Annotated in this window: 62 protein-coding genes (1 of these 62 running past the window's edge); 48 read left to right on the plus strand and 14 right to left on the minus strand. The window is 37.7% G+C overall.

What is annotated here, in order from left to right:
• Window positions 1-169: 169 nt before the first annotated feature.
• Entirely contained in the window at window positions 170-1,642 is a 1,473-nt protein-coding gene (locus RTR43_RS01385) for an aminotransferase class I/II-fold pyridoxal phosphate-dependent enzyme (RefSeq protein ID WP_312469124.1), read from the minus strand.
• Window positions 1,643-1,851: 209 nt separating this feature from the next.
• On the opposite strand from RTR43_RS01385, the gene RTR43_RS01390 reads away from it, so the two are divergent.
• Together RTR43_RS01390 and RTR43_RS01395 are read left to right on the plus strand one after the other, a co-directional pair.
• On the plus strand, window positions 1,852-2,811 hold the full coding sequence (locus tag RTR43_RS01390) for an NAD(P)H-dependent flavin oxidoreductase (protein ID WP_312469125.1): 960 nt from the start codon (window positions 1,852-1,854) through the stop codon (window positions 2,809-2,811).
• Window positions 2,812-2,854: 43 nt separating this feature from the next.
• On the plus strand, window positions 2,855-3,127 hold the full coding sequence (locus RTR43_RS01395) for a UPF0223 family protein (protein WP_312469127.1): 273 nt from the start codon (window positions 2,855-2,857) through the stop codon (window positions 3,125-3,127).
• 87 nt (window positions 3,128-3,214) lie between these two features.
• Here the strand turns inward: RTR43_RS01395 and RTR43_RS01400 are convergent, their stop codons facing one another.
• Entirely contained in the window at window positions 3,215-3,847 is a 633-nt protein-coding gene (locus RTR43_RS01400; RefSeq protein WP_312469129.1) for a YktB family protein, read from the minus strand.
• Between the two features lie 179 nt (window positions 3,848-4,026).
• On the opposite strand from RTR43_RS01400, the gene RTR43_RS01405 reads away from it, so the two are divergent.
• The gene (locus RTR43_RS01405; RefSeq protein ID WP_312469131.1) at window positions 4,027-4,221 is read left to right on the plus strand and encodes a hypothetical protein; all 195 of its coding nucleotides are present in this window, start codon (window positions 4,027-4,029) and stop codon (window positions 4,219-4,221) included.
• 279 nt (window positions 4,222-4,500) lie between these two features.
• The gene (locus tag RTR43_RS01410) at window positions 4,501-5,298 is read left to right on the plus strand and encodes an inositol monophosphatase family protein (RefSeq protein ID WP_312469133.1); all 798 of its coding nucleotides are present in this window, start codon (window positions 4,501-4,503) and stop codon (window positions 5,296-5,298) included.
• Between the two features lie 31 nt (window positions 5,299-5,329).
• Here the strand turns inward: RTR43_RS01410 and RTR43_RS01415 are convergent, their stop codons facing one another.
• Window positions 5,330-5,515, minus strand: a complete 186-nt coding sequence (locus tag RTR43_RS01415; protein WP_312469136.1) for a YlaF family protein — start codon at window positions 5,513-5,515, stop codon at window positions 5,330-5,332.
• Between the two features lie 146 nt (window positions 5,516-5,661).
• On the opposite strand from RTR43_RS01415, the gene typA reads away from it, so the two are divergent.
• The 3 genes from typA to RTR43_RS01430 are packed head-to-tail and all read left to right on the plus strand — an operon-like array spanning window position 5,662 to window position 8,172.
• Window positions 5,662-7,500 carry a translational GTPase TypA gene (gene typA / locus RTR43_RS01420; protein WP_312469137.1) on the plus strand — a complete coding sequence of 613 codons (1,839 nt, stop codon included), beginning with the start codon at window positions 5,662-5,664 and terminating at the stop codon, window positions 7,498-7,500.
• A 59-nt stretch (window positions 7,501-7,559) separates the two neighbouring features.
• Entirely contained in the window at window positions 7,560-7,871 is a 312-nt protein-coding gene (locus tag RTR43_RS01425) for a YlaH-like family protein (protein WP_248736799.1), read from the plus strand.
• Between the two features lie 4 nt (window positions 7,872-7,875).
• The gene (locus tag RTR43_RS01430) at window positions 7,876-8,172 is read left to right on the plus strand and encodes a hypothetical protein (protein ID WP_312469138.1); all 297 of its coding nucleotides are present in this window, start codon (window positions 7,876-7,878) and stop codon (window positions 8,170-8,172) included.
• 69 nt (window positions 8,173-8,241) lie between these two features.
• Here the strand turns inward: RTR43_RS01430 and RTR43_RS01435 are convergent, their stop codons facing one another.
• Window positions 8,242-8,442 (minus strand): YlaI family protein, encoded by a 201-nt coding sequence (locus RTR43_RS01435; RefSeq protein ID WP_312469139.1) that lies wholly within the window; start codon window positions 8,440-8,442, stop codon window positions 8,242-8,244.
• Between the two features lie 356 nt (window positions 8,443-8,798).
• Between RTR43_RS01435 and RTR43_RS01440 the strand changes: the two genes are divergently transcribed.
• The gene (locus RTR43_RS01440) at window positions 8,799-9,254 is read left to right on the plus strand and encodes a pyridoxamine 5'-phosphate oxidase family protein (RefSeq protein WP_312469140.1); all 456 of its coding nucleotides are present in this window, start codon (window positions 8,799-8,801) and stop codon (window positions 9,252-9,254) included.
• A 41-nt stretch (window positions 9,255-9,295) separates the two neighbouring features.
• On the opposite strand, the gene RTR43_RS01445 is transcribed toward RTR43_RS01440, so the two are convergent.
• Window positions 9,296-9,886, minus strand: coding sequence for a YhcN/YlaJ family sporulation lipoprotein (locus RTR43_RS01445; RefSeq protein WP_312469142.1), 591 nt, complete (start codon window positions 9,884-9,886; stop codon window positions 9,296-9,298).
• Window positions 9,887-10,097: 211 nt separating this feature from the next.
• Between RTR43_RS01445 and RTR43_RS01450 the strand changes: the two genes are divergently transcribed.
• Complete coding sequence (locus RTR43_RS01450) at window positions 10,098-11,426, plus strand: PhoH family protein (RefSeq protein WP_312469143.1); 1,329 nt, start codon at window positions 10,098-10,100, stop codon at window positions 11,424-11,426.
• Window positions 11,427-11,472: 46 nt separating this feature from the next.
• On the opposite strand, the gene RTR43_RS01455 is transcribed toward RTR43_RS01450, so the two are convergent.
• A complete protein-coding gene (locus tag RTR43_RS01455) occupies window positions 11,473-11,970 on the minus strand; it encodes a peptidyl-prolyl cis-trans isomerase (RefSeq protein ID WP_312469145.1) in 498 nt (165 codons plus the stop codon).
• Between the two features lie 168 nt (window positions 11,971-12,138).
• On the opposite strand from RTR43_RS01455, the gene RTR43_RS01460 reads away from it, so the two are divergent.
• From RTR43_RS01460 to pyc, 3 genes are all read left to right on the plus strand, one after another.
• On the plus strand, window positions 12,139-12,420 hold the full coding sequence (locus RTR43_RS01460) for an Fpa/YlaN family protein (protein WP_248736798.1): 282 nt from the start codon (window positions 12,139-12,141) through the stop codon (window positions 12,418-12,420).
• A 195-nt stretch (window positions 12,421-12,615) separates the two neighbouring features.
• Window positions 12,616-13,824 carry an FtsW/RodA/SpoVE family cell cycle protein gene (locus tag RTR43_RS01465; protein WP_312469146.1) on the plus strand — a complete coding sequence of 403 codons (1,209 nt, stop codon included), beginning with the start codon at window positions 12,616-12,618 and terminating at the stop codon, window positions 13,822-13,824.
• A gap of 65 nt (window positions 13,825-13,889) precedes the next feature.
• Window positions 13,890-17,333, plus strand: a complete 3,444-nt coding sequence (gene pyc, locus RTR43_RS01470) for a pyruvate carboxylase (protein WP_312469147.1) — start codon at window positions 13,890-13,892, stop codon at window positions 17,331-17,333.
• A 107-nt stretch (window positions 17,334-17,440) separates the two neighbouring features.
• On the opposite strand, the gene RTR43_RS01475 is transcribed toward pyc, so the two are convergent.
• On the minus strand, window positions 17,441-18,349 hold the full coding sequence (locus RTR43_RS01475) for a COX15/CtaA family protein (RefSeq protein ID WP_312469148.1): 909 nt from the start codon (window positions 18,347-18,349) through the stop codon (window positions 17,441-17,443).
• A gap of 654 nt (window positions 18,350-19,003) precedes the next feature.
• On the opposite strand from RTR43_RS01475, the gene cyoE reads away from it, so the two are divergent.
• The 8 genes from cyoE (at window position 19,004) to RTR43_RS01515 (ending at window position 27,062) form a co-directional block, all read left to right on the plus strand.
• Window positions 19,004-19,942, plus strand: a complete 939-nt coding sequence (gene cyoE, locus RTR43_RS01480; RefSeq protein WP_312469149.1) for a heme o synthase — start codon at window positions 19,004-19,006, stop codon at window positions 19,940-19,942.
• A 106-nt stretch (window positions 19,943-20,048) separates the two neighbouring features.
• On the plus strand, window positions 20,049-21,110 hold the full coding sequence (gene coxB / locus RTR43_RS01485; RefSeq protein ID WP_312469150.1) for a cytochrome c oxidase subunit II: 1,062 nt from the start codon (window positions 20,049-20,051) through the stop codon (window positions 21,108-21,110).
• 31 nt (window positions 21,111-21,141) lie between these two features.
• Window positions 21,142-23,010: a cytochrome c oxidase subunit I gene (ctaD, locus tag RTR43_RS01490; RefSeq protein WP_312469151.1), complete on the plus strand. Its 1,869-nt coding sequence runs from the start codon at window positions 21,142-21,144 to the stop codon at window positions 23,008-23,010.
• Window positions 23,010-23,639, plus strand: a complete 630-nt coding sequence (locus RTR43_RS01495; protein WP_312469152.1) for a cytochrome (ubi)quinol oxidase subunit III — start codon at window positions 23,010-23,012, stop codon at window positions 23,637-23,639. The genes ctaD and RTR43_RS01495 overlap by 1 nt, the downstream gene beginning before the upstream one ends.
• A 4-nt stretch (window positions 23,640-23,643) precedes the next feature.
• The gene (gene ctaF, locus RTR43_RS01500) at window positions 23,644-23,979 is read left to right on the plus strand and encodes a cytochrome c oxidase subunit IVB (RefSeq protein WP_248733715.1); all 336 of its coding nucleotides are present in this window, start codon (window positions 23,644-23,646) and stop codon (window positions 23,977-23,979) included.
• Between the two features lie 130 nt (window positions 23,980-24,109).
• Complete coding sequence (gene ctaG, locus RTR43_RS01505) at window positions 24,110-25,015, plus strand: cytochrome c oxidase assembly factor CtaG (RefSeq protein WP_312469158.1); 906 nt, start codon at window positions 24,110-24,112, stop codon at window positions 25,013-25,015.
• A 264-nt stretch (window positions 25,016-25,279) separates the two neighbouring features.
• Window positions 25,280-25,744 carry a DUF420 domain-containing protein gene (locus RTR43_RS01510; protein ID WP_248733713.1) on the plus strand — a complete coding sequence of 155 codons (465 nt, stop codon included), beginning with the start codon at window positions 25,280-25,282 and terminating at the stop codon, window positions 25,742-25,744.
• 139 nt (window positions 25,745-25,883) lie between these two features.
• Window positions 25,884-27,062 carry a GNAT family N-acetyltransferase gene (locus RTR43_RS01515; protein ID WP_312469159.1) on the plus strand — a complete coding sequence of 393 codons (1,179 nt, stop codon included), beginning with the start codon at window positions 25,884-25,886 and terminating at the stop codon, window positions 27,060-27,062.
• 54 nt (window positions 27,063-27,116) lie between these two features.
• Here the strand turns inward: RTR43_RS01515 and RTR43_RS01520 are convergent, their stop codons facing one another.
• On the minus strand, window positions 27,117-27,476 hold the full coding sequence (locus tag RTR43_RS01520) for a YugN family protein (protein WP_312469349.1): 360 nt from the start codon (window positions 27,474-27,476) through the stop codon (window positions 27,117-27,119).
• A gap of 190 nt (window positions 27,477-27,666) precedes the next feature.
• On the opposite strand from RTR43_RS01520, the gene RTR43_RS01525 reads away from it, so the two are divergent.
• Window positions 27,667-28,101 (plus strand): CBS domain-containing protein, encoded by a 435-nt coding sequence (locus tag RTR43_RS01525; protein WP_312469160.1) that lies wholly within the window; start codon window positions 27,667-27,669, stop codon window positions 28,099-28,101.
• Between the two features lie 184 nt (window positions 28,102-28,285).
• Window positions 28,286-29,350 carry a CAP domain-containing protein gene (locus RTR43_RS01530; RefSeq protein ID WP_312469161.1) on the plus strand — a complete coding sequence of 355 codons (1,065 nt, stop codon included), beginning with the start codon at window positions 28,286-28,288 and terminating at the stop codon, window positions 29,348-29,350.
• A 56-nt stretch (window positions 29,351-29,406) separates the two neighbouring features.
• Here the strand turns inward: RTR43_RS01530 and RTR43_RS01535 are convergent, their stop codons facing one another.
• Window positions 29,407-29,769 (minus strand): hypothetical protein, encoded by a 363-nt coding sequence (locus RTR43_RS01535; protein WP_312469162.1) that lies wholly within the window; start codon window positions 29,767-29,769, stop codon window positions 29,407-29,409.
• A gap of 76 nt (window positions 29,770-29,845) precedes the next feature.
• Window positions 29,846-30,325: a PaaI family thioesterase gene (locus RTR43_RS01540; RefSeq protein ID WP_312469163.1), complete on the minus strand. Its 480-nt coding sequence runs from the start codon at window positions 30,323-30,325 to the stop codon at window positions 29,846-29,848.
• Between the two features lie 148 nt (window positions 30,326-30,473).
• On the opposite strand from RTR43_RS01540, the gene RTR43_RS01545 reads away from it, so the two are divergent.
• The 5 genes from RTR43_RS01545 (at window position 30,474) to RTR43_RS01565 (ending at window position 32,826) form a co-directional block, all read left to right on the plus strand.
• Window positions 30,474-30,902 (plus strand): YlbD family protein, encoded by a 429-nt coding sequence (locus tag RTR43_RS01545; RefSeq protein ID WP_312469164.1) that lies wholly within the window; start codon window positions 30,474-30,476, stop codon window positions 30,900-30,902.
• Window positions 30,903-30,920: 18 nt separating this feature from the next.
• Window positions 30,921-31,160 (plus strand): YlbE-like family protein, encoded by a 240-nt coding sequence (locus RTR43_RS01550; RefSeq protein ID WP_312469165.1) that lies wholly within the window; start codon window positions 30,921-30,923, stop codon window positions 31,158-31,160.
• A 290-nt stretch (window positions 31,161-31,450) separates the two neighbouring features.
• Window positions 31,451-31,900, plus strand: coding sequence for a hypothetical protein (locus RTR43_RS01555; RefSeq protein ID WP_312469166.1), 450 nt, complete (start codon window positions 31,451-31,453; stop codon window positions 31,898-31,900).
• Window positions 31,901-31,959: 59 nt separating this feature from the next.
• Window positions 31,960-32,397: a YlbF/YmcA family competence regulator gene (locus RTR43_RS01560; RefSeq protein ID WP_312469167.1), complete on the plus strand. Its 438-nt coding sequence runs from the start codon at window positions 31,960-31,962 to the stop codon at window positions 32,395-32,397.
• Window positions 32,398-32,550: 153 nt separating this feature from the next.
• A complete protein-coding gene (locus tag RTR43_RS01565) occupies window positions 32,551-32,826 on the plus strand; it encodes a YlbG family protein (protein WP_248733703.1) in 276 nt (91 codons plus the stop codon).
• Between the two features lie 26 nt (window positions 32,827-32,852).
• Here the strand turns inward: RTR43_RS01565 and RTR43_RS01570 are convergent, their stop codons facing one another.
• Entirely contained in the window at window positions 32,853-33,242 is a 390-nt protein-coding gene (locus RTR43_RS01570) for a DUF7147 family protein (RefSeq protein WP_312469168.1), read from the minus strand.
• Between the two features lie 384 nt (window positions 33,243-33,626).
• On the opposite strand from RTR43_RS01570, the gene rsmD reads away from it, so the two are divergent.
• Together rsmD and coaD are read left to right on the plus strand one after the other, a co-directional pair.
• A complete protein-coding gene (gene rsmD / locus RTR43_RS01575) occupies window positions 33,627-34,181 on the plus strand; it encodes a 16S rRNA (guanine(966)-N(2))-methyltransferase RsmD (RefSeq protein ID WP_248733701.1) in 555 nt (184 codons plus the stop codon).
• A gap of 20 nt (window positions 34,182-34,201) precedes the next feature.
• Entirely contained in the window at window positions 34,202-34,684 is a 483-nt protein-coding gene (coaD, locus tag RTR43_RS01580; protein WP_312469169.1) for a pantetheine-phosphate adenylyltransferase, read from the plus strand.
• Between the two features lie 214 nt (window positions 34,685-34,898).
• Here the strand turns inward: coaD and ylbJ are convergent, their stop codons facing one another.
• Window positions 34,899-36,113, minus strand: a complete 1,215-nt coding sequence (gene ylbJ / locus RTR43_RS01585; RefSeq protein WP_312469170.1) for a sporulation integral membrane protein YlbJ — start codon at window positions 36,111-36,113, stop codon at window positions 34,899-34,901.
• 365 nt (window positions 36,114-36,478) lie between these two features.
• Between ylbJ and RTR43_RS01590 the strand changes: the two genes are divergently transcribed.
• Window positions 36,479-37,258, plus strand: a complete 780-nt coding sequence (locus RTR43_RS01590) for a patatin-like phospholipase family protein (RefSeq protein WP_312469172.1) — start codon at window positions 36,479-36,481, stop codon at window positions 37,256-37,258.
• A gap of 8 nt (window positions 37,259-37,266) precedes the next feature.
• Window positions 37,267-38,286, plus strand: coding sequence for a SepM family pheromone-processing serine protease (locus RTR43_RS01595; protein WP_312469173.1), 1,020 nt, complete (start codon window positions 37,267-37,269; stop codon window positions 38,284-38,286).
• Between the two features lie 33 nt (window positions 38,287-38,319).
• On the opposite strand, the gene RTR43_RS01600 is transcribed toward RTR43_RS01595, so the two are convergent.
• Window positions 38,320-39,534 (minus strand): nucleotidyltransferase, encoded by a 1,215-nt coding sequence (locus RTR43_RS01600; RefSeq protein ID WP_312469174.1) that lies wholly within the window; start codon window positions 39,532-39,534, stop codon window positions 38,320-38,322.
• 239 nt (window positions 39,535-39,773) lie between these two features.
• Here RTR43_RS01600 and RTR43_RS01605 point away from each other — a divergent pair, with 239 nt between their 5' ends.
• From RTR43_RS01605 to RTR43_RS01620, 4 genes are all read left to right on the plus strand, one after another.
• Entirely contained in the window at window positions 39,774-40,301 is a 528-nt protein-coding gene (locus RTR43_RS01605; RefSeq protein ID WP_312469175.1) for a YceD family protein, read from the plus strand.
• A gap of 84 nt (window positions 40,302-40,385) precedes the next feature.
• Entirely contained in the window at window positions 40,386-40,559 is a 174-nt protein-coding gene (rpmF, locus tag RTR43_RS01610) for a 50S ribosomal protein L32 (protein ID WP_024029176.1), read from the plus strand.
• Window positions 40,560-40,706: 147 nt separating this feature from the next.
• On the plus strand, window positions 40,707-41,468 hold the full coding sequence (locus tag RTR43_RS01615; protein ID WP_312469178.1) for an enoyl-CoA hydratase/isomerase family protein: 762 nt from the start codon (window positions 40,707-40,709) through the stop codon (window positions 41,466-41,468).
• An 86-nt stretch (window positions 41,469-41,554) separates the two neighbouring features.
• Window positions 41,555-42,184, plus strand: coding sequence for an RsfA family transcriptional regulator (locus tag RTR43_RS01620; RefSeq protein WP_312469180.1), 630 nt, complete (start codon window positions 41,555-41,557; stop codon window positions 42,182-42,184).
• Window positions 42,185-42,330: 146 nt separating this feature from the next.
• On the opposite strand, the gene RTR43_RS01625 is transcribed toward RTR43_RS01620, so the two are convergent.
• On the minus strand, window positions 42,331-42,804 hold the full coding sequence (locus RTR43_RS01625) for an N-acetyltransferase (RefSeq protein WP_312469181.1): 474 nt from the start codon (window positions 42,802-42,804) through the stop codon (window positions 42,331-42,333).
• A 235-nt stretch (window positions 42,805-43,039) separates the two neighbouring features.
• Here RTR43_RS01625 and RTR43_RS01630 point away from each other — a divergent pair, with 235 nt between their 5' ends.
• The 13 genes from RTR43_RS01630 to RTR43_RS01690 all read left to right on the plus strand — a co-directional run.
• Complete coding sequence (locus tag RTR43_RS01630; RefSeq protein ID WP_312469182.1) at window positions 43,040-44,374, plus strand: acetyl-CoA carboxylase biotin carboxylase subunit; 1,335 nt, start codon at window positions 43,040-43,042, stop codon at window positions 44,372-44,374.
• A gap of 14 nt (window positions 44,375-44,388) precedes the next feature.
• Window positions 44,389-44,601 carry a biotin/lipoyl-containing protein gene (locus tag RTR43_RS01635; protein WP_312469183.1) on the plus strand — a complete coding sequence of 71 codons (213 nt, stop codon included), beginning with the start codon at window positions 44,389-44,391 and terminating at the stop codon, window positions 44,599-44,601.
• Between the two features lie 19 nt (window positions 44,602-44,620).
• Complete coding sequence (locus RTR43_RS01640) at window positions 44,621-46,162, plus strand: acyl-CoA carboxylase subunit beta (protein WP_312469185.1); 1,542 nt, start codon at window positions 44,621-44,623, stop codon at window positions 46,160-46,162.
• A gap of 122 nt (window positions 46,163-46,284) precedes the next feature.
• The gene (locus RTR43_RS01645; protein WP_312469186.1) at window positions 46,285-47,187 is read left to right on the plus strand and encodes a 2-dehydropantoate 2-reductase; all 903 of its coding nucleotides are present in this window, start codon (window positions 46,285-46,287) and stop codon (window positions 47,185-47,187) included.
• Complete coding sequence (locus RTR43_RS01650; protein ID WP_312469187.1) at window positions 47,184-47,579, plus strand: DUF3397 domain-containing protein; 396 nt, start codon at window positions 47,184-47,186, stop codon at window positions 47,577-47,579. The genes RTR43_RS01645 and RTR43_RS01650 overlap by 4 nt, the downstream gene beginning before the upstream one ends.
• Before the next feature lie 82 nt (window positions 47,580-47,661).
• Complete coding sequence (gene bshC, locus RTR43_RS01655; RefSeq protein WP_312469188.1) at window positions 47,662-49,296, plus strand: bacillithiol biosynthesis cysteine-adding enzyme BshC; 1,635 nt, start codon at window positions 47,662-47,664, stop codon at window positions 49,294-49,296.
• A gap of 342 nt (window positions 49,297-49,638) precedes the next feature.
• Window positions 49,639-50,070, plus strand: coding sequence for a division/cell wall cluster transcriptional repressor MraZ (mraZ, locus tag RTR43_RS01660; RefSeq protein WP_312469190.1), 432 nt, complete (start codon window positions 49,639-49,641; stop codon window positions 50,068-50,070).
• A gap of 107 nt (window positions 50,071-50,177) precedes the next feature.
• On the plus strand, window positions 50,178-51,110 hold the full coding sequence (rsmH, locus tag RTR43_RS01665) for a 16S rRNA (cytosine(1402)-N(4))-methyltransferase RsmH (protein WP_312469192.1): 933 nt from the start codon (window positions 50,178-50,180) through the stop codon (window positions 51,108-51,110).
• A gap of 137 nt (window positions 51,111-51,247) precedes the next feature.
• Window positions 51,248-51,607: a cell division protein FtsL gene (gene ftsL / locus RTR43_RS01670; protein WP_312469193.1), complete on the plus strand. Its 360-nt coding sequence runs from the start codon at window positions 51,248-51,250 to the stop codon at window positions 51,605-51,607.
• The gene (locus RTR43_RS01675) at window positions 51,604-53,829 is read left to right on the plus strand and encodes a penicillin-binding protein (RefSeq protein ID WP_312469195.1); all 2,226 of its coding nucleotides are present in this window, start codon (window positions 51,604-51,606) and stop codon (window positions 53,827-53,829) included. The genes ftsL and RTR43_RS01675 overlap by 4 nt, the downstream gene beginning before the upstream one ends.
• A 135-nt stretch (window positions 53,830-53,964) precedes the next feature.
• Window positions 53,965-55,884 carry a stage V sporulation protein D gene (locus tag RTR43_RS01680; RefSeq protein WP_312469196.1) on the plus strand — a complete coding sequence of 640 codons (1,920 nt, stop codon included), beginning with the start codon at window positions 53,965-53,967 and terminating at the stop codon, window positions 55,882-55,884.
• Between the two features lie 189 nt (window positions 55,885-56,073).
• The gene (locus RTR43_RS01685; RefSeq protein WP_312469197.1) at window positions 56,074-57,534 is read left to right on the plus strand and encodes a UDP-N-acetylmuramoyl-L-alanyl-D-glutamate--2,6-diaminopimelate ligase; all 1,461 of its coding nucleotides are present in this window, start codon (window positions 56,074-56,076) and stop codon (window positions 57,532-57,534) included.
• Window positions 57,535-57,536: 2 nt separating this feature from the next.
• Window positions 57,537-57,671 carry the beginning of a hypothetical protein gene (locus RTR43_RS01690; RefSeq protein WP_312469198.1) on the plus strand. It continues 315 nt past the right edge of the window, so only the first 135 of its 450 coding nucleotides appear in the window; its start codon is at window positions 57,537-57,539; its stop codon lies off the right edge, out of view.

A 57,671-nucleotide genomic window follows, 5' to 3' on the forward strand; every position in this document is an offset into this window, starting at 1 on the left:
CCCGCGGAAAGCGAAGCGCCTGGAGCGCAAATCAACAGACATGTTGCATTAATAAAATTATGACGAATTAACGCGGTCAAATATTAAAGTGAAATAAAAAAATAAAAGCTGTCGAAGGTTTTTCGACAGCCTGAGGATTCCGTATATTTGGAATCCTGTTTTTTTTCGTTTATTTGATTGCTTTATATTCTTTTATCACATGTATGGTTTTGATTTCATCGTCTTCTGGTCCTTGGACAGGTAAACCTACTTCAAGGTTTTTGCGAATATAATGAAGATTTTCTTGCGTAATGATTTCACCAGGAATAAAAATTGGAATACCAGGTGGGTAAACCATCACAAACTCAGCAATGATTCTTCCTTCGGATTCCTCAAAAGGAATAACCTCGGTTTCAGCATAAAAAGCATCTCTTGGTGTTAGAGCAAGCACAGGGATCTCAGGAAGAAGAACCTCTACTGGTTCAAAATTTTCCGGGCGATGTTTACATTCGTCTGCGAGTTCTTTTAAGGCATTAACTAAAAGGTTTGCCTCATTTTTCGTGTCACCAATCGTAATAATGCAAAGGATGTTATAGAGGTCAGATAATTCTACTTCGATGTTATGTCTTTCTCTCAGCCATTTTTCTACTTCATATCCGGTTAATCCTAACTTCTTGACGGAAATTATTAGTTTTGTCGGATCATAATCAAACGTTGCCTTGGAACCTAAAATTTCCTCACCAACACAATGGAGATCGTCAATTTCATTGATTCTTTTGCGAATGGACTGAGCTAATTGGATGGTATTTTCAATTAATTCTTTGCCTTTTGTTGCTAACTGCTTGCGAGAAACATCAAGAGATGCAAGCAATAAATACGATGTAGAAGTTGTTGTAAGCATACTTAAAATCGATTGGACGTGTTTAGCTGATACGAGCCCTTCCTTGACATTTAGGATGGAGCTTTGGGTCATGGAACCACCTAGCTTATGGACACTAGTTGCCGCCATATCGGCCCCTGCCTGCATGGCGGAAAGCGGAAGTTCATCATGGAAATGAATGTGGACCCCATGGGCTTCATCAACGAGGACAGGGACATGGTAAGAATGGGCAATTTCGACAATTTTCTTTAAATCAGCAGAAATCCCGAAATAGGTTGGGTTAATGACTAAAATACCTTTTGCGTCAGGATGCTGTTCAAGAGCCCTTTCGACTGATTCAGTCGTAATCCCATGAGAAATTCCTAATTCCTTATCAATTTCCGGATGAATGAACACAGGGATCGATCCAGAAAAGACAATCGCCGACATGACTGATTTATGGACATTTCTTGGAACAATGATTTTTTCTCCAGGTCCGCATACAGCCATCACCATCGCGATAATTGCTCCGCTTGTGCCTTGAACAGAAAAGAATGTCCGGTCGGCCCCAAAAGCCTCAGCAGCTAAATCTTGAGCTTGTTTAATAATCCCTTTTGGCTGATGAAGGTCATCAAGAGGTCCTATATTAATTAAGTCGATTGACAGGGCATTATCGCCAATAAAATGACGAAATTCCGGGTCAATTCCGGCACCTTTTTTATGTCCGGGAATATGGAATTGAATCGGATTTCTTTTTGCATGCGCTAATAGGCCGCTAAATAACGGTGTTTGATTTTGTGACAAAGATAATTGCACCTCTTTATAAAAAATACTCTGATTAAGTTTTAAAATAATAAAACAAATGGAATTATAGCATTATTCCTTTGTGTTGCAAAGGGTTTAGCGTTAAAAAATCAGCATAATAATAGCTTCATGTTAGTTTCCCATTAATAAAGGAAAATTAACCATTTTAGCCGAAATAACAATAAGCAAATAATTAGGAGGGGATTCCATTGAATTGGCAAACACGAGTGTCTGATATCTTAAACATTAAATATCCGATTATCCAAGGAGGTTTAGCTTATTTAGCCTATTCTGACTTGGCTGCAGCTGTATCAAACGCTGGGGGACTTGGTCAAATTACTGCAATGTCATTAGCTAATCCGAATCAACTTAGAGAAGAAATACGAAAAGTAAAACAACTGACGAACAATCCATTTGGGGTTAATTTTGCCATCGGGCAGCACGGCAGGCCATTCGCTGATTTTTTACAGGTTGCAATTGATGAAAACGTACCAGTTGTCTCGATGACAGGAGGGAATCCGGCGCCAATTTTTGAACAGTTAAAGGGAACACAGGTAAAAACACTTGTCCTTGTTGCAGCAAGAAGACAGGCTGTTAAAGCAGAAGAGTTAGGGGCTGATGCGGTTATGGTTGTGGGGCAGGAAGGGGGTGGCCATCTTGGTAGGGATGATACCGGTACCATGGTTTTAATTCCGCAGGTGGTGGATGCTGTTTCGATACCGGTCATTGCTTCAGGGGGAATCGGTGATGGCAGGGGGCTGATGGCAGCGCTTAGTTTAGGTGCTGAAGGGATTGAAATGGGAACGAGATTTATAGCCACTAAGGAATGTATTCATGCAAACGATTTTTACAAGCAGAGGTTAGTAGATGGAACAGAATCGGACACTGTTGTTATCAAGAAGACTTTAGGCACACCAGCGAGGGCAATTGCGAATAGCTGGACGGATAAAATCCTTGAAATTGAGAGAAATAATGGTGGTTATGAACAACTAAAGGATCTAATTAGCGGGTTGGCGAATAAACGCTACATTTATGATGGTGTTGCAAACGAAGGTTTTGCCTGGGCAGGACAGGTAATGGGAATTATTAAGGATGTTCCAGCCGTGGCAGAACTCTTAGAAAGAATCATTAATGATGCGGAACAAATTCGTGCAAAATGGGGAAAATAAAGGTATGATTCACTTTAGGTGAAAATAGTAAGTAGGTGAGAATATGGAATATCAATATCCAATTGATTACAACTGGTCAACAGATGAAATTGTCGATGTCATTAAATTTTTTGAAGCAATAGAGAAAGCCTATGAAAAGGGAATTGAACGAGATGAGCTTATGCAGGCATATCGCCGGTTCAAAGAAATTGTTCCCAGCAAAGCGGAAGAAAAGACTATTTGCGGTGAATTCGAAGAAATAAGCGGTTATTCGTCATATCGGACAATTAAAAAAGTAAAAGACGCCCATTCTGGCGAGCGAATTACAATGAAATAATACAAAAAGCTCCCGAAATAGTTTTGTCTGGGAGCTTTTCCTATTTTATCTTGCATTAACGGGCAGTAAGACCTCATGATTGAAGATTCACTTTATGTTCAGTGCGATTTTGTATAATGGTGCTACCTTATTAAATACCTCATCAATTTGCTCCATTAAACCTTCGGAACCTAACTGGATGGCTTTTTCCTTATCGATGGTATACCCACATAATAATTCAGCTTTTTTTACGTTTTGAAACCGGTCGAAATAAGAAAGTAAATCTTTCTTTGACAATTGTCCGTGTTTAACTGTCTCCGGTTTTGTATGGTCTACAGACCAGGCGAAATCTTTTGGTATTTCTTTGTATATTTTAGTTGCCCTTTTAGTGAATCTTGCTCCTATTACTTCTTGTTGTGGTGCTTCATAAATAATAGCAAACCAAATAAATAAATGCGTGTTCCACATGCCGATTTGAAAATGAGGAAGCATTTTATAGCCACGGACATTATTAGCGAATGCGACCCATGTATCCTTTGGAGGATTAATCGTTCGTCTTGCATGTTTCGCTACATGGACAAACATTTCATCTCCGGTTAAAGCCGATAATGTTGGTGCGAAGTGTTGACCCAAACTTTCCAATTTAGGACGTATATTTTCTTTAAGAGCTTCCATCCTTGCTTCTAACCCATCTATTAAAAAGACATCAAAATCCTCATTCGTAAATCCGTTGAAATTCATCTCAATACCCCCAACAAACCTTTTGTCAATTATTGTAGCATAAGCGTGAAAATACAAGAAGTTTGTTGCTCTTCTAGGTTAAAGCACATATTTGTTGCAACATATATAGGTGACTCATATTATACAGTAAAAAAAACAATCTGAAAAAATAGTTAAATCACAGGAAGGGGAGGAAAAAAGTGAAGCAATTGATGAATACGTCTTTAAAAAAAGTAGGCGAAAAAGAAAGAAAAGCGGTATTAAGATTGGAAATGGATTATGAATTAGCAACATTATTTGAAGCAATTGAGGAAAAGAACGAGAAGAAAATGAAAGAATGTAAACAAAAATTAGAAAAAATTCGCCAGGAATTATTACGGTTAAAAGCTCTTTGAATGATTCTATGCATTTTTATCTAAGGGGAAATTAATTAGAATGAATCGAAAAAAAAGAATATCTTGTGTGCTTATCTAAAACGAACTCCAAATGAGGATGATGGGAGTTCGTTTATTATTGTACATTTATGTAATTATTTGAGCATGAATCAAATAGGTAGCTTGAAAGTTGATGTGTTCCAATAATTTGATTAAGCTATAGGTACATCAATATATTTGTCATGCTTCATACTACATATTGGAATCGTTTTTGGAATAAACGTTTATTGGAGGAGAAAAATGAAGTGGGAAGATATTAATGCCCATGCAAAGCAATGGGTAAAAGAAGCAGGAGAAAGAATCCGATTATCCTTTGATACGACATTAAACATTCAGACGAAAACTAACGCTAATGATCTTGTAACGAATATCGATAAAGAAATTGAACAATTTTTCATTAAAAAAATTAGGGAAGTATATCCTGAACACAAAATTATGGGGGAAGAAGGGTTTGGGGACGAACTACGCAGCCTTGATGGAATTGTCTGGCTGATAGATCCGATTGATGGGACGATGAATTTCATTCATCAGCAAAGAAATTTTGCCATTTCCCTTGGAGTTTATGAAAATGGCATAGGGAAAATCGGTCTCATTTACGATGTTGTCCACGATGAGTTGTACCATGCCATCAGAGGAAAAGGTGCCTATATTAACGAAAAGCCGATAGCTCCAGTTAAGGAAACAACGGTAAAGGAATCTATTATTGCCCTTAATGCCACTTGGGTAATGGAAAATCACCGAATTGATCACAATTTAATGATTCCGCTGGTCAAAGATGTAAGAGGGACAAGATCGTATGGGACTGCGGCACTGGAAATGGTGTTTGTTGCCACTGGAAGGGTTGACGCCTACCTGTCAATGCGATTATCTCCTTGGGATTTTGCTGCAGGGACGGTCATAGTTGAAGAGTTAGGTGGAGTAGTGACAAATTTAAGAGGAGAAAAGCTTGATTTTCTATCCAAAGATTCTTTATTCGCAGCCAATCCCAGCTTGCATCAATCGATATTAAAGGATTATTTAAAAGACGGTAAATTCTAAAGAAAGAAGCCTGGAAAAAATTCTAGGCTTCTTATAGTTCCCCGTTCTCACGCATCTTTTTTTTAGTTTTAAAACCAATTCCCATTACAATAACAACGGCTAATATTGCGCCAATTATCCCGGTGATACTTTTTTCACTAATGGCAATGCCAATTCCCATAATACTTACTGCAGCTAAAATCGCACAAATAAGCAATGGCAGTTTCACTTGATTCATTTTTTATACCCCTTTAAATTAACTTTTATTTTAATAATACATTAAAATGCTTATCGGTTTCCACTTTAAGTATGGTATAATATTTTAGTTGTATTTGGGAAACTAAAAATAGCTTTTATTTTTATAAAATAGGTAGGAGTGGAATTTTGAAACTTAGAGAAGATGTACGAAATATAGCGATTATTGCCCACGTTGACCATGGAAAAACGACTTTGGTTGACCAGTTGTTAAAACAATCTGGAACGTTTCGTTCTAATGAGCACGTGGAAGAACGTGCAATGGACTCAAATGATATTGAAAGAGAACGCGGAATCACCATCCTCGCGAAAAATACTGCTATTCAATACAAAGATACAAGAATTAACATTTTGGATACACCAGGACACGCCGACTTTGGTGGTGAAGTAGAACGGATCATGAAAATGGTTGATGGTGTATTGCTTGTAGTCGATGCATATGAAGGCTGTATGCCGCAAACTCGTTTTGTTCTTAAAAAGGCATTGGAGCAAAATATTACTCCAATTGTTGTTGTAAATAAAATTGACCGTGACTTTGCTAGACCTAATGAAGTAATCGATGAAGTTATCGATTTATTTATCGAACTTGGAGCAAATGAAGATCAACTTGAGTTTCCTGTTATTTACGCTTCAGCAATTAATGGAACAGCAAGTACTAATCCAGAAAAACAAGATGAAAATATGCAATCCTTGTATGATTCCATTGTTGAATTCATTCCTGCCCCTGTTGATAATCATGAAGAACCATTGCAATTTCAGGTTGCCCTTCTGGATTATAACGACTATGTTGGCAGAATCGGAATTGGCCGAGTTTTCCGTGGAACCATGCATGTAGGTCAACAAGTAGCACTTATGAAGTTAGATGGTTCAGTAAAACAATTCAGGGTGACAAAGATTTTTGGCTTCTTTGGCTTAAAACGCCAAGAAATTCAAGAGGCAAAGGCTGGCGACCTAATTGCTGTTTCTGGAATGGAAGATATTAATGTTGGTGAAACAGTTTGTCCATTTGAACACCAGGATGCACTTCCAATTTTACGAATCGATGAACCGACACTGCAAATGACTTTTGTCGTTAACAATAGCCCATTTGCAGGAAGAGAAGGGAAATATTTAACTTCAAGAAAGATTGAAGAAAGACTTCTAGCCCAATTGCATACCGATGTTAGCTTACGTGTAGAAAACACAGATTCACCGGATGCATGGATTGTTTCTGGGCGTGGGGAACTTCATTTATCAATATTGATTGAAAACATGCGCCGTGAAGGCTATGAACTTCAAGTTTCAAAACCTGAAGTTATCGTTAAAGTTATTGATGGTGTCCGCTCCGAACCAATTGAGAGAGTACAAATTGATGTTCCTGAAGAACATACAGGCTCCGTAATGGAATCAATTGGTGCCCGTAAAGGCGAAATGATTGATATGATTAATAATGGATCAGGTCAAGTTCGCTTAATCTTTAATGTGCCAGCACGTGGTCTAATTGGTTATACCACCGAGTTCTTAACAATGACACGCGGGTATGGAATTATTAATCATACCTTTGAATGCTACCAGCCAATGCTACCGGGTCAAGTGGGCGGAAGACACCAAGGAGTACTTGTGTCAATGGAATCTGGAAAAGCCTCCACATATGGTATAATGCAAGTAGAAGACCGTGGAACAATATTTGTTGAACCTGGTACGGAAATATATGAAGGAATGATTGTTGGTGAAAACACTCGTGAAAATGACATCACTGTCAATATTACCAAAGTGAAACAGGCAACGAATGTACGTTCAGCAAATAAAGACCAAACGTCAGTCATTAAAAAACCACGCATCATGACATTAGAAGAGTCATTAGAATATTTAAATGATGACGAGTATTGTGAGGTTACACCTGAATCTATTCGTCTTCGGAAGAAAATTCTTGATAAAAATGAACGTGAAAAAGCGGCTAAAAAGAAAAAATATGCTGAAATGAGTTAATTAAAGAGGTGCACGCTGTGGAAGATTTAAAATCCTTCTCCCCGAGTTTAAGATTTTTTATTGAGCTTGTTGCTGGTAATTCTCCTGTAACACAAAGTGATATAGAGACTGGTGTAATCCTTCAATATTTATTTATTGTCATTTTGACAGTTATTGTCTACAGGTTAGGTTTTGCAAAAAAACTGCCGCTATTGAAAAATATCGTCATTTATCTCAGCCTTTGCGTTGGATGCTTGGTTATGTTGTTCTTTTCATATGCGCTGCCAATTGCTGAAGGATTAGGTGTAGCGGCCTTACTCTTAATTGTTTATAAACTTCGCTTACACCAAACCAAAAAACAGCAGACTAAAAGCAAAATAACAGGGGGCTAAGAAAATGAAATCCCTACAGGATGCACTTTATAATTGGCTTACAATAAAGATTGTAAGCGATGCTCGTCCTGATGATACGGCAGCAACAGAAACACGGGAATTCTTTGAAGAAATGTTAACAACCCAGCATCATGTTTCGAATATTGAAACATCAAAAGACGACGTGATGTATTATGTTTCATATCAACAGGGCGGAGAAATGAAAAAAAATCGATACCCGCGTGAATTGATTGAAATCATGTTAATTCAAATTAATCAAGAGCCTGATAAGTATGAAAACTATCCAATAGAGGATGACTAAAAAACCGCTTGCATATTCTTTTTGGAATATGCAAGCGGTTTTTCTGTATTTTAATCTTTTCCTATTGTATTACCATTCATCTTTTTCAGATTTAGCACGAAATAACCGGAAATTACCTGTATTGATTCGTGCATTTGTTCTTTCTGTTATTCTTGTGCTACAGTCACTGCACATATAAGTATGGATGGGACGATTGCGAAGCCGCTTGGCTATTAATGATTCATTTTCAATCGCTTCGATTTTATCGCAAATTACACACTTTACTCTCATTAAGGCACCTCATCAATTATTTCTTAAATCGAATGTCTATACTACAGTATATCACGGTTGAACACCTGATGGTAAACCAAGCGCGTTTAGGTTGATGAAAAAATGGGATAGTAGTAATATGAGAATATCTGTTTTAAAACAGTGTGAAGGAGTAAGAAAAGCGCATGCGCCCGTTTAGCACCGTATGGACTAGATCGCTCCCACTGAGATCAAGGAAACACGGAGAGCATTAGCGATCCGATGTTGACTTATCGTAGGGAGGAGAGAGCAAGTACACAAGCTGCAGGGGGTGGAGCTGAACAATTCTCGAAGTCGAATGTATAAATTGTGATTCAAAAATTAAAGGGGTTGTAATAATGGCAAATCAAGTGGAACCAAAGCTAATCAAGCCTTTATATGATGAGCTGCAAAAAGAACGGTTCGTAACCTTAGCGACGGTTGATCATGAAACAGGAGGTCCAAATGTTAGCGCCATTTCATGGGTGTTAGCGAAAGATGAAAGTTCAATCTTTTTTGCTGTGGACAATCGTTCAAGAATATTAGAAAATATTCTTAAAAATAATAAAGTTGTCATCAATTTGATTGCAAATGAATCCACTTACTCAATTCAAGGGGATGCTCACATAAAAGAAGAGAGACTACAGGATGTACCACTTAAGCTTGCCTTAGTCGAAGTTACAATTAAAGAAGTAAGGGATGTTATGTTTTACGGATCGAAAATTGTCACTGAAGTACTGTATGATAAAACCTATGATAAAAAAGCGGCTGAAAAACTGGACAAACAAGTAATGGACGCAATGAAAAAAGCTTAGGATGCCTAAGCTTTTTTCTAATTCATTTGTTGTTGCACTTATTATTTATGGTGATTCGATTGGTCTTTCTGTTCCTTTTTCAGCCTTTGTTCTTCTTTTGTCGGGAGTGTTTTGTTTGGCTTTTCGGGAGCATTTTTCGGGCTTGGAGTAATTATATCTCCCGGTATTTCAGGCATCAACCGGCCTGCAACATCTGCAAGCTCCTCCATAATCCCTTGTACGGGTCTGCCGTTTTTAATATCTGCTTGAATTTCTTTTAAACGCTGGGTTGTGTCAGCATCAGCTACGACAACAGCTGTGGCGCCATATGGGTCTTTTTTCAAGCTTTCCGCCACAGAATACTTAATCGACCCAACCCGTGAACGGTCAAGTTTAGCATTTACGTCAATTCCAACAATCGCATATCTTCCTAATACAACAGCCGTTGCGTCATTTACCTCAGGAATACTTGTTGCAAGTTTAACTAAACGCTTAGAGATTTCCTGCCCTGATTTTCGGTCAACACTTTCAATATAACTGTTTTTTACATTCACCAGGGATTGATTTTCACTTTTGGCAATTTCTTTATGTTTATTGGCATTGCATCCAGCTAAAAGCAAGCATATTGAAGCTATCACTAAAACCTTCTTCATTTAAAACCCTCCAAGAAGCGATATTAAAGTTTAAAAAATTTCAAAAGCGTACTTTTTTCCATCCTAAAGTATACTTACTAACATTTATTGTGTGGAAGTCCTTCTATCTTTATTCCAATAAACATATATTTTACCAAAGTCCTATCTAGTAACAGAATGGTTAAAACATTGTTTAACAAGCCTAACACCAAGTGAAGCGGGAGGCGTCGCTTTGAGTAAAATATACGTGTTAGATACAAATGTCTTGTTACAAGACCCGTATTCCATTTTTTCTTTTGAAGAAAATGAAGTTGTTATTCCGGCAGTGGTTCTCGAAGAGGTGGACTCAAAGAAAAGATATATGGATGAAATTGGGAGGAACGCAAGACATGTATCAAGATTAATTGATGGTCTTAGGGCCTCAGGGAAGCTTCATGAAAAAATTCCGCTTGAGAACGGTGGGACGATTAGAATTGAATTAAACCATCGATCCTTTCATGAGCTCCAGGATATTTTTGTTGAAAAAACAAACGATAATCGCATACTTGCGGTCGCGATGAATTTATTCTTAGAGGAACAAGCGAAGGAAAATGGCCAACCAGTTATAATAGTAAGTAAGGATGCATTAGTCAGGGTTAAAGCAGATGCAATTGGATTGAATGCCGAAGATTTTTTAAACGACCGTGTAGTTGAAATAGAACATATATACACGGGTTTTTTTGAAATCCTCCTACCGATTGAATTATTAGGTCGTTTTTATGAAAAGGGGGAATTATCCCTTTCTGAGGTTGCCAACCACCCGTTTTATCCAAACCAATTTCTCCTGATGAAGGATGCTCTTGGCAGTTCTGCTTCAGCCATTGGCATGGTGGACAAAACTAGTAAGAAGGTAAAGAAATTAGCTTTAAATCAAGATCATATCTGGGGCATCCATTCAAGGAATGTGCAGCAGACAATGGCCATTGAATTATTGCTGCGAAAGGATATCCCGCTTGTTACAATGACAGGAAAAGCAGGAACAGGCAAAACCTTGCTTGCGCTTGCCTCTGGATTGATGCAAACGGAGGATTTCCAAGAATATAAAAAGTTATTAGTGGCAAGACCAATTGTCCCTGTTGGTAAAGACCTAGGGTTCCTTCCTGGTGAAAAGCAAGAAAAGCTTAGACCATGGATGCAGCCAATTTACGATAATCTGGAGTATTTGTTTAATACGAAAAAGCCAGGTGAGCTTGATGCCATCCTCGCAGGAATGGGCTCGATTGAGGTTGAGGCGTTAACTTATATCCGCGGAAGAAGCCTTCCTAAGCAGTTTATTATCATTGATGAAGCGCAAAACTTAACGAAGCACGAAGTAAAAACCATCCTTACAAGGGTTGGGGAAGGCAGTAAAATTGTGTTAATGGGTGACCCGGAACAGATTGATCATCCTTATCTTGATGCTTATAACAATGGATTAACATTGGTCGTCGAAAGGTTCAAGGACCAAGTCATTGCTGGTCATGTTAAACTATTAAAAGGAGAAAGGTCAGGCTTGGCAAGGCTCGCTGCTGATTTATTATAAGAATTATATGAAAAGGAAAAACGGGCGCCTAAAAATGGCACCCGTCTTATTTTACTGTAAAGCCTTTTACGTTTTTAATTGGATTTTCCTGGTTTGAGCCATCATTTAAATAAATATGAACGGGACCATCAAAAGAAAGTGGTTTGCCATTATTTGAATATCCCATTATTAAATCAAATGCCTGTTCAAGTGGAAATTCAAATTCACCATTTGAGCTATGAATGACCAATGCTTGTGCATCATTAGTTGGCTCAGAATTTAATAAAAAAGGTTTTAAAGGAATTCCGAAGGTTCCAGTTAAAACTTTTTCTTTCTCAAATTTCTTCTCCGTTTTTAATGTTGGAGGATAAATAGCCCCCTCCATAATTTCACGGTCCCAATGTTTCGAAACAGCTTTCGTATATTCCTCTAATGAATCCGATTTCTCTTTTTTCATTGAAAAATAAGTAGTCAAATCAATGCGGCGGTCGTCAAAAATCCAGACACCCGGATCAAGTGTTATTGAATATTTCACTTTTCCTGATATGATCATGATATTTTCCATCTTCCATACCCCCTAAAGTCTAACATTATTTAGTATAACTTTTTTTAGAGGGAATGTCATAAAAGTAACACCTTTTGGTAATATCCTTATTCTTCTTGCAATTTTCGCTTGAAAACGGTAAAATTTATAGATAAGTTGAATTATCGCTCTGAAATGGGGGGATCAATGTTGGCGTCTGAAATGATCGTGAATCACCAGGACAAAGCCTCTGCCTTATTGCAGGCTGATGCTGAAAAGATATTAAAGCTTATCAAAGTGCAAATGGACAATCTCACGATGCCTCAATGCCCTCTTTATGAAGAGGTATTGGATACTCAAATGTTTGGCCTATCAAGAGAAATAGACTTTGCTGTTCGATTAGGCTTAATAGATGGTAAGGATGGGAAAGCGATTTTAGATCAATTAGAGAGAGAATTATCTGCGCTTCACGAAGCATCCTTAAAAAAATAATGGATCAAGAACTCAAACAATAATGGTGAATTGTTTGGGTTTTTTATTACTCCGATATTTTATTATTTTCATCTCTATTTTTACAATATTCATTATTAAAATATTGTAACAAATAAACTTTTCCTCAAGTCATAGCAGTCATTTTCTATTATAATAGAGTGATATAAATCAATTCTGAAAATGAGGACGTCGTTCATGATTAAAAAAATTGTTAAATCATATGATTATTCCTTAATAATAACCATTATCCTTTTATGTGCTTTTGGTTTAGTTATGGTCTACAGTGCAAGCATGGCATGGACTGTGCAATGGTATAAAGTTCCAAGCGATTTTTATTATCAAAGGCAAAAATTGTTTTTGATCATCGCTTTATTCATTTTTATTGTTTGTGCAATTGTCCCTTATAAAATTATGCAATTTACTAAATGGTTTCTTGCACCAATGGTTTGTGCAGCGATTGTTGGTCTTTTGGGATTAGATGTTTTTGGACATGTTGCTGGTAATGCACAAAGCTGGTATCAAATTGGTGCCTTTAAACTTCAGCCGTCAGAGTTTGTAAAGCTTATGGTAATTATTTATTTGGCAGCTGTTTACGCTAAGAAACAAAACTATATCAATCAATTTAATAAAGGAGTTCTCCCTCCACTAGTTTTTCTTTTTATCATTTGCGGGTTAATTATTTTGCAACCTGATTATGGTACTGCATTTATTATAGCAGCTATTGCCATTACGATTATTTTTGCTTCTGGGATGAACTATAAAAGTATTTCGAAATTAATAATCATGACACTTATTGTTCTCCTGCCACTTGTTTTTGTTGCGAAGGATAAAATATTTTCTGAGAAGCGTGCGAGCCGTTTTGCGGTTTTAGATAATCCGTTTGCTCCTGATATTGTAAACAAAAGCGGTTTTCACCTAGCAAATTCATATATTGCTATTGGTTCAGGCGGCGTCAATGGATTGGGATTAGGGAAAAGCATCCAAAAGCTTGGTTATTTACCTGAAGCACATACTGACTTCATTATGGCAATAATTGCTGAAGAATTAGGTATTTGGGGAGTAAGTTTCGTAATAATTCTATTGGCTTATATAGTTTTAAGAGGAATTTATATTGGCTTACAATGTAAGGACCCTTTTGGAAGCCTGCTCGCTATTGGTATTTCAAGTATGATTGGTATTCAATCTTTTATCAATTTAGGCGGTGTATCTGGAGTTATTCCGCTTACAGGTGTACCGCTACCATTTATTAGCTATGGTGGGTCCTCTTTGTTAATGCTTGCAGCTGCGTCTGGAATTCTTGTAAATGTGTCCATGTTTACGAAATATGAAAAAATATATAAAAATAAACAGGAACATGTTGATAATAAGAAACAAAAACGTGATGGTAAGGTTTTCTATATTTAATGAGAACGCGGGGACATGTATACACCCCGCGTTTTTGAAAATACATAGAATATGAGGTGCTAAAAGTGACAAGACAGATAAAAAAAGTGTTGGTCGCTAATCGAGGAGAAATTGCCATAAGGGTTTTTCGTGCTTGTACTGAACTGAATATTCGCACTGTTGCGATTTATTCAAAAGAGGATTCCGGTGCCTATCACCGTTATAAAGCTGATGAGGCCTATTTAGTCGGGGAAGGAAAAAAACCAATTGATGCCTATTTAGATATTGATGGAATTATTGCAATTGCCAAAAAAAGCGGTGCCAATGCTATCCATCCAGGTTATGGGTTTATGTCAGAAAATATTCACTTTGCTAAACGTTGTGAAGAAGAGGGAATTGTTTTTATAGGTCCTTCGTCTACACACCTCGACATGTTCGGAGATAAGGTGAAGGCGAGAAAACAGGCTGAAATAGCCGATATTCCTGTTATTCCTGGAAGTGATGGACCAATTAATAATGTGAACGAAGTCGTAGAATTCGCAGAATCACACAGGTTGCCAATCATTATTAAAGCTTCGCTTGGTGGCGGCGGCCGTGGGATGAGAATCGTCAAAAGCCGCGATGAAGTTACGGAGGCGTTTGAACGAGCGAAATCTGAAGCAAAAGCGGCTTTTGGTAATGATGAGGTTTATCTTGAAAAATTAATTGAAAATCCCAAGCATATTGAAGTTCAAATTATTGGCGATAAATACGGAAATATTGTTCATCTTTTTGATCGTGATTGCTCCGTCCAAAGGCGCCATCAAAAAGTTGTTGAGGTTGCTCCAAGTGTGTCAATTTCTAATGAATTACGGAAGCGAATTTGTGATGCCGCTGTAAAATTGATGAAAAAAGTAGATTATTTGAATGCTGGAACGGTTGAATTTCTTGTCTCTGGAAATGACTTTTATTTTATTGAAGTAAACCCACGGATTCAAGTCGAACATACTGTTACAGAAATGGTTACTGGTATCGATATTGTCCAGACGCAAATATTGGTAGCTGAAGGTCATGACCTTCACGGTCCAATCATTGCGATACCTGAACAGGAAAAAATCCAGCTCAATGGATTTGCTATTCAGTCACGAGTAACAACTGAAGATCCGCTTAATCATTTTATGCCTGATACGGGGAAAATTATGGCCTATCGCTCTGGCGGCGGATTTGGTGTACGCTTAGATGCTGGGAATGGTTTCCAAGGAGCGGTAATTACTCCTTACTATGATTCTTTACTAGTTAAACTTTCGACCTGGGCATTGACCTTTGAACAAGCCGCGTCGAAAATGGTTCGTAATTTGCAGGAATTTAGAATTAGAGGGATCAAAACAAATATTCCTTTTTTAGAGAATGTTGTGAAGCATCCGAAGTTCAGGAATGGAGAATATGATACTTCTTTTATTGATTCAACACCAGAATTATTCATATTTCCTGTGAGTAAAGACCGGGGAACAAAAATGCTCAGTTATATTGGGACGGTAACAGTAAATGGCTTCCCAGGAGTTGAAAAAAAGAAAAGGCCTGTTTTTTCACAGCCGAAAATTCCAACATTAAAATATGATTTCCCTTGCCAAGAGGGAACAAAACAAATTCTCGATAAATATGGAGCGGAAGGTCTGGTTAAATGGGTTAATAATCAAAAGCAGGTTTTATTAACCGATACAACGTTTAGAGATGCTCATCAATCATTATTAGCAACACGGATGCGGACGACCGATATTGTCCATATAGCTGAGCCGACAGCTAAACTTTTACCAGATATATTTTCCTTTGAGATGTGGGGTGGTGCTACCTTCGATGTTGCCTACCGGTTTTTAAAAGAAGATCCATGGAATCGCTTATTGACATTGCGTGAAAGGATTCCAAATGTTCTGTTTCAAATGTTAATCCGTGGTGCTAATGCGGTTGGATATAAAAATTATCCTGACAACCTAATCAGAGAGTTTGTTAATCAATCAGCATCGGCAGGAATTGATATTTTTCGGATTTTCGACAGTCTAAACTGGGTAAAAGGGATGGAAGTTGCGATTGATGCCGTACGGCAAACTGGAAAAATTGCTGAGGCTTCTATTTGTTATACAGGTGATATTTTGGATGCATCCAGAACGAAATATGATGTTAATTACTATAAAAGTCTTGCCAAGGAGCTGGAGAAAAAAGGAGCTCACATTCTTGGAATTAAGGATATGGCAGGGTTATTGAAACCGGAAGCAGCCTATCGGCTGATTTCAGAATTAAAAGAAACAATAGATATTCCCATCCATCTTCACACTCATGATACTAGTGGGAACGGAATCTTCACCTATGCCAGGGCAATTGATGCTGGTGTTGATATTGTGGATGTCGCTTTAAGTACAATGGCAGGTTTAACCTCGCAGCCTAGTGCTAATTCTTTAATTTATGCTCTTGAGGGAACCAAACGGAAACCAAATGTAAACATTGATGCACTTGAAAAACTTTCTTATTATTGGGAGGATGTTCGCAAGTACTATCAAGATTTTGAAAGTGGTATGATGTCCCCGCATTCCGAAGTATATCAGCATGAAATGCCAGGAGGTCAATATAGCAATCTACAACAGCAGGCAAAAGCAGTTGGACTTGGTAACCATTGGGAAGAAGTAAAAGAAATGTATTCACGTGTAAACATTATGTTCGGCGATATTGTTAAAGTAACCCCCTCATCAAAGGTCGTAGGGGATATGGCGTTATTTATGGTTCAAAATGAGCTAACTGAAGAAGATGTGTTATTAAATGGACATATGTTGGATTTTCCAGATTCAGTAATTGAATTGTTTATGGGATATATAGGTCAGCCATATGGAGGGTTTCCTGAGGAACTGCAAAAAGTTATTTTAAAAGGCAAGCAGCCATTGGAGGTTCGCCCAGGAGAATTACTTGAACCCGTGGATTTCAATAAGCTGAAGGAAGATCTTTTTAATGAGCTTGGCAGGCAAGTAACACCCTTTGAAATCATTTCCTATGCTTTGTATCCGAAGGTATTTATGGAATATAGCAAAACTGTTGATTTATACGGGAATATTTCTGTCTTGGACACGCCAACATTTCTTTATGGATTAAGATTGGGTGAAGAAATTGAAGTAGAAATTGAAACGGGTAAGACTCTGATTGTTAAGCTGGTTTCCATAAGCCAGCCTCAGGCGGATGGTACAAGAGTTGTCTATTTTGAACTAAATGGTCAGCCGCGGGAAATCGTAATTAAAGATGAAAGTATCAAATCAACGGTATTATCAAGACTTAAAGCAGATCCGAGGAATGAAAACCATCTCTCGGCCTCCATGCCAGGAACAGTGCTAAAAGTAGTGGTAGAAAAAGGGGAAAAGATTGAACGCGGAGATCATTTAATGATTACCGAAGCAATGAAGATGGAAACAACTGTCCAAGCACCATTTTCAGGTGTTATTAAAGATATTTATGTTTCAGGTGGAGATACAATACAAACGGGTGACTTATTACTTGAACTAACAAAAGCATAAATTAGATCAGCGCATGAGCTTTTATGGAGCCGGACATTTCTCGAAGTTTAATGAAATAAATTCAAATAAACTAAAAAAAGTTGCCGGCATGGACACCGGCAACTTTCTTAATGATGATTTCGTCTGGATCTTGAATATAACAGAAGAAAATAACTAAGTACGCCAAACAAGCAAGTAATAAAGAAGGCGTGCAAGAGGGCGATATATAGATTAAGTTTGCTAAAAATAATTAACGCACCGGCTATTACTTGTAATGACACAAGAATGAAGGAGATAATCCAACCCCAGTATAAGACCTTTTGATCTTTGTAGTGACGGATAGCTAAAACAAGAATATAAGCAATCCAAATAAAGATTATCCCTGCTGCAGCCCTGTGTCCCATTTGCACCCATTCGTACATATTAGTGGGTAATGACGGTGCATCGTTTAAGCATAACGGCCAATCTCGGCAAACAAGGCTTGCCTTCATATGGCGCACTAATGCACCAGTGTAAATAACAAGATAACTGTAAATGGAAACCCCAATAATATGAAAACCCATTCGTTTGTCAATATAAAGTTTTTCCGCCTCAAATTTCTTATCAATTTCAAAAATAAGTAGTGTCAACAACAATACTGCTGAAAAGGAGATGAGAGAAATCCCAAAATGTAAGGCAAGAACAAAACCTGATTGCCCCCATTTTACTGCTGCAGCCCCAATCAAACCTTGTAAAAGTAAAAAGAAAAACGAGAGAAAGGAGAGAAATTTTGTTTCTCTAATATGACCAATCGCCTTCCATGACCAAATCGACAGGAGAAGAACCAAGATACCAACTATACCTGATACGAGTCGGTGGGCTAGCTCAATGATTAACTCCGGAGTTATTTCCAATGGTAGAAATTTTCCGTTACATAAAGGCCAAGATCTCCCACAGCCCATTCCCGACCCCGTTTTTGTAACTAAGGCTCCGCCAATTAAAACTAGTACCATTCCGATTGTGGTGGCAACTGCCAACCACTTTAAAGAACGCTGCAAAAAAATTCACCTCTTAAAAAAGTTCAATAATTTGTCATTGGATATTCCTGACAGTATAATATTTAAAAAGAAACTAGATATAAAAGTCCTTATTTATCATAACGAATAAAATTGAAAAAGAACAGAAATTCATTATAGATTTTTAGATAACTTTATTTATCTATCAATAGTAACTGAATAATAACTATTTTTCACTATTATTATTGTGAAAACGGTTGAAACTTTACTTTGAGTCTGTTAAAAATATTAATAAAAGCTATTTACTTAGAATTATTATTTTATAACAGTAATAAAAATTAATAATAATCTATAGCGTTTAACTCTTGTATTAATTAAACATTAAAGAAATAATTAATATTAATAGGAATAACATTTGTTGGAAAATGTAAAGTAATCGGTCAATAAATAAACCTTGTCACAATTTAGTTATAAATTATTCAAAAAAAGTTCACAAAAATATCAAAAAGTGTGATTTAATATACAGAGAAAGTGTTTTGGAAAATCACTACATTTTAAAAAAGATTATTTGTATCGGCTAAAAAAATAGATAGAACTACTTAACATTATTCTTCAATGATAAAAGGTATAAAATATTGAGGTATTGATAGGACTCAAATGGTGAATATTTGTTATTAAGGACTAGGAGGAAAAAATATGTCTAACTCTAAGGCTTACGGAGAAGCGGCCATAGAAAATGGCGCCTCAAGCCTGCAATCGAATATAGAAAAAACCTCGGATTGGAAAGACTTTATGGCTCTCATCAAAATTGGAATTGTAAATTCTAATTTGATTACCACCTTCACTGGTTTATGGCTCGCCCTTCATTTTTCCGGTCAAAGCTTTCTAAATAATTTGGATATCATATTTTTTACAGTAGCAGGTTCCTCGCTTATCATTGCCGGTTCTTGTGCAATCAATAATTATGTTGACCGAGATATTGATCATTTAATGGAAAGAACGAAGAGCAGACCTACGGTAACTGGGAAAATACAGCCCTCGAAAGTCCTAGTCTTAGGTATTTTACTTATTGGATTGGGAACACTGTTTTTATTCTTTACGACCATGACTGCAACAGTAATTGGACTGCTTGGAGTTTTTAGTTATGTTTGCTTATACACCTTGTGGTCTAAGCGGCAATTGGTTTCTAACACGATTATCGGAAGTATCTCAGGGGCTGTACCGCCACTAATCGGCTGGGCAGCAGTAGATGCAAATCTTGATATCATGGCATGGGCATTGTTTGTACTTATGTTTGTTTGGCAGCCTCCTCATTTTTATGCACTAGCTATGAGGCGAGTAAATGAATACAGGGCGGCGGGAGTCCCAATGCTACCTGTAGTGAAGGGATTTAAGACAACAAAAATCCACATCATAGTCTGGGTTGCGCTGCTCTTGCCAATCCCGTTTTTTCTTACCAAATTAGGAATCCCATTTCTAATCCTAGCAACCATATTAAATATCGGCTGGCTGGCATTAGGGATTTATGGATACAGGATCAAAGATGACATAAAGTGGGCAAAATTAATGTTTGTTTATTCTTTGCAATATTTAACTATTATTTTTGTGGCAATGGTTATTGTTACCTTAATTTAGTTTTGTCTACCGATTCTTTTCTAGTTTAGGAAAGAATCAACTACATACTTCTTTGATCAAACAAAAAAATTAAGAATTTATAAGTGAAAGAGGGGTTTGATTAAGCATGAAAAGGCTTGCAAAATGGCGTTTGATATCGTTATTCGCGATTTTAGCGCTGGTACTCTCCGGATGCAGTGGTGAACGATTTGTTTCTGCGTTAAGACCAGCCGGTGAAGTTGCAGACATGCAATATGATTTAATGAAGCTAAGTACGTTTGTAATGGTTGGGGTTATCTTAGTGGTAATGATCATTTTCATAATTATTTTTTTCCGCTTTAGAAGAAAGGATGAAAGTATTCCGAAACAGGTGGAGGGAAGTCACAAATTAGAAATTATTTGGACTGTGATTCCAATTCTTTTACTTTTAATCCTTGCTGTTCCAACTGTGGCTACAACCTTTCACCTTGCAGACGTTTCACCGATGGAAAAGAAAAATTCCAAGGTGCTTACTATTAATGTTCGCTCTCATTTATATTGGTGGGATTTTGAATATCCCGGCCAAAAGCTAGTAACCAGTCAAGAGCTGGTTGTACCGACAAATGAAAAGGTGTATTTCAATTTAAAATCTATGGATATTAAACATTCATTCTGGATTCCGGCCGTTGGCGGTAAATTGGATACGAATACCGATAACATTAATAAATTTTGGTTAGAGTTTGATGACAAGCGTGCAAATGAAGCAGGAAACCTCTTTTACGGAAAATGTGCTGAGCTTTGTGGTCCATCACATGCGTTAATGGATTTTAAAGTAAAAGCCATCAGCCGTGATAAATTTGATACATGGGTTACTGCAATGCAGAATATTAAAGAACCACAAAAAGCACAAGGTGATTTAGCTATTCAAGGTCAAGATATCTTTAACAAAAGCTGTATTGGCTGTCATGCTGTAACACCTGAAAACAAAATGCCTGATACAGCACGTATGGCACCGAACTTAACCAACTTTGGTGACCGTTCTCGTGTAGCTGGTATTTTAGATCATAATAAAGAGAAATTAAAAGAATGGATTAGTAATCCTGAAACCTATAAACCAGGTAACTTGATGACAGGTAAATACCCTAAAATGTCAGAAAAGCAGCTTGATGCGTTAGCAGAATATTTAATGGGCTTAAAGGTTCAGGAATAATAGGGGAATTGGTTGAAAGGGAGGTAAAATTGTGAGTACCATTGCTCAAAAAAAGGGATTTGGCGCAACAATATGGGACTTTTTAACAACAGTTGACCATAAAAAAATTGCCATTCTATATCTTATTGCAGGTGGATTTTTCTTCGTAGTTGGTGGACTTGAGGCGGTATTTATCCGTATCCAACTTGCAATACCAAATAATGATTTTGTCAGTGCTGGGGCGTTTAATGAAATTATTACTATGCACGGAACGACCATGATTTTCTTAGCCGCTATGCCACTCTTGTTTGCCTTTATGAATGCGGTCATGCCACTTCAGATTGGCGCTCGTGACGTTGCGTTTCCGTTTGTCAATGCGCTAGGATTTTGGTTATTTTTCTTTGGTGGTGTATTCCTTAACCTTTCATGGTTTTTGGGCGGTGCACCTGACGCCGGTTGGACCTCTTATGCATCACTTGCTATCCATTCAAAGGGGCACGGGGTTGATTTTTATGTTTTAGGTTTACAGATATCAGGGATTGGAACACTGATTGGTGGTATTAACTTCCTGGTTACGATTATTAATATGCGTGCACCTGGTATGACGTATATGAGAATGCCATTGTTTACATGGTCAACATTTGTTGCTTCAGCGATGATATTATTTGCATTCCCACCATTAACAGTTGGTTTAACATTAATGATGTTTGACCGTTTGTTTGGAGCGAATTTCTTTGAAGTGGCAATGGGTGGTAATACTATTATTTGGGAACATCTTTTCTGGATTTTTGGACACCCGGAAGTTTATATTCTGATTCTTCCAGCGTTCGGTATTTTTTCGGAAATTTTCTCATTGTTTTCAAGAAAACGTCTTTTCGGTTATTCATCCATGGTATTTGCAACCGTGTTAATCGGTTTCTTAGGATTCATGGTATGGGCTCACCATATGTTCACAGATGGTTTAGGTCCCGTTGCCAATGCTATTTTCGCTGTTGCCACAATGGCCATTGGTGTACCAACGGGTATTAAGATTTTCAACTGGCTATTTACGATGTGGGGCGGCAGTGTTAAGTTCACCACTCCTATGTATTATGCTTTTGGTTTTATTCCATCCTTTGTAATGGGAGGAGTAACTGGGGTTATGGTTGCCACTGCGGCAGCGGATTACCAATATCATGATACGTATTTTGTCGTTGCTCACTTCCACTATGTAATTGTTGGTGGAGTTGTGTTGGCAATTCTTGCAGCGACGCATCTTTGGTGGCCAAAAATGTTCGGTACGATGTTAAATGAAACATTAGGAAAGATTACTTTCTGGTTCTTCTTTATTGGCTTCCATTTAACATTCTTTATCCAGCACTTCTTAGGTCTTTGGGGAATGCCGCGTCGTGTGTTCACTTACCTGCCAGGGCAAGGGTTTGATGCTGCGAACGCAGTAAGTTCAGTTGGTGCCGCCTTTATGTCAATTGGTGTTCTTGTATTGCTCTATAACATCATTATGACATCTGTGAAAAATGTTAAGGTTGGAAATGATCCATGGGGAGATGGAAGAACTCTTGAGTGGGCAATTCCGTCACCACCGCCGTTCTATAACTTTAAGCAACTGCCACTTGTGCGCGGTTTAGATGCTTACTGGCTAGAAAAGATGGCAGGCAAAAAGGGTATGACACCTGCTGAACCTCTTGGTGATATTCATATGCCAAATTCATCGTTCATACCATTTATGATTTCATTGGGCTTATTTATTGCAGCTTTTGGTGCCATGTATCATCGAGATCATTCATGGGGAATGACAGTAATCATATTGGGATTACTCGTGACATTTGGATCGATGTTCTTACGTTCCGTTAAAGATGACCATGGTTTCCATATTCATAAAGAAGACTTAGTTGATGAAAGTGATAAGGGGGTTAAGGCATAATGCACGCTGAAGAAAAAATGACCTATGAAAAATGGCCTGCAGCGCCTGAGAAAGCAACCCTTGAGGCAAAAAATAAATTTTTAGGTTTTTGGTTATTCTTAGGGGGAGAGACAGTATTATTCGCCTCACTCTTTGCCACATACCTTGCATTAAAAGATAAGGTTCCAAATACGAGCCAGCATTTAGCAAAGGATTTATTTGAGTTACCATTAACATTTGTTGCCACAATGCTTCTCTTAACAAGCTCATTAACAAGTGTCTACGCCATGTACCATATGAAAAATTTTGCATTCAAAAAAATGATGCTATGGCTTGGACTGACTGTCTTACTTGGAGCTGGGTTCTTGGGGCTTGAAGTTTATGAGTTTAATCATTATGTACATGTGTATAAGCATACCTTTACAAGTAGCGCGTTTGGATCGGCCTTCTATACATTAGTTGGTTTCCACGGTGCTCACGTTGCCTTTGGTTTGTCTTGGATCTTGTCTTTAATGATCCGAAACTCTAAACGTGGCTTAAATCTTTACAATGCTCCAAAGTTCTATGTTGCAAGTCTTTACTGGCACTTTATCGACGTGGTGTGGGTGTTCATCTTTACAGTAGTTTATTTAATGGGAATGGTGGGATAAGCTGATGACAAATCAACAATTAAATTCAGGTAACCCTAGTGTTGACATTGAATATCGCCGCCGAAAAAATGCGGAAGAAATGAGATATCAAGTTATTTCATTTTCGTTAATGATTTTCTTAACATTAGTTGCTTTTGCCTCAGTGGCGATGAAGGATTTTACCGCATGGTTTACGATGCCGTTTATACTTCTTTTAGCTGTCGTTCAAGTGATTTTCCAATTGTTTTATTTTATGCATATGAGCCATAAGGGGCATGAGGCACCAACCCTATTCCTATTTTCGGGATTGTTTGTTGGATTAACTGGGATATTGGCATTTCTTACCATTGTTTGGTGGTAATAGTAAAAGAAAATCGGCTAAAAGCCGATTTTCTTTTTGAACTTAATCCATCTCATTCCTTTGCTTACAGTTTTGAGGATGGGTATAATAGAAGTATAATTCTTTCATTATTTATCGAGGTGATATTGAGGTGCTTACATTAAGTATTTTTGGATTTGAAGCCCTTTGGAGCCCGTATTTTTTATTTTTTATACTAGCAGTAACAGTAGCTTATTTTCTCATAACCGTAAAATTTAGGACTAAGTTTCGGGAAAGTGAGAATCTATCCCTAAAACAAGCTGCATACTTTCTCACTTCGATGGTTCTTTTGTACGCCATAAAGGGGTCACCGCTGGATTTAATGGGGCATCTAATGTTTTATATCCATGGAATTACAATGGTGGTCTTAGTATTATTAATTCCACCACTATTTATTATGGGGATTCCTGCCTGGCTGTGGAGAAGTATTCTTAATTTAAAGATAATTAAAACCATATTTAATCTTTTTACGAAGCCTGTGGTAGCGATCCTATTATTTAATGGTTTATTTTCTTTCTACCATATTCCGATTATTTTTGATCATGTTATGCAAAATCGGTTTTACCATGGAGGGTACTCGGCTCTTTTATTTTCTGCAGCTGTTTTTATGTGGTGGTCACTACTTAGCCCGCTTCCTGAATATCGACCATTGACTGGGATAAAAAAAGTAGCTTATTTATTTGCAAATGGAATGCTGTTGACACCTGCTTGTGCACTGATTATTTTTTCTGATACGCCAATGTATGCAACCTATTATGACCCAAATGTTTGGGGTAAAGTAATGAGTTTGTGTGTGGGTACATCGACATTTTCCAATTTGAATCTAAGTGGACCGGAGCTATTTAGTTCGATGCCAGTGGTTGATGACCAAAGACTGGGTGGAGTAGTGATGAAAATTATTCAGGAAATCATTTACGCCGTTGTTTTAGCTCAAGTATTTTTTGAATGGTATCGGAAAGACCAAGAAGAGTCAGAAAATGAAATGGAACCTATTTTAAACCCAACGCCCGCAGAATAAACTCCCATTCATTTGGGAGTTTTTTTAGAAGAAAAACTAAAATAAGGTTCAACTCCTAACTCATTCATGGAAATGAATTGGAGTCTAGCAAAATTTAGCCGTGTGATGAGTGCTTAGTTCATCCAATTCAAAGTGAAAAAATATTTTTACTTTGCTAGTTAAGCTGACACGGCTCCGCCTTTTTCCACAGAATAGGAATTAATTGAAAAAGGTAGACAACTGCACTAATATAATTATAGACCCTATAAAAGAAAGGATATATTTATGAACTCTATACCGATTTTACCAACGATTAGTACATCATTTATTGTTTTAAGTGCTATAACTGTTGCTATTGGCTGGTGGCAAATAAAACAAAGAAAAATTGATGCCCACAAAAAAACGATGTTTTTTGCGGCTATTTTCGCTCTTATCTTTTTCATCATTTATGCTTCTAGAACAATTTTTATCGGGAATACCTCATTCGGTGGTCCAGATGATATCAAAATCTATTACACCATCTTTTTAATTTTTCATATTACATTAGCAACGATTGGAGCGGTATTCGGGATTGTTTCTTTACAAACAGGTTATAAAAATAATCTGTCCAAACACCGCAAGCTTGGCCCTATAACGAGTTTCATTTGGTTCTTTACAGCGATTACAGGAGTGGCTGTCTATCTTTTATTATACGTTTTCTACAAAGGCGGAGAGACAACGTCTGTAATCAAAGCTATTCTAGGATTATAGGATTATAGGATTATAGGATTATAGGATTATAGGATAAGGGTGCCTAATAAGGCGCTTTTATTTTAACTCTATTTATCAGAATCTTCCTATTTTTATTAAAAATTTATTTCATATTAGTTTTCATAGAGGAGGAAATAACGTGGAGATTAAAATTCTAACTGAAGAAAATTATCCTGAAGCAATGAAGCTATCAGAGTATGCCTTCCAATATAAGATTCCCGAGGATGAAATTACAGCTAGAAAAAAAAAGTTAAAAAATCATAAAGTGCTAGGTATCTGGGAACAAGATCAGCTTGCTGCAAAATTACATATTATTTCCCTTCGGGTATTTATGTATGGTGAAGAGTGGAGCATGGGTGGTATCGCTGGAGTTGCTACGTATCCTGAATTCCGACGAAGTGGTTATGTTAAATCATTAATGATAGAGTCTTTAAAAAAAATGTATGAGGATGGGCAGATTGTTTCCTTGCTTGCTCCATTCGATTTTGCTTTTTATCGGAAATTCGGCTGGGAAATTTTAAGTGATAATAAAAAGATAACAATTGAAAAAAGCAATCTTAAATTTCTAAGTCATATGCCAGGTTCAATAAAAAGGTATTCAAAGGAAAGCCATCAGGAGCATATTGAAAATGTCTATAGTAAGTATTGTGACAACTTTTCAGGGATGCTTGTACGTGATACTAATTGGTGGAATGAACATGTATATGATGATGATTCGCACATTGCTGTATATTACAATGTATCACACGAGGCAAGGGGTTATATTCTCTACAATGTGAAAGAAAGAAAAATGGAAGTTCAGGAGATGGCAGTTCTTGATCATGAAGCAAGAGGCGGACTTTGGAATTTCATTTGTCAGCACGACTCCATGGTGGACAGTGTAACCATTAACCTGTCTAATCACGATCCGTTTCCTTATTTCCTTCAACAGCCAAAATTGAAGACCGAAGTATATCCCTATTTCATGGCAAGGATTGTGGATGCTGAGAAGTGCTTAAAAAGATTTCCATTTAATATGGAATCAGAGCCATTATTTCTTCACCTAGTGGATCCGTTTGCGGCTTGGAATGAGGGGAGCTATCTTGTCGGAGGAAATGGTCAAGTGAGGGCTTTTAGAGAAAAAATAGGCAGTCAGTGTGTTCATCCACCACAAAAGGGAATCCAGTTAACAATCAATGACCTTTCAGCGATTATCTTTGGATATAAAAGACCAATTGAGCTCTATGATATGGGTTTCTTAAAAGGCACGCAGCAAGAGATAGACCAACTCGAAAGAATGGTTCCAAATATAAAGTCATCATTTTATGACTTTTTCTAGAAAGAAAATAAGAAAAGACGTATGAAAAAAGGAATTCATACGTCTTTTCTGTGTTTATAGAGCAAACTTGCTAACTTCTTCTTTAACATCCTCAAGAATTTTTTTACATGAATTCACAAGGGAAGCGGGGAAGTTTTCACCTTCACCATATTCGACGCCATGTGGATAATAATGCTTACCTAAAAGCGGCGTCATTAATTGAATCGTTGCTTTAAATGTATCCACGTCACCTTCTACTGCATAGCCTTGAACACGAAGGTAAAATACTTCGTCCTTTATTTCAAACTTGCGGTCGTATGTAACACGCTCATAGTCCCATTGACCTGCCCGAACTAATCCGTGAGCCTGCATTACCTCATCTAAACGGTTTAATTCAGCTTTTAATTTTTCAATACCCGTATTCTCAAATTTCATCATTAATCCCTCCTAAAAACAATGCCAGTACCCCTATGTTCCTTTAACGGTATTACAGCAAGTATAATTCATTTTAATAATAGTTGAAAATGTTTCAACTTGCAATGAATTCATTTGTCGAATAATACAATAACGATTGGAAAAGCTATTAAGGTGTTATTGGATAAAATCTTCCCTGGAGGGCGATAGGATGGAAACAATTCGTGATATAATGACTGATGAGGTTGAATGCTGTACATTATTAGATAATATGTTTGAAGTTGCTTTAAAGATGAAAGAATTAAATGTTGGAGCCATCCCGATTGTTGACCAAGATAAACTGTTAGGAATGATAACAGACCGAGATATTGTTATTAGGGGAGTTGCTGAAAAGCATCCAGGATCATCAAAGGTTGGTGAAATCATGAGTCATGACATGATTACGGTTTCACCTGATACTACAAGTAAAGAAGCTGCAAAATTAATGGCTCAGCACCAAATTCGCCGATTACCTGTAGTTGAGGATAGTAGGTTAATTGGGATTGTTTCACTTGGTGATTTTGCTATAAGTGAATTAACCGATGACCAGGCAAAGGAAGCGTTAACAGAAATTTCTGAGCAAAACTATAACGGGATTCAACATTAATTATTATATAGGAAATAGAAATGTCCATTAAGACAGGTACAAAATGTACCTGTTTTTATTTATATACTGTTAACTTTTCAGACATTTTCGATAATAAACATTACTAATCATATTATAGGTGATATAATAATTTTATCCGTTATAATGATAGAAAAAGTAATAGAGAGGATGTTAGCCTCTGCGTATGCTAATGAGAATTCTGATACTTTCAGTTGTTTTCTTAACAATTGGCTTTTATGTAAGTATTAATGATAAAAATGATAGTAATGTCTTGATTAAGGAAGATCATACATCAGAAATGAAGCAACTACCGCAGGTACCTGATAATAAGCCAAATAAAAAGGCGGTTACAGAAAAACCTAAAGAGGGATTGGCTTTATTAATTGGTCAAGATGTCAAAACACTAGAAAAAGAACTCGGTACACCAAACCGTATTGATGAATCAATGTATGGTTACCAATGGTATATTTATAATCTGGACTACTCCCATTATCTCCAGGTAGGTGTTGAAAATAAGCAGGTTGTGACGATTTTTGCTGCTGGCGAAAATCTCGACATTGCTCCGTTTGAAATCGGACAACCGGTGGAGGAAATCTTTAATACGCAATTTATTGATACAAATATTAATTTGAAAGTAAATGGTAACTCTTACCGTTTTGAACTAAATGATACAGATTTAAATCTTCGACCTATGGTTCATATAGGTGATGTTTTTGTTCAGCTTTATATCGATAAGTTTACTGGAAACCTTTCAAGTGTGCGTTTCCTTAACGCAGAAACATTGATTAAGCAGAGACCTTATGAACTTGATTATACGGGAGAGTTAATAGTACCCCCTGTACCTAGCGAAGATATGTGGAAAGAAATTGAAAACGATTCAGCACTGGAGATTTTTGATATCACAAATGTATTGCGTATAAGGCATAACCTAAAGCCATTGGAATGGGATGATAATACTGCTGAAGCGGCCTTTGAGCATAGTAAAGATATGTTTGAAAATAAGGAGTTTTCTCACACATCAACGAAATTCGGCGACCTTGCAAATCGATTAAAGACAGCAAAAGTCGCGTACGTTGCTGCAGGTGAAAATATCGCGGCAAATTATACAGATGGACCTGCTGTAGTCGAAGGCTGGTTAAATAGTAAGGGGCACCGAGACTCCTTATTAAATAAGGATTTTACCCATCTAGGTGTTGGTGTTTTTCAAAAGTACTATACACAAAATTTTATTCAAAAAGTTGAACAGTAAAAAGAGGTGACACTCAGTTTGTCACCTCTTTTCAAATTGTCAATCTCTATAAACTCCTAACATGACTTTTCTCCAACATATCCATTAAAGAAAAATTTGGTTCCCTCCCAGCTGCCATACAAACGAATGACCTCTCCTACCTTAAATGGCTCAATTTTCATATTTTGGGTGATAGGAGTTACCTTTTTCGCAGTGATTAATTTCGCCGCCGTTTTAAGTTTTAAGGTTTGTACGAATATATAACGGTGATAATAAAAACGCTGCTTCTCTTCAGTAAGGCTTATTATTTCCCCTATTAAAACGGCTTCTTGCTGTACATTCCCGCAAGCAAGCCATTTCTTGTCATGCTCTTTCATTTCTTTTTTAGTTAGCCAATAAAAGTATAAAACAATGATTGGTATAACAATGGCGGTGACCATCTTTGATCAGACTCCTCCATTTATTATTTATTTATCCCGCATTATTGGGCAGTAATGCCCCCACTGATTGATGTTTTCACTTTATGATGAAAAAAGTCCCTGTTGCATAGGCGATTTTTTTTCCATCACTGCGGAAGGCTTCTCCAGATATAACCAGCGTCTTAGTTCCTTGATGAACGACTTCAGCTTTACACCGTAGTGAATCGCCTATTCCCGGAGCAATGTAATGGATATTGAGCTGATTTGTAACAGCTCCAAAACCTTCAGGTAGCAGGTAATTAGCTAAGCTACCCATAGCTGTGTCGAGAACTGTCGCTGTAATCCCGCCATGAACGATATTTAGATTATTATTAATAATTGGATTAATGGGGATTGAAATTTCACAAGTATCTTTATCAAATGTCCTTTCCATATGAAGAATCCCATCAATGAAAGTGCTTCTCTTATAAGTTATCTTCTTTTGGACACCTTTTATGAGAGTGCTAAGGGCGTTTAGGTCATCATCTGTCCCATTTTCGATACATGATTCTAATAATTGACGCAATTCATCTTCCATCCTGTTTCCCTCTTTCATTTCTTTTTCTTTTGACATCTTACCATTTAAGGGCATAATTATAAATATTTTCACTTGATTTGTGGTTATCACATTTCTAACTGTTTATCATATTGTATTATTGGGATGAATATGGGCAGAGGTGAGAAACATGACAGAAAAAAAATTGCACCCATCCGTACAAAAATTCAAAGAGTTTGTCAGAGATAATCCGAAAATTATTCAAGAAGTAAGGAAAGGGAAGTCGACCTGGCAGGAATTATACGAGGATTGGTATTTATTAGGAGAAGAGGATAAGCGATGGGAAACAATTGGTTCAGAACCGGATTCAGAATCAGGTTCAGAATCGGATTCTGAACCTGAAAAAAACAAAGAGTCCCAGGGAGATTGGATGTCCAATATTATGGGGATGGTTAAGAAAATGGATCCCAATCAAATGCAAAACCATATTACTAATCTAAGTCAGGCTTTAGGAGCCATCCAAGGTGTTATCGCACAATTTCAAGGAAGTAATCCAACTGCAGGACCTGTAAAACCGATCGAAGGGCCTAAGAATCCATTTTTATTTAGAAAAGACTAACGAAGGGAACATTAACCTATGCGAAGAGAGGTATTTGAGTATTTAGAAAATCAGAAGGACCTAAAGCAATTTGTTCGGGAACAGCCGCACTGGTATCGGAAGCTGTCAAGAAATCCATATGATATCCAATCACTAGAAATTGCTTCATTACATTATTATAAAAAAACGATTCCTGACCAGGTTGAAAAGTTTTCTAGTGGTGTTCAAATGGCCAACATGATGTATCAAATGTTTCAGGCAATGAAAAGTCAAAACTAACAAATGACCACATTGTTATTGATGTGGCATTTTTTTATAATATAAGAATTAATAACATTGGACTTTGAGAAATGTCCAGCTCCAGGCGCCATCGGCTAGTGTACTTCGCTCTTCTCCCTACGATAAGTCAACATCGGTTCGCTCCGCTCGCCGTGTTTCCTTTAGCTCAGTCAAAGCGCTCCAGTCCATACGCCGATAGACGGGCGCCTTGCGCTTTTCTTGTTGTCCACAATTGAAAAAGACTAAAGAAGAAAAAGGAGGCGAACAATACAGACAAAGGAGTGAGTGAGTTGAAGAGGATAATTACAATTACAGCTTTTATATTTTTAATGATAGGAATTGCAACAGGATGCCTGAAGGATGTGTCCAATCCTGAAACAAAATCGAAAATAGTGCTGGTTAAACAACAAAGGAAAATACAAACAGAAACTATCCCAGTTTATAATCAGAATTTAAAAGAAATTCCTACTTTATATGTACATCACAAAATAAATGATAAGCAGGTTTTGGTGGAATGTATTGTAACTGGGATTAGCTTCCGCGAAACAGATCGTACCAAACAAAAAGTTGGGAAATTGGTGGTTTGGGTTGATGGAAAGAGAAATTTCGAGGTCGATTCTGCAGCATTTATTATTAAAGGTCTTCCAGCTGGAAGCCATAAATTGAAGCTTGAAGTTGTAAAGTTAAATAATGAGTCGTATGGATTAGCAAAAGAATTTATGGTAAATATCCCTAAATAAAAGTAAATTTTCGCTTTCACCCTATATTCATGGTAAAATGTTCATGGAGGTGGGCGTAAGTGCTAGCTACGTTAGAAAGTATTGAATTACTGGAGGATGCGGAAAGATTAGCTAAGATGGTCCTCGAATCCGATATAGCCGAACAATACCAAATTTGTTTATATAAAATGCAAAATAACAAGGAGACACAGCGAAAAATTAATCGTTTTGTCAGCCTAAAAGATCTTTACGAAGAGGTCCAAAGGTTTGGGAAATACCATCCTGATTATAAAAGGGTCATGTCTGAAGTCCGTGAATATAAACGAGAAATGGATCTAGATCCACGAGTTGCAGAGTTCAAATTGGCAGAAAATGATTTGCAAAGCCTTTTAGATGAAATCAGCATGATGTTGGGTGGAGCAGTTTCCAAACATATAAAAGTACCTACGGGGAACCCATTTTTTGATGCTGGTCACGGCAGCGGTTGTGGCGGCGGGGGAAGTTGTAGCTGTGGATGAAGATAAAAAATCAGCTTATTGCAAGCTGATTTTTTTGTTATAGCAGTTGTTATCTTATTTGATGTCGGAACGCAGAAAAGTTTAAATTGAAAAGGAATGTTTTAATATGCTAGACTTATCTAAAATGATGGTTTAGCTGAAGGGGAAAAAATTATGTTTGTTCAGAGACAAGGATTAGTTGTTTGGCTTTATTCTTTAAAACAAGCTAAAATGCTAAGGCGTTTCGGAAACGTTCATTATGTTTCGAAAAAGCTGAAATATGTCGTCTTGTATTGTAATCAAGAGGAAGTGGAAAGAATCATGGAAAAGTTAAATTCCTTTTCCTTTGTTAAAAAAGTAGAACCTTCATATAAACCATTCTTAAGAATGGAATATGAGAATTCAGCACCAGATAAAGCGAAGGAATATGATTATAAAATGGGCATTTAAAAAGCGGGACTTCGTAGTCCCGCTTTTTACTGTAATGGAACTAGATAATGATTAAGCCTCAAGATGCCGATCAAATGTTGATAGAATAGTTCTTTTTCATGAAAAATTGTCGATGGTTTTACAGATAGCTCATGAACTTTTTTTCCAATTTCTTCGGCTGTTTGGGCGAATAGGTCAAACCTTTTGTTTGGTAAATAATTTGGGTTCGGAATTCCCTCCCGACATACATAAAGTGCTTGAAACTTTCCTGGGTCTGTTGGCTTTAAAACAACAACTAATGAGGTTACTTCTTTTTTTTCAATTTGGGTGTGTAAGGCCATCATATGCTGCAAACGGTGTTGATTTTCCTTTGCAAGCTCTAATAACTCATACAAATCTGAATAACCTTCTCCTAATTCAATAAAGCGCTGGATCAATGAAAACTCCCCTTTTTTTAAATTCAACCATACTTTATCACTTATTTGCAGTATTTTAAATAAAAAAAAACCCTGCAGAAATTCTGCAGGGTCCTTCCACATCCTCATAAAGGATAGAAGGCAAAGGGAGAGGAGAAACCGGAGGAAGAACTTATGGGGAAACGTAAGTCTTCTCCGCGGTTGGCAACAACATCCTCGAATTGATGTTGTTAATTACATTATTTCCACAACCCTAGACCTTATACGTACTTTTAATAAATTTGTTACAATTTGTAAAAAGGAATTGATGAATGAGAAATGACTCAACTGATTTGTCTACTTTTTGCAAATTATGATAGGATGTATAAAGAAAATGGATTTTAAAAAAAATGTGGTGATATGTAAGTGAGAGTAGTATCAGGTATTTGTAAGGGAAGACCCCTTAAGGCAGTTCCGGGAAATTCAACCCGTCCGACAACGGATAAGGTCAAAGAAGCCTTATTCAATATGATTGGACCCTATTTTGACGGTGGGATCGGTTTAGATCTTTTTGCCGGAAGTGGTGGATTAGGTTTGGAAGCACTAAGCCGTGGATTGGATCAGGTAATTTTTGTTGACCGTGATCCAAAAGCTATTCAAGTGATCCACGAAAATATTAATGCCTGTAAGTTTGAGAAGAAAACTGAGGTTTATCGTAATGATGCAGATAGAGCACTTAAGGCTCTTATTAAAAGGGGAATATCCTTCGATTACATATTTTTGGACCCTCCCTATAAAAATGAAAAACTTGTCAGTTTAATGGAAAAGATGGATCAGGCAGAATTAGTGAAAACGGATGGAATAGTTGTTTGTGAACATAGTTTTGACGTGATATTACCGCAAATTGCGGGGCGGTTTACGCAAACGAAACACGAAAAGTATGGAATCATTGCTGTGACGATTTATTCGAGAAACAGCTGAAAATTAAGGGGGGAGTAAATGTGGCTAGAATAGCCGTTTGTCCTGGGAGCTTTGATCCAATAACATATGGCCATTTAGATATCATCCGAAGAGGTGCAAAGGTATTTGATATGGTCTATGTGAGTGTAATGAACAATTCCTCAAAAAATCCGTTATTTAGCGTTGAAGAGCGAATCAACCTTATTAAAGAAGTAACAAAAGATCTTACAAATGTAAAGGTAGATGAGCATTCAGGTTTACTTGTTGATTATGCTAAAGCTGTTAATGCGAGTGCGATAATACGTGGCTTAAGGGCCGTCTCTGACTTTGAATACGAAATGCAAATTACCTCGATGAACCGTGTTCTAAATGAGGATATTGAAACTTTTTTCATTATGACTAACAACCAGTATTCATTCTTAAGTTCCAGCATTGTTAAAGAAGTAGCTAAATACAATGGGAATATATCAACACTTGTCCCACCAATTGTGGAAAAAGAATTGAAAAAAAAGTTTAACGGATAGATAATTTTTTATTAATGGATTGGCCCTACTAGCTGGCCTGTTGATTTCCGCTCCGGGCCACTCGCTTTCCGCGGGGAGGTCCGGGAGCCTCCTCGGCGCTTTATGCGCCTGGAACGGAAATTAACAGCCAAGTTTAATGTAGCAAAACAAAAAAGACTGTCGCTAAACCCGAAATTCTTCGAATTTGTCGACAGTCTGAGAGCTAAGCAAATGCTTAGCTCTTTTTTAATCTGTAAAACAAAATAACTACATACACAAGGAGTGAAAAAATGGTAATGATCGGTCCAGTCTCAATCATTTTATAGTAAATATGATTCGCCCATGACCCCTCTTCAAAAAAACCAACAGGGAGGGCATTGGAAGGCTGTTCTTTACTTTGAAAACCTAAATACACAGGTTTCCAGAGAAGTAGTGCAAACAAGCTTGCAAACATACCGTGAAAAATTCTTGCAATAAAAAAGGGCTTAAATCTAATATCTGTTTGCGCAAGGATACTGGCAACTTGTGCCTGGACACTAAAACCACTAAAAGCGAGGATAAAACTTGTAATCATTGCTTTTTGTAAGAGCGTAGCATCCAGAACCTGACTTGTTAGTTGGCTTCCCAATGTGATTTCAAATAAACCTGAAATAAACGGGATGCTCAACATTTCCGGGAATGATACTGAGGATAGTAGCACCTCAACTGTTTTTCCAAGAGTCGCTGTTATATGTAAATGGTAAAGTAATTTGTTAATCACTGAGAATAAAATAATGAATCCACCAACCATTAATAGGGTTTGAATCGATGAATTGACAGCATCACCAAGAAGCTTACCGATGGGGCGATTGTCTTTTAGTCTTGTTTGATGAAGAGTCGAAATGGCAGATCTAATTTTGAATTTTTTTCTTTCCTCAGTCCTTTTTTCAGGTGATTCATTTCCGTAGAAGCGCATGAATATCCCAACACAAATATTTCCTAAATAATGGGCTAGGGCAAGGATAACCCCTAAATGAGCATTATAGAAAAAGCCTACTGAAACGGCTCCGAAGATAAACAAGGGATTCGAGGAATTGGTAAATGAAACGAGCCTTTCTGCCTCAATTTGTGTCAAATGTCCCTCTTGGCGTAATCTTGCTGTGAACTTTGCCCCAGCAGGGAACCCAGAGGCCATTCCCATTGCCCAAACAAACCCCCCCACACCAGGCACCTTAAAAAGGGGCCTCATTAATGGCTCCAATAACACACCGATAAATTGGACAACCCCAAAACCAATTAACATTTCAGAGACAATAAAAAAAGGTAATAAGGAGGGAAAGACAATTTCCCACCACATATTTAATCCTCGGATAGAAGCATCAAATGACTCTTGTGGGTAAGAAATGAGTGAAGCTGCTAAAATAGTGATGGATATCGATAAGAAGATTGTTTTTAGTTTTGACCGAAACAATAAAGGAGGCCTCCTTCCAAGAGGATCGTCTAGTTCAAACTGTGCAAATCAAATAGTTGAGTGTTAAAATAGAAAATATTCTTTCGAGAATTTTCAAAACGCCTTGTCTATTCACAGCGTATAGGGGCTGGGATAAAGAAAGCCACCGCTTTCTTTATCCATTATGGACGACTAAGTCTCTGTCAGCATTTCACTTTTCTATCGACTTAAATTCCTATATCGCTTGGGTAAGATGCTTCTGCTTTTCTACTTGTCCCATATAAAACAAATATACTCATAGAACGTCAATTTAGACCATATGATTGAACAAGATTTCTCTTTTTAAAAGTGAAAAATTCTATCAGGTTTAAATAGGAGGTACAATTATGGGGCACCCGAAAATAGGCTTGGCGCTTGGGTCAGGCGGTGCACGTGGGTTTGCTCATTTAGGTGTCATCATGGCATTAAAAGACGCCGGAATTCCTATTCATTTGATTGCCGGCAGTAGCATGGGGGCACTTGTAGCTAGTTTTTACGGGGCAGGTATTGACTTAGAACGGTTATATAAATTATCAACCGCCTTTAAAAGAAAGTACTTTTTGGATTTTACTGTTCCGAAAATGGGTTTAATCTCTGGGAAAAAAGTAAAGGAATTTATTAAGGTCTTTACTCATGGGAAAAACATTGAGGAATTATCCATACCAATCGGTATTGTTGCAACCGATTTATTGACAGGGGAAAAAGTTGTCTTCAAAAAGGGGCCAGTCGCTGAAGCAGTTAGAGCAAGCATTTCTATCCCTGGGATTTTTGTGCCGGAAAAATATAAGGGAAGAATGTTTGTAGATGGTGGTGTAACCTCCCGAGTTCCTGTATCTGTTGCCAAAGAAATGGGCGCTGATATGGTTATCGCAGTAGATGTATCAATGGTGAAACGTAACGCCGAAATTACCTCTATTTACGATGTCATCATGCAAAGCATTGACATTATGCAAACGGAAATAATCAACAGTAGGGAGATGACTGCTGACGTTATGATACGTCCACCAGTTGAAAATTATAGTTCCCGAGCCTTCACAAATATTGAAGAAATTATCAACATTGGTTTGGAAGAAACAAAAAAACATCTAAAGGAAATAGAAACCGTTATTGAACAGTGGAAGGGGTAACTTTAGCAATGCGAAAAAAAATATACCTAGGCTCCGTACTTTTGATTGCCGTTCTTTTTATTGGGGCAATGTATTATACACTGCCTTATTATGTTTCAAAACCGGGAATGGCAAAAGAACTTGGACCAATAATATCGGTTGAAGACGGCTATAAAGATGAAGGGAATTTTATGCTTACAACGGTTAGAATGGGGAGAGCAAATATTTACTCCTATCTAGAGGCGAAGCTGAGTAAATATGAAGAACTTTATCCATTGGAAAGGATCTTATATAAAAAAGAAACTCAGGAAGAGTATAATGCAAGACAGCTTCACCTAATGGCTGGATCAAAACTTAATGCGATCGATGTTGCCTATCGGAAAGCAGGGTTGCCAGTTCAGTACAAATATAAAGGGATTTATGTGGTACAGGTAGTTCCAGGAATGCCAGCGGAAGGGAAACTTCAGGCTGGAGATCGAATTTTTAAAGTGGATGGGCACCAATTCCCTTCCTCGGAAAAATTTATTGATTATCTTAGCAGAAAAACAGCTGGTGAACAGGTCACATTCACTTATATAAGAAAAAATGTTACCAAAACAGAGACCTTAAGTCTTCAGCCATTTAAAGAGGATCCTAAAAGAGTTGGAATCGGGATTTCACTAGTGGACGACAAAGAAATTATTGTTAATCCAAAAGTTAAGGTGAAGACTGATGAAATCGGCGGACCATCTGCAGGCCTTATGTTTACTTTGGAAATCTATAACCAGTTAACGAAAGAAGATTTAACAAAAGGTTACCAAATTGCTGGAACAGGTACAATTGAAGTTGATGGTACGGTAGGACCTATCGGTGGAATTGAACAAAAAATTGTCGCTGCCGACAAAGCAGGTGCTGAAATCTTTTTAGCTCCTAATGAAAAAGGTGTCAAAAATTCTAACTACCGGGCCGCAGTAAAAACCGCTCGAGACATAAAAACAAAAATGAAAATTATTCCTATTGATACCTTTGATGACGCTGTTAATTATTTAGAAAAGCTGCCGAAAAAATAAAAAAGATGGTGCCAGATTACGGCATCATCTTTTTTATTTAATAAAGATTGGTGGTTGTTGAAATTCCTGCTTGATCATTTCATTTTTTAAATGATTAGGAACACCAAGGGAATATACACGTGCCGCTTTAACATCAAGTAATATTTCTTTTCCCTTAAAGGAAGATAGTTTAGAAATGAGGGGAAGGTTGATATCCTTTTTTATCTGATTTAAGTAGTTTTTTCCTCTTGTTGTCATTCCTAAAAGTCTTAAATATGAGGCTTTTTCTAGATTTCCAGCCATTTCAGCCTTTTTAGTATTCGTCAAAATATGAACGCATAATCGTTGAAGTCTTGTCCATGTATAACGTTTCGTTTTTATTTTTTGCATAAATTCATGAAAGTTATTGGACTCTAGTGCTGCAGCTTGTAATCTATACTCAAGACCTTCTTCCACTTCGTAAATTTCCCTTAGCTCTTCAGGACTGGAATGGATTAGCCGGAATTGAAGGTAGCCCCAATAATTTTCCCATTGATGAAATACATGATAATGGTGTAAATATTTTTTTAATAATTGTTTGGTTGACTCAGGTACATATTGGTCTATTTCTGTGTTGCCATCTTCGCCTGAGAAAATGGCTTTTCGGATACTCGTCGCACTGGCAATCGTTTCGGAGGAAAAATGCTCATCGTGATAGTCAGCATTTTTTCGTGGCACCGTTATCGGTCTGACTTTGCTCTTTTGCTGTTTTAGGGCTTTAATGTATTGAAATCCAAGAATATTATTTGGCTTTGCTAGATCCAAAAAATTTTCTGAATCTGATAATTGTTGAAAAGAGAGTGCTAACGCTTTTGGGTAACTTACACCAGTACCGATGAATCGTTTGATATTTTCATCGAATGAACTTTGCTGCTGTTCTAGGTAATCGATGGTTTGAAAAAAAGCAGAAATATCACCGCTCTCACTTCCGAAGCATAAAGTTTCACAAAGGGCTGCATCTAAAATTGACACGGCTCCATTTGCAAACGTTTCAGCCTTCTGAGTAGCAAAGCGGTAGGGAAGTTCAAAAACGATATCGGCTCCATTTAATAATGCCATCTTAGTCCGATACCATTTCGAAACAAGAGCAGGTTCTCCTCTCTGCAAAAAATTCCCGCTCATGACCGCAATGACAACATCTGCCTCTGAAGCTTCCTTTGAAGCCTTTAAATGGTAAGCATGTCCATTGTGAAAAGGGTTGTATTCGACAATTAAGCCAACAGCTTTCATTTTCTCTCTCCTCAGTTAAAAACTATTATCATTATAGCAAAATTTTAAAGAAACCAATCCATTTATGTGATATGATATTGAAGATGTTTGATAAAAGTAGTTCTGGATAAACTAGTATAGGTATACGGTTTGTTCGAATTGCCTTTCTAAAAAAATCACCTGACGAGGTGTAAAGAAAAAACATTGACAAAAATATTATCGAAGGCTATAATTACCTTTGTTGCCTTGGGGTGATTCAATTGAAATGGACATTAAGTCAATTACAAAAATATCGAAACAAGGATTTTTTGATTGATGAAACAATTCGGGTTGATGAGATTATAGAAGTGGATCCATCCATTCGGGAAGTATCTCCAATTCACATTATGGGTCGTGGAGATATTGATTCAACGAAAGTGACATTCCATTTAAAAATCGAAGGTCATTTAATCCTTCCTTGTTCTCGAACTTTAGTGGATGTTAAACTTCCAATTAATGTCGAAACAACTGAAACTTTCCTCTTACAAGGTTCAGTTTATGAAACTGAAGAGGAAGTATATCAAGTAAAGGGCGATGTGATTGATGTAATGCCAATCATTCGAGAAATTCTATTACTTGAGGTTCCAATGCAAGTGTTTTGCGAAGATATCGAGTCTGAAGGGGCTGCTCCACAATCCGGTAAGGATTGGGAAGTTGTTCAAGAAGAAGATCAAGTGAAAAAAATTGATCCGAGACTAGCAGGACTTGCAAAGTTTTTTGACGAAAACAATTCTTCTTCCGAATCATAATCGGCAAAAACTAAGAAGCAAAGTGAAGATCCAGCATTCCTGGCCTTCATTACTTTCTTAATACTCTTTAAGGAGGTGGGAAGAATGGCTGTACCTTTTAGAAGAACTTCTAAAACTGCAAAAAGAAAGCGTCGTACTCATTTTAAATTAAACGTACCTGGTATGGTAAGTTGCCCAAACTGTGGTGAAATGAAACTTGCTCACCGCGTATGTAAAGCTTGCGGAACATACAAAGGAAAAGACGTTGTAAACGACTAATTTCCATTAGGATAGAAAGCACAAGGAGCTTAGGCCCTTGTGCTTTTGTCGTTTCTAGAAAAAAAAATTTGCAAAAAATATACATACTAGCGAACCATTAGTCAACTGAAACGTTGAAAAAATATTGTAAAGAAAGGAAGAGAAAAAATGTCAGCATACACCATCGAAAAACGAGAGAAGGGTTATTTATTATTTACGATTACAAGAAGTGAAAAAAGAAATGCAATTAATTATGAAGTGATGAAGGGCTTAGAAGAGGCAATAAACAGGGCTTCTGAATCTGATATTAGAGCACTCATTATTACTGGAGAAGAAGACCATGCCTTTTGCTCCGGTGGAGATTTATCCGTTTTCCACCTCCTTCACACTAGAGAGGAAGCCTACTCTATGCTTTCGTGGATGGCTGCTATTCTTTATTCGCTGCTTACCTTACCGATTCCGACCGTTGCCCTCATAAACGGGACAGTCATTGGGGGAGGATGCGAACTTGCAGTCTCATGTGATTTCCGCTTAGCAAGAAAAGGAATAAAAGCAGGCTTTGTCCAAGGAAAGCAGGCAATAACCACAGGCTGGGGAGGCGGTTCAATCCTTGCGGAAAAGCTCCCAACAGCAATTGCAATGAAGCTTCTAATGGAAGCAGAGTTGCATCCAGCAGAAGAATTAAAAGAAGCAGGCTTTATTGATGGCCTCTTCGAAAAAGAGGCTATACAGGTATGTGAAGCTTATCTTGAAAAAATGTTAGAAAAGGATTTAAGTGTGCTGCAATCTTATAAAAGATTATGGATAAGAAAGTGGGAGGAAAATAAGCTCCGTGAAAGAATAGAGGAAGAGGTTAAAAATTGTGCATTGCTTTGGGAAAGCGATGCACATCATGACTATGTAAAATCTTTTATGAAGAAAAGACTGTGAAAAAAGATTAAAAGACAACTCTTGTTTAAGTCTATCTTTTCTAGTAGATGCATATGTATTATTAAAAAACTAGGAGGGATGTACAGATGTCACCAACTCGACAAGATGCTTGGTCCCAGGACGAGGATTTGTTGCTTGCAGAGGTTGTACTAAGGCATATTCGTGAAGGCGGGACACAGCTTCAGGCATTTGAAGAAGTGGGCAAACAGTTAATGCGAACTGCGGCAGCCTGCGGTTTCCGTTGGAATTCGTTTGTAAGAAAGCAATATAAATCAGGAATTGAGTTGGCAAAAAAACAACGAAAAGAGATAAAAAAACAAACTATGCCTGTTGAGGAACAGTCTGTTCAGGAACCTGCTAAAGTTGAAAATGTAACGTCGCAGCCTGGCTGTGAGCAGGGCAGTACAATCACATTTCCAGCAGTCGTTCATTTTTTAGAAGGACTTTATAAAAGAGCAGAGGACTCTTCTGGTTTGGAAGAAGATAGGGAGAAATCTTTTGAAAAAATTAATGAGTTGGAAAAGAAATCCTATTATTTGGCGGCAGAAAATGAAAGATTGTCCAAAAATTTAAAAGCGATTGAGGAGGATTACCGTTCTTTAATTGAAATAATGGAGCGAGCTAGGAAAATGGTCGTCCTACAGGATGAAGATCGGCAGCAGAAGGTGAAGTTTCAAATGGACAAAAACGGTAATCTTGAAAGAGTGGAGAAATAATAAAGTACAACTCGTCGACTGGCGAGCTATAGGGCGAAGACAGAGGCGTAGTTGTAATTAATGCGAAAAAGGAAAGAATAACCTTAATAAAGGTTTTCTTTCCTATTAGCTAAATAGCGGACATTTTTGTCCGCATTTATAATTTGTTAATGCTGTTGTGCCTCGACACCCTCAGGATACCAGACAAGGGGATTCTCACCACGATCACGTTCCATATCATAATCTACATTAGCAAACTCCATCTTTTCCCAAAAACCGCTTGATTTTACTCGTGGGTTTGTCTTAATTGGCAGGCCAAAGGTTTTTGCAAATTCAACAAGCTGTTTACCGTAGCCCTTATCTTGATAATCTGGTAATACTTCAAGCTTCCATAATTCTAAATAGTCTTGCGGCGGATAAAAATAGCGATCAAACTTAGCATCAATTTGATATAGACTCATCCGGGCTACTAGTTTGTCCCCGAAATAAATGCCGTAAAACGGTGAGTCACTATCATCCTCAACCATCTTTGCTCCAAGGTCATCAAGCATGGATAGCTCTTGAATTCCATATTCTTTAAATTTTTTAAATTCCTCTAGTGTTTTAAAATTCACTTTTAGTTTTTCCACTTTTACTCCCATTGTCCGACCTCCTAAAATGATAACCTCATATTCTTGTATATATTTATTTGTTTCTGAATAACATGAAGTGAATAATTTTTGCATTATTCAAAAGGATTAATATCATTATATAACAAAAACAAAAAAAATTCTTCCTCTAAACTCTGACAGCGTTTTCAAAATTTGCAGGAAATTCAGGGAATGATGTAGAAAACATATTATTGGTGGAACAAAAGGGTATGAAAGGGGAAAAAATGTGCAAAAAATTTTAATTGCCAATCGGGGAGAAATTGCGCTACGGATCATTAAAACTTGTCAGGAGATGGGAATTGAAACGATTGCGATTTATTCCGAAGCTGACAAGGAAATGCCGTTTGTGAAAGCGGCAACTAAGGCGGTTTGTGTGGGTGCACCACCTGTTAATAAATCCTATTTGCAGACCGAAAAAATATTGGAAATTGCAAGAAGCGAAAACGTGGATGCCATCCACCCCGGATATGGATTTTTATCAGAAAATGCCGCATTTGCTAAACAAGCGATGAAGGATGGAATTATTTTTATTGGACCAAAGCCTGAAACAATTGAATTAATGGGGGATAAAATCGCATCGCGTCAAACGATGGAGAAAGTTGGAGTTCCTCTTGTGCCAGGGAGCGGAAACGGTTTAAAGACGATTGAAGAAGCTTGTAATCTAGCTGAAGAAATCGGCTACCCTGTTATGCTAAAGGCAAGCGGCGGAGGCGGCGGAATCGGAATGGTGCTGTGTGAAAATGAGCAAGCGCTCGTTAAGTCTTATGAGCAAACAAGGTCACGAGCTAAAGCCTATTTTGGTTCAGATGAGGTATTTATTGAAAAATATATTGCCGATAGCCGACATATCGAGGTTCAAGTGTTTGGAGATCAAACTGGGAACATCGTTCATCTCTTTGAAAGGGATTGTTCGATTCAAAGAAGACATCAAAAGGTTGTTGAGGAGTCACCCTCCCCGTTCCTTTCGGAAGAAGTTCGGCAAAAAATATTTGAAACAGCTATTAAAGCCGCTCGCGCCGTTGACTATATTAATGCAGGAACGATTGAATTCATAGTCGATGAAAATGAAAATTTTTATTTTCTTGAAATGAATACTCGTCTGCAGGTAGAGCATCCAGTGACCGAGATGATTACGGGGCTTGATTTAGTTAAATGGCAAATTCTCGTGGCAAAAGGCCAGACTTTACCTTTACAACAAACTGACATTGTCTCGTCGGGAAACGCGGTGGAATTCCGACTTTATGCCGAAGATCCTGTTCGCTTCTTACCATCGCCAGGAAAAATCAGCATTCTAGAGTGGAATCAAACAAACGCTGTTCGGATAGACTCCGGCTATGAAGAAGGCTGTACAGTAACACCATTTTATGACCCCATGATCGCAAAGTGTATTTTCCATGGAGAAACGAGACAAGATGCATTATCAGCTGCAAACACCTTTTTTACAAACGTGAAAATTGAAGGTATTAAAACAAATGCACCATTATTCTTAAATATTCTTGCAAACGACGACTTCCAAAACGGCTCGTACACAACTAACTTTCTAACCAAATTATTAAAATAGGGAGAGGAATAGATATGAAAGAAATAACAGCAACTATGGCAGGAACGGTATTAAATATTTTTGTAGTAGCAGGTAATACAGTAAACCCAGGCCAAGAAGTTTTAATGCTTGAATCAATGAAAATGGAAATACCAATTGAAAGCACTACAGAAGGCGTGGTACTTGAGGTGAAGGTTAATATTGGCGATTTCGTTAATGAAGGAGATATTTTAATTGTCATAGAATAGCATTTTGAGGGGGAGCATTATGGCAACAACTAATACATTAAATAATCAGTTAAATGAAAATCGAAAAAAAATCGAAGCTGGTGGTCATCCAAAATATCACGAGAAGGCCAAAGAACAGAAAAAACTATTTGTTCGTGACCGGCTAGCCTTATTGTTTGATGGAGGTAAATTCGAAGAAGACGGTAAATTCGCCAATTTTAAGGCGGGTGATTTGCCAGCAGATGGAGTCGTTACTGCCATTGGAAAAGTTGGTGGGCAAACGGTTTGTGTCATGGCCAATGATTCTACAATTAAAGCGGGATCATGGGGAGCACGAACAGTTGAAAAAATTATCCGCATTCAAGAAACTGCTGAAAAATTGAAGGTTCCATTATTCTATCTTGTCGATTCAGCTGGGGCAAGAATTACCGATCAATTAGAGATGTTTCCAAACCGTCGTGGTGCTGGGAAAATCTTTTATAATCAGGTAAAACTCTCGGGAATGATTCCTCAGGTATGTATTTTGTTTGGACCTTCAGCGGCGGGCGGGGCGTATATCCCAGCATTTTGCGATATCGTCATTATGGTTGATCAAAATGCTTCGATGTATTTGGGGTCGCCTCGCATGGCTGAAAAGGTCATCGGGGAAAAGGTAACACTCGAGGAAATGGGTGGAGCTCGGATGCACTGTTCTATCAGTGGCTGCGGTGATGTACTTGCCTACAGTGAGGAAGAAGCGATTGAATCAGCAAAAAAATACATCAGTTATTTTCCGGCCAGCTTTAAAGAATATCCCAAAATGGTAGATGGCGTGGCAGCAAAAGAAGGTCGCGAATTAGAAGTGATTATTCCGGAAAACCAAAATGCTCCGTTTGACATGTTTGAATGTATTGATCGACTGGTTGATAATGATAGTTTTTATGAAATAAAAAATTTATTTGCACCGGAAATCATTACCGGATTAGCTAGAATCGATGGGAGATCTGTTGGAATTATTGCCAATCAGCCGAAGGTAAAAGGTGGTGTCCTGTTTGTCGATTCCGCTGATAAAGCAGCGAAATTTATCCAGCTTTGCGATGCTTATCATATTCCGCTTTTATTCCTTGCAGATGTCCCTGGTTTCATGATTGGAACAAAGGTAGAACGTGCAGGAATTATCCGTCATGGGGCAAAGTTGATTGCGGCGATGAGCTCTGCAACTGTTCCGAAAATCTCAGTCATTGTTCGAAAAGCTTACGGTGCTGGCCTTTATGCAATGGCAGGTCCGGCTTTCGAACCTGATTGCTGTATCGCATTGCCAACAACGCAAATCGCGGTAATGGGCCCAGAAGCAGCTGTTAATGCTGTATACTCTAATAAGATTAATGAAATTGAGGACCCGAAAGAAAGAATCGCTTTTGTTCAGGCAAAACATAAAGAATATAAAGAGCATATCGACATTTACAAACTCGCTTCAGAACTGATTGTCGACGAAATTGTCGCACCTTCTGAATTAAGGAATGTGCTCATACAACGCTTCACTTATTATGAAACGAAAGAATTAACTTTTAGTGTCCGAAAACATCCTGTTTACCCAGTCTAAAAAACACAACCCTTTTCAAGGTTTAATCGAAAAGGGTCTATTTTTTTCTTGAATCTTACTTACAAACTGTTAAAGGCATCTGATAAAATAATGGGTATAGATGACTAAAATGAGGGATTACCATGAAGGTTGGAATAATCGGTGCTGGGTCAATTGGACTATTATTTGCGTCATACATTAGCAGCGCTTTCGAGGTAATGATTTACACAAGAACAAAGGAGCAAGCCTCTGAAATTAATAAATATGGGATTTTGCTGCAAAAAGGGTCCGAACAAACGGTATCATTAGTTAACGCCTTACCAATTACCGAGTGGAAGGGAACAGAAGCTTTAGCGATTGTCGCAGTTAAACAATACCAGCTTCAATCGATATTAGAAAAAATAAATCATTTACCTTTCATTCCAGAAAATCTATTATTTTTACAGAATGGCATGGGGCATTTAGCGATGCTTGAAAAAATACGAGCGAAAAATATTTTCGTTGGATCAATCGAACATGGAGCGTATAAGGAAAGTGCCAATAAGGTAAACCAAAATGGAGAGGGAAAAACGAATGTAGCTGTTTTTCAAGGCGATGCTGACCTGTTACAACAATTCTCCGCCCCATTTTCAAAGGAATTTCCGATTTTAGTTCAAGCTGACTATTACGAAATGTTATTAAATAAGTTAATTGTCAATGCGGCGATTAATCCCTTGACTGCCATTCTTCATGTGCAAAATGGAGATTTGGTAAACAATCACTATTTTTTTCATGTATTAACAAAGGTTTTTGAAGAAATCTCTTTCATTTTGAATTTAGAAAACCAGGAGGAACACTTAAAGCAAATTATTGATATTTGTAAAAATACGGCTGAAAATCGGTCATCGATGCTAAAAGATATTGAAGCAAATCGACTGACTGAAATAGATGCTATTTTAGGATTCTTATTAGCTGAAGCTGACAGGCAGGGAAAAAAAGCTCCTCAACTAGAAAGCTTTTATTATTTGGTTAAAGGAAAGGAAATGGAGAGGGGGCGGGTATCGTGAGTACCATTTTCTCCTCCGTGTTAACTGTTTTCTTTACTCTGCCATTTACCGGTTCTATTTTGGTGTATTTTTTTATAAAATTAATGACAAAAAACACGCGCAAATCTATGTATAAAGCGCTAGACTATACAACTATTTTATACATCATTTCAGTTCATTTTTTAATTGTTACGATCTGGGGAAAATCACTTTTTTGGTTAATCATACTAATAATGATTTTGATTGCTATGATGTTTGTACTTGTCCATTGGAAGGTAAAAGAGGAAATTGTCTTGAAAAAGGTAATGAAAGGGTTTTGGCGCTTTAATTTTATTGTTTTTTTTCTTACCTATATCAGTCTGACCTTCTATGGGTTAATTTATCGTACCTTAACGTTTACCTTTTCCTCCTAAGCAAAATTTTTTTTTAAATGGCCTTAGTAGTGGTATACTCGTAAAAGAATTGAATAAGGGTAATCAGAAAGGAAGTACATGAATGGAGATTTTAAATCTCTCTTTACCAGCAACCAATCGGTTTGCTTCAAATTATTTGGAACAATCTGCTGATATTCAGCCATTTTTTCATTATCGTTTTAATGATATGGACGAAGATATGAAAAGAATAGATGAATTAGGCAGCAGACCGTTTCCCCGCTTGGAGGTTGCCGCACATATAGAGGGTTTTATGGAGCGTTTTCCATCTTCAGTTGCTGTTAAGAAGTCCATAGATAAACTAAAACAAAATAATAGCGCCGTAGTGATTGGAGGGCAGCAAGCAGGAATTCTTACTGGGCCGCTTTATTCGATACATAAAGTTATTTCGATTATTAAGTTAGCAGAACAAAAAGAAAGACAGCTGGGGATTCCTGTTATTCCTGTATTTTGGATTGCGGGAGAAGACCATGACTTTCAAGAAGTTAATCATGTGTTTGTGCCGGTTAAGGAAAAAGTAGACAAATGGACCTATCCGGAAAAAGTTCACCAAAAGAAAATGGTTTCAGATATTCATTTAAACAAAGATATTTGCCTTTCGTGGGTGAAGAACTTAATTGAGAACTTCGGTGAGACGGACCACACGAATGATTTATTAGCATTTGCAGAAGCACAGCTAGAAAAATCATCGACCTTCGTAGATTTTTTTGCAAATATAATAATGGAATTATTTAAAGATTTTGGGCTTTTAATTGTTGATTCTGGGAACAGGGATTTCCGCCAGTTACAAAAAGATTTTTTAACAAAGCAGATTGTTCATCATGAAGCGATTACTTTCTCTTTATTGGAACAGCAAAAACAAATTGGTAAAAAGGGTTTCCCCATCACAATTGAAGCGAGTGAGCAAGCGGCAAATCTGTTTTATTATGATGAAAAAAGAAATGAGCGAATATTACTTGAATATAACCGTGAAATCGATCGGTTTGTGGGTAAAAGTGGAGTCATTTCATTTTCTATGGAAGAATTAGTGGGGCTAGTTGCTGAAAATCCAGTGAAACTAAGCAATAATGTGGTGACGCGGCCGTTAATGCAAGAATGGCTTTTCCCAACCATCGCATTTATTGCTGGTCCTGGTGAAATTGCTTACTGGGCAGAACTGAAACTTGTTTTTGAGCATTTTAACATAAGTATGCCGCCAATTGTCCCACGGTTGAACATCACCTTCCTAGACCGTTCTGTTGAAAAGGATTTTTCGGAATTAAATTTGAAGTTAGCAGCTGTTTTAAGCAAAGGAACGGAAAAGGAAAGACAGGAATTTCTGGAAACAATTAAAGATAAAGAATTAGAAGAATTATTTTCGAACACAAGAGAACAGTTAGTAAAGCAGTATCAGCTGATTCAAGCAAAAACAGAGGAACTAAATCATGCTTTGCTGCCAATGTTAAAGAAGAATGAAAATTATCTACTAAAGGAAATCAGCTTCATGGAAGGTAAGCTCGAAGGTGCCGTTAAGCTGAAACACGATATCCTATTAAGAAAATTTGCTCGTGTCGATCTCGCTCTAAGACCTGATGGCTTTCCACAAGAAAGAGTATGGAATATCTTTTACTACTTAAATCAATATGGTCTCACCTTTATTAATGACCTAATGGCTGGTTCTTTTGAATTCGATGGCCGTCATAAGGTGATTGCGATATAGAAAAACTTCACAATAAATGTGGAGTTTTTCTTTTTTTTTTGGCAAAGGGGCGGTGCGCCGCAAAAATGAAACAACCTTTCTAGCCTGGTGAGATATTTTTATCTTTTACTTTGAATTAGAAAAGTCTCTGTTCTGCTCACATCGCCTTAATTACGTTGGTGTACTACTCCTATCAATTTCATCACCATACAAGGGTTTGGAGTTAAAATTCATGCTAGTTTTTATCAAAAAACAAGGGCCCAAAAAAAGGATTTTAAAGAATTTAAGGCGAATAGTTAAAAAATAGGTGGTGGAAAGTGGGGGAATGTGGTACATTTTTAATAGAAAGTGGGGGTTATCGGTATGTTTATGGGTGAATACCATCACAGCATTGATATTAAAGGCCGCTTAATTGTGCCCTCAAAATTCCGTGATGAACTTGGCGATATGTTTATCATCACACGTGGATTGGATCAATGTTTATTTGGTTACCCAGTATCAGAGTGGGGGCTTATCGAGGATAAGTTAAAAAGCTTACCGCTGACAAAAAAAGATGCCCGTGCTTTTACTAGGTTCTTCTTTTCAGGAGCAACCGAGAGTGAATTTGATAAACAAGGAAGAATTAATATCCCGGCACCACTTTTGCAATATGCTAAGTTGGAAAAAGAATGTGTCATTCTGGGTGTTTCCAATCGAATAGAAATTTGGAGTAAACAGATTTGGGAAGACTATTTTACACAGTCTGAAGAATCTTTTACCGATATTGCAGAAAATATGATTGGCTTTGATATATAATGGGAAAGTTATATTAATATATTTTTTCATTTGTCTAGCTCCAGCACTTGGACAAGGCACTTGCGCTTTCACATTATATCGTTCGATTGGAAAAGGAAGGTACGTAAATGTTTGAACATACAACTGTATTATTAAAAGAAGCTGTTGACGGATTAAATATTAAATCAGATGGTATTTATGTTGATTGTACTTTAGGAGGGGCAGGACATAGTGCGCTCATCCTATCAAAGCTCGGTGAGGGCGGAAGACTATTTGCCTTTGACCAGGACGAAACAGCAATAGACCATGCAAAAGAGAAATTATCCGAATATGGAAATCGGCTAACCATTATTAGAAGCAATTTCTTATATTTACAAGAAGAACTTGCCAGTCATGGGATAAATAAAGTAGATGGAGTTCTTTATGACCTTGGAGTGTCATCGCCGCAATTGGATACACCAGAGCGAGGCTTTAGCTACCATCATGACGCCCCATTAGATATGAGGATGGACAATGAAGCAGATATATCTGCTTATGATGTTATTAATCATTGGTCATTTGAAGACTTGGTTCGCATATTTTTTCGCTATGGAGAGGAGAAATTCTCCAAACAAATTGCTCGAAAAATTGAAGCGGCAAGAGCTACTAAACCTATTCAAACAACAGCGGAACTAGTTGAAATAATTAAAGATGCCATCCCGGCACCTGCTAGAAGAAAAGGCGGACATCCTGCCAAGCGTATTTTTCAAGCTGTAAGAATTGCTGTTAACGATGAATTAGCAGTATTTGAACAGTCGTTAAATCAAGCAATTGATTTGTTAAACACCGAGGGGAGAATCAGTGTCATCACCTTCCATTCTTTAGAGGACAGGATTTGTAAGGCCGCCTTTAAAAAGGCGAGTGAAACTCCTAATTTACCTCCAGGTTTACCAATCATTCCTGATGAATATAAACCGATTTTAAAACTAATATCACGAAAACCAATTCTTCCATCAGATGAAGAGTTAGAAATAAATAATCGTGCGCGGTCTGCTAAACTGCGTATTGCCGAAAAACTATAGATTAGAAAAGCGGAAGCTTTCTTTGAGCGGTGATCCTCGAAAAAGCTATCGTTTCGAAGCTTAATCTTATGGTGCAAATTTTTTAAGAAGTTCAAAGATATAAATTCTGATTAGATAAAATATCTGGAGGGGAAAGAATGAGTAATCTTGCCAGGAATATAGAAAGACAGCAGCAGGTTGAACAAACAGTTAAAAAACAGAGTCAATTAAAAATTAAAACATCCTGGCTCACTCCAGGGGAAAAAATTATTGGTATTGCATTTGCTGGTTTGGTTTGTTTTGGTTCTGTCCACCTCATTTCCAATCAAGCAAAAATTTACAATGTTAACAGGGATATTCAAACGGTCGAAGGACGGGTAAATGAAATACAGAAGGTAAACAATGATTTGAAGGTTCAGGTAAGTGAAATGAGCACGTATGAACGGATTAAGGCAAAAGCTGAAAAAATGGGTCTAGTGTTTAATGAAAATAACGTCAAGGTTGTGCAGGAGAGATGAACAAGAAACAGCCATATATGAATGTAGGAGCAGCGATATTGTTTGTAATATTCGGCCTGCTCTTTTTTGTTCTACTGTTCAGGTATTTCTCCATTCAAATTACAGGAGAGGTTGGTGGACAACCTCTTGCTGCTAAAGCACAGCAAAAGTATAGCAGGGAAGGAATTATTCAAGCTTCAAGGGGAGAAATCCTGGACCGAAACGGAGAGGTGGTTGCAGAAGATACGACTTCCTATAATTTAATTGCCATCCTTGATAAGAAAATGACGACGAATCCTAAAAAGCCGAATCATGTTGTTAACCCAAGAAAAACTGCGACGGAACTCGCTAAGTATATAAACATGGATGAATCAGAGATTTATCGAAGATTAACCAAAAAAGGACAGTTTCAAGTAGAATTTAGTAAAGCAGGAAGAGATATAAGCAATCAAACTAAGACAAATATTGAAGCACTTCATCTCCCAGGAATTACGTTTACCCGTGATTCGAAACGTTTTTATCCAAATGGAATTTTTGCTTCCCATTTAGTTGGTTATGTAGACAAAGATGATACCAATAAATCAGTTGGAAAAATGGGAATCGAAAAAACGCTGAATGATGAGTTAACGGGGAAAAATGGCAAAATCAATTATGCAAGTGATTTGTGGGGCTATATACTTCCAGATGGAAAAGAAAATATTACTCCTGCTCAAAATGGAAATGATGTTTATTTAACAATCGATAAGAAAATTCAAACCTTTTTAGAAGATGCGATGGATAAAGTGGCAAAGGACTATAACCCTAAAAAGATTATTGCCATTGTTGCTGACCCAAAAACAGGAGAAATTTTAGCGATGGGGCAGCGGCCATCGTTCCATCCAAAAACAAAAGAAGGAATTGATAAAAGCTGGCATAATGAAGCGGTTGAAACATCATTCGAGCCAGGGTCTACGATGAAAATTTTTACCCTTGCGGCAGCCGTTCAGGAAAACGTTTTTAATCCAAATGAAAAATATCAATCTGGTTCTTATCGCGTGACACCAAAAGATAAACCTATTCATGATCATAACGGATCAGGGTGGGGACCAATCACCTATCTGGAAGGTGTCCAGCGTTCTTCAAACGTAGCATTTGCGAAAATCGCTAACGAGAAACTAGGTTTTGAAAGATTTAGAGAGTATTTATCAAAATTTGGCTTTGATAAACCAACTGGGATTGAACTACCGGATGAGGCATCGGGGAAAATACAATTTACTTATCCGATTGAAAAAATCACCACTGCCTATGGTCAGGGAACGGCGATTACACCGATTCAACAAATTCAAGCTGCAACGGCGATTGCAAATGATGGAAGAATGTTAAAGCCTCATGTAATCGAAAAAATCGTTAACCATGATACCGATAAAACAATTAAGCAGGTTACTCCAGAAGTAGTTTCAACACCTATATCTGCCGAAACAGCCAAAAAGGTTCGTGATTATCTTGAAACTGTTGTGACTTCCCCAAAAGGTACAGGGACCCGTTATCAGATTGAAGGTTATAGTGTTGCGGGGAAAACAGGGACAGCCAACATCCCAGGTCCTGGTGGGAAATACCTAAAAGGTGCAAATAATTATATTTTTTCCTTTTTAGGAATGGCACCTAAAGATGACCCTAAGTTAATTGTTTATGTAGCCGTTCAACAACCGCAACTGAAAGAGAATGAAATGGGGCAAGGAGCTATTCCTGTTTCAGCGATTTTTAATCCTGTTATGCAAAATAGCTTGCACTATTTAAATATTCAGCCATCCAAGGTTGAAAAGGCTGCTGTGAAAAAATTAGCAAATCTTAAGGGACAATCAGTTGAAGACGCGGTCAAGAATCTTAAAGCAAGCGGAATTGAAACCGTTTTGCTTGGCAACGGAACAAAAATAGTGGGGCAACTTCCTGAGGCTGGAATAACAGTTTTAGAGGGTGAAAAGGTTATCCTTCAAACCGATGGTGATCTGACAGCGCCTGATATGACAGGCTGGTCACTTAGGGATGTTATGAAAGTAGCAAATCTTGCAGGATTAAAGCTCAATTCCAAGGGGAAAGGCTATGTCTACCAGCAAAATATTAAACCTAAAGCTCTTTTACGCAATGGGGATTTCCTGATTGTCGATCTAAAAACTCCTGAAGAACAATGGGAGGAAGCAAAGAAAGCAAGCAAAAACGGCCAAGCTAAAACAGAGGCAAATAAAGAAGATAAGATCCAAGATTAACTGTGAATCCCGCCTTATAAAGCGGGATTTTTACATGTCTATTACCCTGAGGTTTCGTTCTATTTGAAAAAGTACAAGCATATAAATGAACGATATTGTAAAGTGAATGCTGGAAAAAGGAGGATCATTCATTATATGCGTGTGTCTAATGTTACTGTCCGAAAACGGCTATTGCTTGCACTTTTCGTTGGAATATTAACCTTTTTGGTTATTGATGTCCGGCTTGGTTATGTACAATTTGTTCTTGGCGATATGTTGACTGATCGTGCTAAAGGGTTGTGGAGTCGGAATATTCCTTTTGAACCTGAACGGGGACAGATTGTTGACCGCAATGGAATCCCATTAGCAACGAATATTAGTGCTCCCACTGTTTATGTTATTCCAAAGCAAGTTGAAAATCCGGCGGAAACTGCTGAAAAGCTGGCATCGGTGTTAAATATGCCAAAAGACAAAGCCTATCGTGATATAACCAAAAAGGCATCGTCAGTAAGGATAAAGGAGGGCAGAAAAATTTCGCACGAAAAAGCAAAAGAAATTAGAGCCCTCGGCCTTAAAGGAGTCTATATTGGTGAAGACTCCAAACGCCATTATCCAAATAAGAGTTATCTCTCTCATGTACTTGGGTTTACTGGAGTGGACAATCAAGGGTTGATGGGGTTAGAGCTTTACTATGATAAAGAGTTAAGTGGTGAACGAGGTGCTGTCAAATTCTACGCTAATGCTAAAGGGCAAAGAATGAATGAAATGGCCGATGATTATGAGCATCCAATTAACGGTCTTGATTTGAAACTAACTATCGATTCAAAAATACAGACCATTATCGAAAGGGAACTGGATATTGCCGAGGCTAAATATAATCCGGATGGAATTGTTGCAATCGCTATGAATCCTAATAATGGCGAAATATTAGGGATGTCTAGTAGGCCGACCTTTGATCCGGCAAATTTCCGTAATGTACCGCAAGAAGTATATAACCGAAACCTCCCAGTATGGTCCACCTATGAACCAGGTTCAACTTTCAAAATTATTACCCTTGCAGCGGCGTTGAATGAAGGAAAAGTGGACTTGGAAAAAGACCACTTCCATGATTCGGGTTCAGTACAAGTGGCAGGCGCAAGGTTAAAATGCTGGAAAAGAGGCGGTCATGGTAGCCAATCCATGTTGGAAGTTGTTCAAAACTCCTGTAACCCGGGGTTCGTGGAATTAGGAGAGCGTTTAGGAAAAGAAAAGCTATTTAAATATATTAAGGATTTTGGTTTTGGCCAGAAGACAGGAATTGATTTGCAAGGTGAAGGTACTGGGATTTTATTTAATATGAACCGGGTTGGACCTGTTGAACAAGCAACAACTGCTTTTGGACAGGGTGTATCAGTTACTCCCATTCAGCAGGTAACGGCGGTGTCTGCAGCTATTAATGGTGGGATTTTATATAAACCCTTTATCGCCAAGGAGTTAGTTGACCCTATTACAAAAGAAGTGGTGATGAGGAACTCACCTGAAGAAAAGCGGAAAGTCATTTCCGAGAAAACATCGAAGGAAATTCGCCATGCCCTAGAAAGTGTTGTTGCCCAAGGAACAGGTGGTAAAGCGTTTATTGAAGGATATCGTGTTGGTGGTAAAACAGGAACCGCACAAAAAGCACAAAACGGAAGATATTTGGAAAATGAATTTATTGTTTCGTTTATTGGTTTTGCCCCTGCGGATGATCCACAGATTGTAGTTTATGTAGCCGTTGATAATCCGAAAGGTGTTCGAGCATTTGGGGGAACGATTAGTGCACCAATTGTTGGCAATATCATGAAGGACGGCTTAAGTGCTATGGGGGTAGAGCCGCGAAAAGATCAAATTGAAAAGGAGATAAAATATCCTGATACTCCATTACTAAAACTGCCTGATTTTGTTGGACTAACAAAAAGTGAACTCATGGAACAACTCATTAATTTAAGAGTCGATGCCAGTGGAGAAGGTAATGTTGTTGTAAGACAATCTCCTAAACCTGGTACAAAGCTAAAGGAAGGCTCAAAAATTAGACTTTACTTTGGAAATGGAGAATAAAAAGAAGGGAATAACGTAACGAAAGGGCGGCCAGAATGTTTTCTGCCGTCTAATTTTTATATAACCTCCATAACTAAATAGCAAAATATTATTATTTAATGTAAAATAAGATGGAACTTTTGCTTAAGATCTTTTTAGAGTAATTACTAGCAAAAATGTATGTAAGGTCATGAGAGGATATGAGAGAACATGAAGCTACAAGAGCTGCTTAAGTCTTTGCATCCAATAGTTCCTTTTAAAGGCGAAAACCCGGAAATTACATCGATTGAAAACGATAATCGGAAGGTGCAAAAAGGGAGCTTATTTATTTGTATTAAAGGCTACACGGTTGACGGCCATGATTTTGCTGGAGCTGCTGTTGAAAAAGGGGCTGCTGCGATCATTGCTGAGCGCCCGTTATTTCTAGATGTACCCGTTGTCCTTGTTAAGGATACAACACGTGCGATGGCAGTGCTCGCAGATACCTTTTATGAGCAGCCAACGAAAAAGCTGCATTTAATTGGCATCACCGGAACGAATGGAAAAACAACAACTAGTCATTTGATTGAAAAAATCTTTGCAGATGCAGGAGAAAAAACGGGCCTTATTGGCACGATGTATACGAAAATTGCTGACAGGATAATGGAGACGAAGAACACAACCCCTGAGAGTCTGACACTTCAAAAAAACTTTCGACAAATGGTTGATGCCGGGGTCGGATTAGCGGTCATGGAAGTCTCCTCGCACGCCCTTGACCAAGGCAGAGTCCACGGTTGTGATTATGATGTTGCGGTATTTACCAACTTGACCCAGGACCATCTTGATTACCATAAAACAATGGCTGAATACCAACGAGCCAAGAGCTTATTATTTGCTCAGCTAGGCAATACCTTTGATAATAATAAATCTAAATTTGCTGTCTTAAATGCTGATGACCCTGCGTCAGACATGTTTAGAAGGTCAACGGCTGCGCATGTAATTACATACGGGATTGACGAAAAGGCCGATATACAGGCAAAAAACATTCACATGACTCCTAAAGGGACAAATTTTGATCTTGTGATTGAAGCAGTTTCCTATCCAATTCACATGCAGTTTCTCGGTAAATTCAGTGTTTATAATGTTTTAGCAAGTATTGCAGCTGCATTGGTATCCGGGATAGGGATCAACGAAATTATCACTTCCATTGAAAGTGTCGAGGGTGTGGCTGGAAGGTTTGAACTTGTGAATGCAGGTCAAGATTATACGGTTATTGTCGATTATGCCCATACACCAGACAGTCTAGAAAATGTTTTAAAAACGATTCAACATTTCGCAACGAAAAGGGTTTTCGTTGTCGTTGGCTGTGGTGGTGACAGAGATAGAACCAAACGGCCTTTGATGGCAAGAATTGCCTGCAGCTTGGCAACAGATCCAATCTTCACTTCCGATAACCCTAGAAGTGAAGATCCATTAGCGATTTTAAAGGATATGGAGGCAGGCGTCGAAGGTGAATCCTACCAAGTTATTCCTGACCGAAAAGCAGCTATAAACATGGCTGTACGACAGGCATCAGTGGGTGACGTTATTTTAATTGCCGGAAAAGGTCATGAAACCTATCAAATTATTGGGGATATTGTTCATGAGTTTGATGACCGGCTGGTGGTAAGGGAAGCAATTGAGGTGAGATAAGAATGTATTTAGCTAGTAAAGACTTGGCAGACTTGATCATTGATAAACGAGGGATAGAAGACGACTTTTCATTTTATACGGTTACAGACCAGGCTAATGTTTCCCAGCCGAAAGGATTGTTTGTCCCTTTAAATGAA

Source organism: Neobacillus sp., from assembly GCF_031988165.1.
Lineage (GTDB): Bacteria > Bacillota > Bacilli > Bacillales > Cytobacillaceae > Neobacillus > Neobacillus rhizosphaerae.

Coding starts and splice junctions, on each gene's coding strand:
- RTR43_RS01395 (WP_312469127.1), top strand. CDS start 2,855: ATGGAATATCAATATCCAATTGATTACAACTGGTCAACAGATGAAATT.
- RTR43_RS01400 (WP_312469129.1), bottom strand. CDS start 3,847: ATGAATTTCAACGGATTTACGAATGAGGATTTTGATGTCTTTTTAATA.
- RTR43_RS01410 (WP_312469133.1), top strand. CDS start 4,501: ATGAAGTGGGAAGATATTAATGCCCATGCAAAGCAATGGGTAAAAGAA.
- RTR43_RS01415 (WP_312469136.1), bottom strand. CDS start 5,515: ATGAATCAAGTGAAACTGCCATTGCTTATTTGTGCGATTTTAGCTGCA.
- RTR43_RS01430 (WP_312469138.1), top strand. CDS start 7,876: ATGAAATCCCTACAGGATGCACTTTATAATTGGCTTACAATAAAGATT.
- RTR43_RS01435 (WP_312469139.1), bottom strand. CDS start 8,442: ATGAGAGTAAAGTGTGTAATTTGCGATAAAATCGAAGCGATTGAAAAT.
- RTR43_RS01440 (WP_312469140.1), top strand. CDS start 8,799: ATGGCAAATCAAGTGGAACCAAAGCTAATCAAGCCTTTATATGATGAG.
- RTR43_RS01445 (WP_312469142.1), bottom strand. CDS start 9,886: ATGAAGAAGGTTTTAGTGATAGCTTCAATATGCTTGCTTTTAGCTGGA.
- RTR43_RS01455 (WP_312469145.1), bottom strand. CDS start 11,970: ATGGAAAATATCATGATCATATCAGGAAAAGTGAAATATTCAATAACA.
- RTR43_RS01465 (WP_312469146.1), top strand. CDS start 12,616: ATGATTAAAAAAATTGTTAAATCATATGATTATTCCTTAATAATAACC.
- cyoE (WP_312469149.1), top strand. CDS start 19,004: ATGTCTAACTCTAAGGCTTACGGAGAAGCGGCCATAGAAAATGGCGCC.
- coxB (WP_312469150.1), top strand. CDS start 20,049: ATGAAAAGGCTTGCAAAATGGCGTTTGATATCGTTATTCGCGATTTTA.
- RTR43_RS01495 (WP_312469152.1), top strand. CDS start 23,010: ATGCACGCTGAAGAAAAAATGACCTATGAAAAATGGCCTGCAGCGCCT.
- ctaF (WP_248733715.1), top strand. CDS start 23,644: ATGACAAATCAACAATTAAATTCAGGTAACCCTAGTGTTGACATTGAA.
- RTR43_RS01510 (WP_248733713.1), top strand. CDS start 25,280: ATGAACTCTATACCGATTTTACCAACGATTAGTACATCATTTATTGTT.
- RTR43_RS01520 (WP_312469349.1), bottom strand. CDS start 27,476: ATGAAATTTGAGAATACGGGTATTGAAAAATTAAAAGCTGAATTAAAC.
- RTR43_RS01525 (WP_312469160.1), top strand. CDS start 27,667: ATGGAAACAATTCGTGATATAATGACTGATGAGGTTGAATGCTGTACA.
- RTR43_RS01530 (WP_312469161.1), top strand. CDS start 28,286: ATGCTAATGAGAATTCTGATACTTTCAGTTGTTTTCTTAACAATTGGC.
- RTR43_RS01535 (WP_312469162.1), bottom strand. CDS start 29,769: ATGGTCACCGCCATTGTTATACCAATCATTGTTTTATACTTTTATTGG.
- RTR43_RS01540 (WP_312469163.1), bottom strand. CDS start 30,325: ATGGAAGATGAATTGCGTCAATTATTAGAATCATGTATCGAAAATGGG.
- RTR43_RS01545 (WP_312469164.1), top strand. CDS start 30,474: ATGACAGAAAAAAAATTGCACCCATCCGTACAAAAATTCAAAGAGTTT.
- RTR43_RS01550 (WP_312469165.1), top strand. CDS start 30,921: ATGCGAAGAGAGGTATTTGAGTATTTAGAAAATCAGAAGGACCTAAAG.
- RTR43_RS01565 (WP_248733703.1), top strand. CDS start 32,551: ATGTTTGTTCAGAGACAAGGATTAGTTGTTTGGCTTTATTCTTTAAAA.
- RTR43_RS01590 (WP_312469172.1), top strand. CDS start 36,479: ATGGGGCACCCGAAAATAGGCTTGGCGCTTGGGTCAGGCGGTGCACGT.
- RTR43_RS01595 (WP_312469173.1), top strand. CDS start 37,267: ATGCGAAAAAAAATATACCTAGGCTCCGTACTTTTGATTGCCGTTCTT.
- RTR43_RS01600 (WP_312469174.1), bottom strand. CDS start 39,534: ATGAAAGCTGTTGGCTTAATTGTCGAATACAACCCTTTTCACAATGGA.
- rpmF (WP_024029176.1), top strand. CDS start 40,386: ATGGCTGTACCTTTTAGAAGAACTTCTAAAACTGCAAAAAGAAAGCGT.
- RTR43_RS01615 (WP_312469178.1), top strand. CDS start 40,707: ATGTCAGCATACACCATCGAAAAACGAGAGAAGGGTTATTTATTATTT.
- RTR43_RS01620 (WP_312469180.1), top strand. CDS start 41,555: ATGTCACCAACTCGACAAGATGCTTGGTCCCAGGACGAGGATTTGTTG.
- RTR43_RS01625 (WP_312469181.1), bottom strand. CDS start 42,804: ATGGGAGTAAAAGTGGAAAAACTAAAAGTGAATTTTAAAACACTAGAG.
- RTR43_RS01635 (WP_312469183.1), top strand. CDS start 44,389: ATGAAAGAAATAACAGCAACTATGGCAGGAACGGTATTAAATATTTTT.
- RTR43_RS01640 (WP_312469185.1), top strand. CDS start 44,621: ATGGCAACAACTAATACATTAAATAATCAGTTAAATGAAAATCGAAAA.
- RTR43_RS01645 (WP_312469186.1), top strand. CDS start 46,285: ATGAAGGTTGGAATAATCGGTGCTGGGTCAATTGGACTATTATTTGCG.
- bshC (WP_312469188.1), top strand. CDS start 47,662: ATGGAGATTTTAAATCTCTCTTTACCAGCAACCAATCGGTTTGCTTCA.
- mraZ (WP_312469190.1), top strand. CDS start 49,639: ATGTTTATGGGTGAATACCATCACAGCATTGATATTAAAGGCCGCTTA.
- rsmH (WP_312469192.1), top strand. CDS start 50,178: ATGTTTGAACATACAACTGTATTATTAAAAGAAGCTGTTGACGGATTA.
- ftsL (WP_312469193.1), top strand. CDS start 51,248: ATGAGTAATCTTGCCAGGAATATAGAAAGACAGCAGCAGGTTGAACAA.
- RTR43_RS01675 (WP_312469195.1), top strand. CDS start 51,604: ATGAACAAGAAACAGCCATATATGAATGTAGGAGCAGCGATATTGTTT.
- RTR43_RS01680 (WP_312469196.1), top strand. CDS start 53,965: ATGCGTGTGTCTAATGTTACTGTCCGAAAACGGCTATTGCTTGCACTT.
- RTR43_RS01685 (WP_312469197.1), top strand. CDS start 56,074: ATGAAGCTACAAGAGCTGCTTAAGTCTTTGCATCCAATAGTTCCTTTT.